Source organism: Nonomuraea sp. NPDC004186 (genome assembly GCF_053603495.1).
The window spans coordinates 53,904-109,067 of record NZ_JBSGFQ010000029.1 but is presented as its reverse complement, the minus strand read 5'-3'; the positions used below and the strand labels follow the sequence as shown (position 1 = coordinate 109,067).

Here is a 55,164-nt window from a genome sequence, read left to right as displayed (position 1 = left end):
AACTCCTGCAGGATCTCCGTCTCCACGATCTGCACCGGGTACGGCACGGGAACCCCGAGCTCCCACAACCGGCACAACGCCCCGAACTCGGCGACCGCCCACTGGGCGGCGATCACCTGCTTGCCGAACGCGGTGCGGTTGGCCATGGCGCGGTTCATGCGGCTCTCGCGGGTCCTGCGGCCCTCCATGTAGCCGGAGTCGCGGTGGAACAGCCGATGTTCGGAGGAGCGGTAGCGCTTGGCGGCCAGCAGGCAGACCCGGTCCGTGCCGGGCACCCCCCGCGAGATCAGATGGACGTCGGCTTCCTTGCCGGTCTTGAGCACGCCGTGCTCGGTGTCGACGGCGGCCAGCTCGGTGACGAGCCAGCCGGGGTACGGCTTGGGCCCCTTCTCCGTGGGAGTGCTCTGGTCCCAGGTGGACCAGCGGTCGCCCTCGGGCGGTCCGTCGTCGGTCTCGGGAGTGCTCTCCAGCCATTCGAGGTCGTCGGCGTCGAGGGCGTACTTGCCACGGGTGCGGTGCTGCGAGTGCTTGGGCACGGTGGGATTGCTCCAGGTGTGAGGCCCACCGGCTCGTCGATCAGGTCAGCGAGTGCGCGGTGGGAAGGTCTGAGGACGCGGAAAACGGCACGCGAACAGTCGTCATCACGGTCTCACCCTCCCTTCGCGGCACGGCGCGGCGATCATCGTCAAGCCGCTGCCAAGCGATCAACTCGGTCCCGAGTATCCCGCTCCACGTACCGCCCTCGCAACCGATTAAATGACGACCCGCCGCCACCCTTGTCACCCCGGAGATGGGGCAGGGCCATGCGACGGCCGGCGCGGCGTGGAGTGACCCCGGTGGCGGTCTCGAGCCACGCCCGTGACCGCCCTGGCCATCGCCCCGACGGCGGGCAACCAGATCGTCGACGGGACGGCGCGCGGGCCGTCGTGGACGGCCGACAAGTCCCGCCACCCGGGTCGGCGGCACCATCGGACGCATCCAGATGCGAACCGCCACCCGCACCCAGATGTGGACTGTCACCCGCACCCCGATGCGGACCGCCACCTGGAGCTGGGAGCCGCTCCCATCGATCAGCCGGAGTGACAGCGACCTCGGCGTGCATGCCTGTGGGTGGGCCTCAACGGTTGTAGAGCCTGCGTGCCCACAGATATCCGGCCAGGGCGATGACCGCGCTCCAGGCAGCAGCCTCCGCGAAGCTTGAGGCGGCCGGGCGACCGGCCAGCAGCGCCCGCAGCGTCTCGATGACGGGGGTGAACGGCTGGTGCTCCGCGAACCAGCGCAACCCGGCCGGCATCGACTCGGTCGGTACGAAACCGCTGCCGAGGAACGGCAGCAGCATCAGCGGCATCGGCAGGTTGCTGGCCGTGGTGACGCTCTTGGAGACCAGCGCGAGCGCGACCGACAGCCAGGTGATGGCGAAGGTGAACATGGCCAGCACGCCGACCACGCCGAGCCAGTCCAGCGCGGAGGCCGACGGGCGGAAGCCGATCAGCACGGCCACCAGGGTCACCGCCGCGATCGCGATGAACGTCTGCACCATCGCTCCGAGCACGTGCCCGGTGAGCACCGAGACGCGGGCGATGGCCATGGTCTTGAACCTGGCGATGATGCCCTCGGTCATGTCGGTGGCCACCGAGATCGCGGTCCCCTGCGCAGCACCGGCGATCGTCGTGATCATGATGCCGGGGGCGAGGTAGCCGACATAGGCGGCGCGGCCCCCGCCGATGCCCGCGCCCATGGTGCCGCCCAAGACGAACACGAACAGCAGCAGGAACACCACGGGGACGGCGGCGAACGTGAAGATCAGCGAGGGATAGCGCCAGATGTGCGTGACCTGGCGGCGCAGCATCGTCGCCGAGTCGGTGATCGCTCTCATCGGGAGGGCTCCTTGGTCAGGGAGAGGAAGACGTCGTCCAGGTCGGGCGTGCGCACCGACAGCTCGGCGACGTCGATGGCCTGGGTGTCCAGCCACTCCAGGAGCTTCTTCAGCGTCCTGACACCGCCGGAGTCGGGGATCTGGACGGTGAGCGCCGCGTCGTTGCGCGAGGTGGCGCCGACGTGCGGGGCGGCCCTGCGGTAGCCGTCGGCGTCGGCGAAGCGCACGACGATGTGGCCGCCGGGGACCAGCCGCTTGAGCTCCTCCGGGGTGCCCTCGGCCACCAGCTCGCCCTGGCTCAGCAGCGCGATGCGGTCGGCGAGCTCGTCGGCCTCCTCCAGGTACTGCGTGGTCAGGAAGACGGTCACGCCGTCCTGCTCGACCAGGTCCCTGACGATCTGCCACATGGTGCGGCGGCTGCGCGGGTCCAGGCCGGTGGTCGGCTCGTCGAGGAAGATCAGCCTGGGTGTGCCGACCATGGTCATGGCGAGGTCGAGCCGGCGCCGCATGCCGCCCGAGTAGGAGACCGCCAGCTTGCGCGCGGCGTCGGTGAGGTCGAAGCGCTCCAGCAGCTCGCGGGCTCGCTCGCGGCCCCTGGAGCGGCCGAGGTGGAGCAGGTCGGCCATGAGCCGCAGGTTCTCCTCGCCGGTGAGGAAGCTGTCGACGGCGGAGAACTGGCCGGTGACGCCGATCGCGGCGCGTACCTTGTCGGGTTCTCGGGCCAGGTCGTGCCCGGACACCCGGATCTCGCCGGCGTCGGCCCTGATCAGGGTGGACAGGATCTGCACCATGGTGGTCTTGCCCGCGCCGTTGGGGCCGAGCAGGGAGAAGATCGTGCCCTGCGGGATGGTGAGGTCGATGCCGTCCAGTACGCGGTGCGAGCCGTACGACTTGCGCAGTCCCGTCACCGAGATGGCAGGTTCGATGGTCCGCACGGTCGTCACCCTCGGTCCCAGGTGACGGGCAGGCTGCGCACGCCGTAGATCTGCGCGGGGTCGGTGCGCAGCGGCACCTCTTCCGCCGGTACGGCCAGCCGCAGCGTCGGGAACCGGGTGAGCAGCGCGGGGAAGGCGACGCGCATCTCGACGCGGGCGAGCTGCTGGCCGAGGCACTGGTGGACGCCGTGGCCGAAGGCCAGGTGCCCGGTGGCCGAACGGCGCAGGTCGAGCACGTCGGGGTCGGAGAACTTGGCCGGGTCCCTGTTGGCGGCGTTGAGCGCGATGATGACCGTGTCGCCGGCCTTGAGCTGCCTGTCGCCGAGCTCGACGTCCTCCAGCACGCCGCGCATGCCCATGGCGGCGATGGACAGGTGGCGCAGCAGCTCCTCCACGGCGCCGGCGGCCAGGCCGGGATCGCTGCGCAGGGCGGCGAGCTGGGCCGGGTCGCGCAGCAGGGCGAAGGTGCCGAGCGCGAGCATGTTGGCGGTGGTGTCGAGGCCGGCGCCGAGCAGGAAGGCGGCCACGCCGCCGAGCTCCTCGTCGGTCAGCTCGCCTGCCGTGGCCAGGTCGCTGAGCAGGTCGTCGGTCGGGTTCGCGCGCTTGGCGAGCGCGAGCGTCCGCAGGTAGTCGCCGAGCTCGATGAAGGCGTTGTACTGCGCCTCGGGCTCTACGGCGTCCGAGAGGGTCCGCGTGGCGGTCTGGAACTGCTCGCGGTCGTCGTACGGCACGCCGAGCAGCTCGCAGATCATCAGCGCGGGGACGGGCTGGGCGAAGACCTCGACGAGGTCGGCGGGCGGCCCCTGCCGCTCCATCGCGTCGAGCCGCTCACGGGTGATCTCGGTGACCCGCTCGGTGAGCAGGTTCATCCTGCGGACGGTGAACTTGCCCGCCAGCAGCTTGCGGAAGCGGGTGTGCTGGGGCGCGTCCATGCCGGTCAGGTCGCCGGCGGGGGCGGGCGGCAGGTAGCCGCCCATCTGCGGGTAGTAGTGGGTCTCGTAGCGGGAGCTGAAACGCGGGTCGGCGAGGATCTGGCGGACCAGCCCGTAGCCGGTGACCAGCCAGACGCCGGGGGCGCCCTCGGGCGCGGCCAGCCGGGCGATCGGCTGCTCGGCACGCAGCGCGGTGACCTCGGGGGCGGGATCGAAGGGGCAGGCGGGTGCGCGGTCGAGGGAAGGGCTGACCGTCTCATCGCGATAGTACGTGTTCGACATGCTTTGAAAGCTACGTTGCATTCAAAAAGGCTGCAATCGATGGAATCCGTATTTGCAGGTGAGAGCGGGCAAATTGATGCAATGACGCTGGACTCGAACGCAATGATTCGTTGCACTGAGTGGCGGCGAACGCAACAATGGCGTCATGTCACAAGGAAGGTTGACCCAGCGGGACCGCCAGCGCATCGCGGCCGGCCTCGCCGAAGGACGTTCCTACGCCGAGATCGCCAGGCGGCTGGACCGGCCGACCTCGACGATCAGCCGGGAGGTCGGCCGCAACGGCGGCCCCGGCGGTTACCGGCCCGAGCAGGCGCACCGGGCGACGGAGCGGCGGGCGCGGCGCGGCACGCCGGCTCTCCGGTTCGCGGCCGGGCCGCAGGAGGGCGAGCCGGGGGACGAGGTCATCGAGATGGCGGTCCGGATGGGGCTGCCGAAGATGATGGCGCGCGTGCTCGTCTGTTTGTGGCTGAGCGAGGACGGCCGGCTCACCGCGGCCGAGCTGACGCGCAGGCTGAAGGTCAGCCCCGCCTCGGTCTCCATGGCGGTGGGCTACCTGATCCAGCAGGGGCTGATCGGGCGCGAGCGCGATCCGCGGCGGCGTCGCGACATCTACACGGTCGACGACAATTCCTGGTACCAGTCGATCGTGACCAGCTCGCGGCAGACGCTGGAGGCGGCGGAGCTGGCGAAGGCGGCGGGGGAGACGTTCGGCCTCGACACGCCCGTGGGACGCCGGCTGGCCAAGGGCGGTGCATACCTGGAGCGGATCGGCCTGGACACGCTGGAGTCGGGCCGGCGCTGGCGCGACCTCCTGTCGTGATCGTCCCAGCGGACGATCCACCGGGTGGGCTCACCCGGTGGGCGCTGTTGCGTCCGGGCCGGACGCGGCCAAGCCGTCACCGCCGTCCACCCGCGGACATCAGTGCCTTCGGGACGGCTCCAGTGCGAGCCGGAAGCGGCTGCGTGCGCCGTGCCGGTCCATGAGAGCGCGTACGGTCGCCGTGACGGTCCGCTCGCTGATCCCGAGGTGCCCGTCCAGCCCTCCGCCAGCAGAATCACCCCTCCCGCTCATGGCAGGACAACGCGGGCGGTGGGGCGGCGGACCAGTGCCGGTCGAACAGCGCGATCAGGCCGGCCACCAGGGGACGGGACCAGATCTCCAGGTGACCGCCCTCCGGGTCGTCCCGTTCGGCGGGCAGGAGGGCCATCCGGCGGTCGAGGACGGTGAACGACGTGGGCAGCCCGGCCGCCCTTCGGTGATCGCCGTCGAGCACCACGAGGTCGTCGGCGGTCACCGCCGGCCACCGGTGCCGTGCGTGGACCAGTCGACCCTCCACATCGACGCGTACCCGGTGGGTGTGGCGCCGTCGTACAGGGTGACGTACGGGTTGGCTCCGGCGAGCAGCGGCTCACGGGTCACGTAGGCGGTGGCGGCCTGCACGGTCGTGTCCATGGTCACGGTGGCGCCCGTCCGCAGGGCGCCTCTTCTGCTGATCGCAGCACTGCGCATGGGGCGATCCTGGGCACTCCGCCCGCAGGAGGAACAGGGGTGTTGCGGATTCCCGCAATGCGCTTGACCTGGGTTGATGTAGCGAAAGTCATTGTGGGTCCGGTGACATTTGCCTCTGTCCGCCGCCGCGCCCTCCGGGCATGGTGGGCGACGGAAGCTGAGCGACGGAAGAAGCGGAGTGCCTGACATGGCGAAACTGGTCGTCTGCAACATCATGTCCCTTGACGGCTTTTACGCGGCGGCGGACGGCAACCCGCTCGTGCTGCCGATGGACGCCGCCTTCGACGCCTACAACCTGGAGCGGATCCAGGCGGCCGGCTCGCTGCTGCTCGGCGCCGACTCGTACCGGATGTTCATGGGGTTCTGGCCCGCCCAGGCGGACAACCCCGAGGCGTCCACGGTGAATCAGCAGTTCGGCGGGGTCTACGGGCGGATCGAGGTCAGCGTCATCTCGGACTCGCTCACGGACGAGGACATCGCGCCGTGGGCGGACCGGACGACCGTGGTCAGGCGCGCCGACGCCGAGGGATGGGTCAAGGAGCTCAAGCAACGCACCAGCGGTGACATCGTCACCTTCGGCAGCCGGATCACGTGGAACGCCCTGCTCCGCGCCGGGCTCGTCGACGAGCTGCACCTGGTCGTCGGAGCGAAGGCGCTCGGCGAGGGGACGCCGATCTTCACCCAGCCGGTCGACGGGTTCACCGTCGCGGAGGTCCGCCGCCTCGACGGCTCCGGCAACGTCCTGCTGCGCTACGCCACGATCGGCTGAGCTGCCGGGCCGCGGTGAGCTGCCGGAGGCGCTGCCGGATCGCGGTGAGCTGCCGGAGGCGGGCCGCGGTGAGCTGCCGGAGGCCTGGCGCGGCGCCGGGCCCGTCCGGCCGTGCGCGGATCCGACGCGCTGCGCACGGTTCGGTGCAGGAGGAAAGCCGAGGTCCTGCGGTGCCGAGCTCGTGGATCATCCGCAAAAATGCGGTGCGATGGATCCGGCCGGGCTTGTACGGTGCGGGCATGCGACGCTGCCCGGAATGCGACCATTGGGAGCCCGCCGGAGCCCCCGGCTGCGCCCGGTGTGCCGGGCTGGTCGACGAGATCGTGGAAGAGGGCTGGCGCGCGTTCCTGGAACAGGAGTTCGGCACGACCCGGCCACCGGACGAGCGACTCATCGCCGAGATGGTCACCGACGAGCCCGACAAGCACCCGTGGCGCGTGGTGGACGCCGCCTACGACCGCCTGACCTGCCCCGAGTGCGGCGATCGGCTCAGCAGGGGCCCGGCCGGATGCGCCGCCTGCGACCTGGCCAACGGCTTCCGCTACTCCGCCATCGAGATCGACCGCCCCGCCGTCCCGCCCGGTAACGAGCACGGGCTGCGGGTGAACGTGGCCGTCACCCGCCGGACGTCCGGGGTCTCGGAGTCCGAGGTGCTGCTGCGGCGGCTGTCGCTGCCCATCCTCATCGAGGGCCGGCTCCCCACCCGAGCCCAGGCCCAGGCCACCAAGGCCCTGGCCAACGGCGGCGCCACGGAGGCGGAGCTCGCGGCGTTCATATACCGGGAGTGGGGCGACGCCTGAGCCGCCGCCCCTGATGATCTGCGGCGGACGCCGTGGTGCCGGGGGTTCGACGCCGGTGCAGCCCACGCAGGACGGATCAGCAGGTCGCGGGTTGTTCGCCGCCTTCGGTCGCCGTGAGCGGACTGACCGCTAAACCGGTGGCGATTCCAAAGTGAGATCGATGTCGACGTCGAATCCGATGTGGGTCTGCAGTCGTTTGCGGTGAATGCCGGTGGGGACGTAGGCCTTGATCGCCGGTTCAAGCTCGAAGGTGTAAACAACGGGCAGCCTGTCTTCCTCCTCGATCCGCCAGAAATGCCGGATGCCCGCGCCTGAATATTTGATCGGCTTGGTGGTCCGATCCCTTTCCATGGATTCGTCAGAGGCCACTTCTGCCACGAGATGTACATCTCCCGGCTGGAAGGTGGTGGTTTTCGTGGAGATCACTGACTTGTTGACCAGGAGGAGGTCCGGCTCGGGCCGCTGACGCGGACCCAAGGTCACCGTCATCCCGCGAATCGCTGCAAGATGTCCGGGCGGATCGAGGTAACCCTCGAACTGTCGGAGTGCCAGCATGTGAAAGGCGGTCTGCGGCGGCCTGAAGATGAGCGACCCATCGATCAATTCGACGTGCCGGGGCGCATCAGGGGGAAGGTGATCGAGCATGTCGGCGGTCCAGCCGCCGGGAGGGCCGGGATAGAACCATTCCGGAAGATCCGCAGTCACCAGTCGCCCTCCTCGACACTTCACGCGGCGCGCTCATTTTGCCACGTGGAGTAGTCGTCAGGGGCGGTCTTTGCGTTCCTCCATCGAGCGGCGGTAGAGATCGTCGATCTGGTCCAGCGGGTCGGGGGCGTGGCGGCGGGCCTCGATCTCGAGGTCGGTGCGGGAGCCGAGGTCGGCGATGCCGGCGGCCGTGTGGTGCACCTGGTCGCCCAGGAGGTCGGCGCGGATGCGGGCGCACATCGCCGTCAGCTTGGCCTGGTGCTCCCTGAGCCGGTCGAGGGTGGCGTGGTCGACGTACGGGGACATGCGGCGCTGCTGGGCGTACATGCCGAGCTGGCCGTCGTGGACGTCCGCCTGCGCGGTGAGGTCGGCCATGAGCCGGGGGAGGTCGCCGAGGCCCCAGCCCAGGCGCTGGGCGTGGTCGACGGCCTGGCGGGTGAGGGAGACCTCGCGGCGCAGGTCGAGGCGGAGGCGTTCGACCTCGGCGGCGTCGCCCGTGCCCATGGCGTTGACGTGGGTGCTGAGCCGGGTCGTGGCCTGCTTGGCCTTGACCGCCGCCTTCTTGCCCAGCTTGACCAGGAGGAAGACGCCTACACCGCCCAGCAGCAGGAAGAACGCCAGGATCACCAGTAGGACGACAAGCAGCTCGCTGATCTCCGCCACCTCCTGTGGGTCTCTGCATTGAAGGATAGTCGGCCGGGGCGGGATCGGCGCGGCCGAGAAACCAAGCAAGCACTTGATCAGAACAGTGAGGCTGTGCTTCAGTTCTCGGAGAGCGGCTGGAAGGGCGGGGTGACGTGCTCGACGGCAAGGTTGTGATCATCACCGGTGGCGCCCGGGGGATGGGGGCGGCCACCGCGCGGCGCTGCGTCGCGGCCGGGGCCCAGGTCGTGATCACCGATGTGCTGGTGGAGGAGGGTACGGCCACCGCCAAGGAGCTGGGTGCCCGATTTCTCCCCCACGATGTGACAAGTCAGGACCAGTGGACCGACGTGGTCGCCGCCGCCCTGGAGGCGTACGGCAGGCTCGACGGGCTGGTGAACAACGCGGGCATCGCCCTCACGCAGTCGATCGAGCAGCAACCGCTGGAGGCCTTCGAACGCGTGCTCCAGGTGAACCTGGTCGGCGTCTTCCTGGGCCTCAAATCGGTGGTCAAGGCCATGCGCGAGTCCGGCGGCGGCGCCGTCGTGAACCTCTCGTCCGTCGCGGGCCTCACCGCCCTGCCCGGCACGGGCGGCTACGGCGCGTCCAAGTGGGGCGTGCGCGGGCTGACCAAGATCGCCGCCTTGGAGTTCGGCAAGGACCGCATCCGGGTCAACTCCGTACACCCCGGAATGATCGTCACCCCGATGACGCAGCCGCTCGGGGCCGTGTCGGGGGACGGGACCTTCCCGCTGGCCGCCGCCGGGCGCTGGGGCGAGCCGGAGGAGGTGGCGGAGGCCATCGCGTTCCTGCTGTCCGACGCCGCCTCGTACGTGACGGGCGCTGAGCTGGCCGTGGACGGCGGGTGGACGGCAGGGGAGAGCGCGCTGCTGTCCCGACTGGAGGGTGGGGGTCAATAGATGCCGTACGCGGATGTCGGCGGAAATATCAGGCTCTTCTACACGGAGGACGGCGACGGGCCCCCGCTGCTGCTCGTCCACGGGTGGGGCACCGACTCCCACCAGTGGTCCTGGCACATCGACGCGCTGGCGGCCAACCACCGGGTGATCGCCGTGGACCTGCGCGGCCACGGCTACTCGTCCGTCCCCGAGAGCGGCAACACGCCGCGCGAGATGGCCGGCGACCTGCGCGCCCTCCTCGAAAGCCGGGGCATCCCGCAGGTGGTCGCCGTCGGGCACTCGATGGGCGGCCAGGTGGTCTCCATCCTCGCCGTCGAACACCCCGAGCTGGTACGCGGGCTCGTCGCCGTCGACCCCGGCTACGGCATGACCGACCGGGTCGCCAGGCGCTTCCCCAAGATGATCGACGGCCTGCGCGGCGAGCACCCGCACGCCGCCGCCGAGAAGATCGACGAGTGGTGCACGAACGCCGGCACGCCCGCCGTCATCAGGCGCTGGCACAAGCGCAGGCTGTACGGCATGCCGCCGCACGTGCTGGTCCAGGCGTTCGAGGCCATGTTCACGGCCCCGGACGCCATCGGGGTGCGCCCGGCCGGCGACGACTACCTGGCCCGCCGGCGCTGCCCGGTGCTGTCGATCTGGGCGGATCCGGAACGGGCGAGCTGGGAGTCGGGGCTGCTCAAGGACCCCGCGTCCAGGGTCGTGTGCTGGGAGGGCGCCAGTCACCGGCTGCACGAGGAGCGCCCGGCCGAATTCGTGGACCTCGTGGAGGAGTGGCTGCGAGCCCAGGAATAACCTCGGGTCAGGGCAGGCCGCGGGCCGCTCTCCTGCGCGCGCGCATACGCCGTACCTTCCTGATCAGCCACCACGCCAGCACGGCCATCACCAGCAGCGCGACGATCACCAGCACGGGGGCGAAGACGGCGACCAGGCTCATGCCGAGCGAGCCCGCGTCCTCCGCCGTGCTCACCACCGGGGCGCCCACCCCGGCCGTCCCGGCGTTGATCACGGGCCGGGCGGTGGCCTTGACCGCGTGCACGGCCAGCGCCATCACGATGCCCAGCAGCCAGCCGGCCCACGGGTGCTCGGCCATCCAGGTGGAGTGGTCCACCTCGGCCGCCGCCTGCGTGGCCGAGAAGACCACGCCGCCCGACGCCGGGCGCACCACGGTCTGGATGGTGTCGTTGACGCTGTCGACGGCGGGCACCTTGTCCAGGACGAACTCGGCCACCAGCAGGACGGCGATCACCGCGAGCACGCCCCAGTTGGACAGCCAGGAGTAGCCGTCGGGGAGCTTCACGGCGTCCGTGAAGTTGGCCAGGACGCCCACGACGAGGAGCGGGATGTAGGCGTTCAGCCCGGCGGCCGTGGACAGGCCGAGACCGGTCAGTGCGGCGAACATGCCCCTAGTCTGCCCGCGCGGCCTCGTCCATGAGGTGCGCAAGGTCAGATCCGGTGAATTCGGCCACCGCCCGCTCGTACTTCTCCATGCCCCACGACCAGAAGTCGAAGTCGATGCTCTCGTTCGCGCCGTCCTGGATGGAGGCCCAGAGCGTCCAGCCGTACTTGGACATGAGGCCGAGCAGCCGGGCGCGGGCGATCTTGTGGCGCAGGCGGCGGCCGTAGTACGCGGTGACGAGCTCCTCCAGGTGGCCGAGCGGCAGGTCGGACTCGCTCCAGATGTTGCCGAGCTCGAAGCAGGGGTCGTTGTTGCCGGCGTACTCGTAGTCGATCAGCCAGAGGCGTTGCCCGTCGTCGAGGATGTTGCCGGGCAGGAGGTCGTTGTTGCAGGGGACGGTGCCTTCCGCCCTTATTTGCAGACATTTCCGGATGTCTTCGACGGCGGGCATGAAGCCGAGATAGTCCGCGGGAAGCCGGTAGCCCCGCTCCCGCACGATCCCCAGATAGTGCCGCTGGATCTCGAACATGTCGAAGTCCCGTACGAACCGCGGCCCCGCGTGCAGGCGGCGGCACGCCTGCGCCACCCGGGGGAGGTTCGCCGGGTCGCGGAGGTCGGCCTCGGTGAACGTCCGCCCCGGCAGGAACCCCACCACCAGCACCCCCAGCTCGGGCAGGTACGCGTGCACCGGCGCCCCCACCCCGGCCGCGGCGGCGGCCAGCGAGCACGCGTGCTCGGCGTCCCTGTCGATCCCCAGCAGCGAGGAGTCGCTGGCCCACACGCGCGCCACGTACGACCCGCCCGGGGTCGTGACCTTGTAGTTGTGGTTGGTCAGCCCTCCGGGCAGCTCCTCGACGGAGCGCGGCACGCCGGACAGCAGAGGAATGCGATCGAGCACCTCGGGCACGGCCATGCTCGATGCTAGGACGGACGGCGCTAAACGGTCTAGACCTTTTACCGGTCCGAAGGTTAGCCTCGCCAGCATGAGCGACTCGGCCCGCATCGTGATCATCGGTGGCGGGGTGGGCGGCGCGTCCGTCGCCTACCACCTCACCCAACTCGGCGAACGCGACGTCGTCCTGCTGGAGCGGGACGAGCTCACCAGCGGCTCCACCTTCCACTCGGCGGGACTGGTGGGCCAGCTGCGCGCCGATCCCACCCTGACGCGCATGAACCAGTACTCCGTCGAGCTCTACCGCACCCTCGACGCCGGATGGACGGAGTGCGGCGGCATCAAGCTGGCCTCCACGCCCGAGCGCATGGCGGAGATCCGCCGGCAGATCGGCTGGGCGCGGACGTTCGGGCTGCCGCTGGAGGAGATCTCGGTGGCCGAGGCCGTCGAGCTGTTCCCCCTCATGGACCCCGAGGGCGTCGTGGGCGCCGCGTACCTGCCCACGGACGGGCAGATCGACCCCTCGCAGCTCTGTTACGCCCTGGCCCAGCGGGCCCGCGAGGGCGGGGCGGTCATCCGTACCCACACCAGGGTGCTCGGCATCACGACGGCGAACGGCCGCGTCACCGGCGTGCGCACCGACCAGGGGGACATCGACTGCGAGATCGTGGTCAACTGCGGCGGCATGTTCGCGGCCGAGATCGGCCGCATGGCCGGGGCGCGGATCCCGATCGTGCCGATGTCGCACCAGTACGTGGTGACCGACGCCTGCCACGACCACACGGGGCTGCCCACGCTGCGCGACCCCGACCTGCTCGTCTACTACCGGCAGGAGGTGCAGGGGCTGGTCATGGGCGGGTACGAGCGCACCTGCGCGCCCTGGACGGCTGGCCCGAACTCCTTCGACGCCGTCCCCGCGGACTTCAACGGCCGCCTCTTGTCCGAAGATTGGCCGAGATTTGAGGAAATTTCGGATAATTCTCAGATTCGGGTGCCTGCGATGGCCGACGTCGGCATCCGCAAGCTGATCAACGGCCCCGAGGCGTTCACCCCCGACAACGAGTTCTGCCTGGGGGAGACGGAGGTCGGCGGGTTCTTCGTGGCGGCCGGGTTCTGTGCGCACGGCATCGCGGGCGCGGGCGGCATCGGCAAGGTGATGGCCGAGTGGATCGTCGAGGGCGAGCCCAGCATGGACCTCTGGCACATGGACATCCGCCGCTTCGGCCGCCAGTACCGCTCGCCGTCGTACACGGTCAAGCGGGCCGTCGAGAACTACGAGACGTATTACGACATCCGCTACCCGGGCCACGAGCGCTCGGCGGGGCGGCCCCTGCGGCTCTCGCCCGCGTACGGCTGGCACGCCGCCCACGGCGCCGCCTTCGGCGAGAAGTCCGGCTGGGAACGGGTCAACTACTACGACGCGAACGCGACGGACGAGGGGGAGCGGCCCGGCGGGTGGGCCGGGCGGCTCTGGTCGCCCGCGATCGGCGTCGAGCACCGGGCCACGCGCACCACGGCGGGCCTGTTCGACGAGAGCTCGTTCGCGAAGATCGAGGTCTCCGGCCCGGACGCGGCGGACCTGCTGGAATGGGTGTGCGACAACCGGGTCGCCCGCGAGGTCGGCGCCGTCACCTACACCCAGGCGCTCAACCGGCGCGGCGGCATCGAGTGCGACTTCACCGTGACCAGGCGGGGCGAGCAGGAGTTCCTGATCGTCACCGGCACCGCGTTCGGCTCGCACGACCTGGGCTGGCTGCGCAAGCAGGCCGCGCGCACCGGCGCGACGGCCAGGATCGCCGACGTCACCGGCCAGTACGCGTGCTTCGCCCTGTGGGGCCCGCGCGCCCCCGAGATCATCGCGGGGCTCACGCCGGACCCGATGGACTTCCCGTTCATGTCGTCGCGGGAGATCACCGTGGGGGACGTGCCGGTGCTGGCGCTGCGGGTCACGTTCGTGGGGGAGATGGGCTGGGAGCTGTACTGCTCCACCGAGTACGGGCTGGGGCTGTGGCAGGAGCTGTGGCGGGCGGGGGGGCCGTACGGGCTGGTGGCCGGCGGCTACCGGGCCATCGACAGCCTGCGGCTGGAGAAGGGGTACCGGGTGTGGGGCGCGGACATCGGGCCCGAGACGACGCCGTACGAGGCGGGGCTGGGGTTCTGCGTCAAGACGGACAAGGACTTCCTCGGCAAGGACGCCCTGGACCCGGCGCCCGAGCGGCGGCTGCGGTGCGTGACGCTGCGCGACCCGAGAGCCGTCGCGCTCGGCAACGAGCCCGTACGGCTGGACGGGCAGGTCGTGGCCCGGGTCACCTCGGGCGGGTACGGCTACACCGCGAAGGAGTCGATCGCCTACGCCTACCTGCCGGTCGGCCCGGGGGCCCAGGTCGAGATCGAGGTCGAGGGTGCCTGGGTGCCGGGCGTCGTGGTCAGGACCCCCCTGGTTCCGTGACGCCGCTGCGTACCGAGATCCGGACCCGGTCGGGGCGGAACAGGTCCCGGGCGAACTCCACCGGCGTGCCGTCGACCGCGTAGGCGGTGCGCTCGATGAGCATGAGCGGCGCGCCGGGGGCGATGCCCAGCTCGGCGGCCTCCGCCGGGCGGGCGATCACCGGGGCCAGGTGCTCGACCGCCGTACGCGGCTCCAGGTCGTAGCGGGCGGCCAGCAGGGCGTAGAGGGAGCCGGTGAGGTCCTGGTCGAGGAAGCCGGGCAGGGGCGGGAACCAGGAGCGCTCCAGCGCCACCGGCGACAGCCCGGCCGAGCGCACCCTGGCCACCTCGTGCACCGGCGAGCCCTCCTCCACCTCCAGCGCCGCGGCCACCGACCGTGGGGCGGGCACGGTCACCGCCGCCAGGACCCGCGCCTCGGCCCGCAGGTGGGCCCGCCGCATCTGCTCGGTGAACCCGGCCAGCCCGGTCAGGTCGCACTCGATGCGCGGCTCGGCCACGAACGCGCCGCCCGACCTGCCGGGCACCCTGATCAGCACGCCGTCGCGCTCCAGGGTGGCCAGCGCCTGCCTGAGCGTCATCCTGCTCACGCCCAGCCGCCCGGCCAGCTCCCGCTCGCCGGGCAGCCGGTCGCCCGGCTCCATCTCGCCGCTGGAGATCGACTCGAGCAGCCACCGCTCGATCTGCACGTGCGCGGGGACTCCCGTGCCACGCTCCAGCTCCGGCGGTGTCCCGACCACACGCGCATCTTGACATGGGTTTCGGCGTGAATGCCAAATGTGGGCCACTTGCCCACCATCGGGGCCGGGGTCCTTTCGGGGATGGCGTACGGTCCTCGCACATGTCCTTCGCCTCGCGCTTCGCCAAGGGACCCCAGCCGGCCGGCGGCCGAAGGGGGTCAGCCCTTGATGGCACCCTGGGTGATGCCGTTGACGAAGCTGCGCTGGAAGACGAGGTACACGACGACGATCGGGGCGATGACGATCAGGCAGGCCGCCGCCAGCAACGGGATGTCCGTCGTGTACTGGCCGACGAAGAGCCCCAGCCCGCTCGGCGCGGTGCGCCGGTCCGGGTCCTGCATCATGACCAGCACCAGCATGAACTGGTTCCACGACCACATGAAGTAGAGAACCGACAGCGTGGTGACCGCGGGCCACGAGATGGGCAGCAGCACGCGCGCCAGCACCACGAGGTCGCGGGCGCCGTCGATGCGCGCCGCCTCGACGAGCTCCTCGGGCACGTTCGAGAAGTGCGTCTGCATCCAGTACACCCCGAAGGGCATGAACAGCGCCGCCTCGGCCAGGATGACGCCGACGTAGGAGTTGGTGAGGCCGACCTCGCGCAGGTTGAAGTAGAGCGCCACCACGATGACCTCGATCGGCAGCGTGAGCCCCATCACGAACCCGAACGACAACGTCCGGTGCCCCCACACCTTGAGGACCGCCAGCCCGTACCCGGCGAGCGTGGCCATCGCCACCGCGAGCGGCACCACGACGACCGCGATCAGCACGCTCGAACGCATGAGGTTGGTGAAGTTGCCCCGCTCCCAGGCGAGCGCGAAGGTCTCCCACGACCACCTGTCCGGGATGCTCAGCCCGTCGAGCTGCGCGCCCGAGGGGTGCAGGGCGGCCAGGACGATGCCGGCGAAGGGCACCAGCACCATCACCGCCAGCAGGACGAGCACTCCGTACCGGACACTGACTCCGCCGAGCGTTCTCAACTCTGATCATCCCTGGTGAAGTATCGGACGGCGCTGACGACGGCGACCACGATCACGGTCAGCACGACCGCGAGCGCGCTGGCGCCGCCGATGTCGCCCTCGTTGAAGGCCAGCCGGTAGACGAGCAGGCCGGGCACGTTGGTCTGCCCCGCCGGGCCGCCGTTCGTGGTGACGAAGACGAGGTCGAAGCTGGCCAGCGCGGCGATCGTGGTGATGACGCCGGCGACCGTGATCTCCCTGCGCACCCCGGGCACGGTGACGTGCCGGAACTGCCGCAGCGCCCCAGCGCCGTCGAGCTTGGCCGCCTCGTACAGGGACGGGTCGATCTTCTGCGCGCCGGCCAGGAAGAGCATCATGCACAATCCGCTCATCACCCACGTGCCGATGAGGCCGAGCGCGATCAGCGCCAGGCCGTAGTCGCCCAGCCAGGCGCGGGTGATCGACCCCAGCCCCACCAGGTCGAGGAACTGGTTGACCACGCCGGACTCGCCGTAGAGCCAGCGCCAGGTGATGCCGACGGCGACGAGCGGCAGCACCTGGGGGAGGAAGAAGACGATCCGGAAGAACGTCATGCCCCGGCGCACCTTGCCCATCAGGAGCGCCGTCATGAGCAGCCCGACGCCGATGGGGATGACCGAGAAGAAGACGATCAGCGCGAGGCTGTGCAGGATGGCCTCGTACAGCGCTGAATCACGAAAAATCTTGACGTAGTTGGAGAAGCCCGCCCAGACCGGCGGCAGGATGCCGTCCCAGGTCAGGAGCGACAGGCGGAGCGTGTTCAGCGCGGGCCAGATGGCGAAGCCCAGGTACACCGCGAGCGCGGGCAGCACGTACAGCCAGCCGCGCGCCCGTCGCCCCAGCCGTCGCGGGGGCCGGGTGTCCCCGGCGGCCGCCCGACCCCCGCGGCGGGCCGGAGCGGCCCGCGGCGGGGAGACGGCCGGGCTCAGCTCACGAGCCATGATGGGCGTCCCACGACTCCTGCAGGGACTTCAGGAAGGCGTCGGGGGCCATCTTGTCGCTGATCAGGCCCTGGATGCCGGGAGTCAGCTTGTCGATCATGCCGGGGGAGGCGAAGTCCGGGAACGGGACGATCCCGTTGCCCTGCGCCACCGGCGCGAAGACGCCTGCGATGTCGCCGCGCAGCCCCGTCGCGCCCAGCTCGGCCTTGGTGTCGACCGGCATGAACCCGCCGTCGAACTCGATCTTCGCCGCCTCCGGCGAGCTGAGGTAGTCGAGGAACGCCGCGGCGACGTTCGGGTTCTTCGACTTCGACGAGATGGCGTACGCGACGCTGGCGCCCGAGGCGACCTTAGCGGGCTCGCCCGAGGCCGTGGGCATGAGGAAGAAGCCCACGTCGTCCTTCATCTCGGTCTCCAGGGTGGAGGCCGCCCAGTTGCCGGTGATCAGGAACGCGCTGCCGCCCTTGGCGAAGCTCGCCAGCGCGTCGGCGTCGCCCGTGGCGCTGGCCCCGGCGGAGATGTATCCCTTCTTCGCCCAGTCGGTCAGCGTCTGGGTGGCCTTCGTCGCGGCCGGGCTCTCGATCGTCGCGCCCGGCTTGCCGTACACCCACGACCGGTAGTCGTTGACGTCGCCGGTCACGTTGAGCAGCGCGTTCCACAGGTGGAACCCGCCGACCTGGAGCGCGCCGTTGCTCAGCGGGGTCTGGCCGGCGTCCTTGGCCTTCTGCATCGCGGCCTCGAAGTCGGCCAGCGTCTTCGGCGCCTCCTTCACGATCTTCTTGTTGTAGAAGACGCCGAGCACCGACAGCCCGCCGGGCACGGCGTACAGGTTGCCCGTCCCGAACTGCTTGGCCGACTTGTCGGAGCTGAGGACCTCGAGGCTGGCCGGCGGGAACTTGGTGGTCCAGCCGTACGCCTTGGACCACGGGCTCAGGTCGAGGATGAGACCGGCCGGGACCAGGGAGTTCATCGCGCCCGGGTTGTACTGGGCGATGTCCGGCGCCGAGTCGGACGACATCGCCAGTTTGATGGACTTGATGTAGTCGTTGAACGGCGTCATCTGGGGCTTGACGGTGACGTTGGGGTGCTTCTTGGTGAAGCCGTCGATGAGCGCCTTGGTGGGCGGGTCGTTGGTGTAGGCCAGGGTCAGGGTCACCGGGTCGTTCGGAACGGTGGTCGATACGTTGACCTTCGTCGCCGTATTACCCCCCGAACTGCTGGTGCCCGCACAGGCCGTCAGCGCGAACGCCGTCGTGACGCTGAGCGCCGCGACCGCCGCGCGCCGGGCTGGTCTCGTCATGCGTGTGACCTCTCTCCTCAATCGGGTGGGTGGCGTCGTGTCCTCAACGGCCCTCATGGCGGCCGGTTCTCATCCGGCTCTCATCCGGCGGAGCCTGGTCTCACCAGGCCGAATCTGGTCCGTTCGATCTCGTCCAGCGAGTGCAGCAGCGCCCCGTGGACGACGGCGTCCTCCTGGAGCGCCGAGACCTCCAGCGCCGGCTGGTCCAGCGGCTCGCCGGAAAGGTGCCGCCGGAGCGCCGCGAGCAGCGGCTCGCCGCATCTGGCCAGCGGCCCGCCGATGACGACGAGCCGCGGGTTGAGGATCGCCCGGATCACGGTGATCCCCTTGGCGAAGCGGCGGGCCACCACGTCGATCGCCTCCAGCGCCGCCGGCTCGCCGTCGGCGACGGCGTCCAGCACGGCCTCGAGCGCGTGCTCTCCCGCGGCCTCGATCCGGGCCAGGAGAGCGCCGTCGGCGGCGCGTCCGGCCGCGGCCGTGGCCTGGCGCACGATCTCCGCGCCGCCGACCCGGTCCTCGAACGGGCCCAGCCCCTGCGGATGGCCCTGCGGATGGCGGGGTGTCGAGGGGCCCTCGGTGAACAGGTCGAGGAAGCCGACGTCGCCGGCGTCATTGGAGGCGCCGCGGTAGAGCTCGCCGTTCAGCACGATACCGGCGCCGACCCGCTCGCCCCAGTGGATCATCACCAGGGAGTCCTCGCGCCGCTCCGCGTCCCGCCACCGCTCGCCCTGCGTGGCCAGCTTGACGTCGTTGTCCAGGTAGACGGGGCAGCCGAGCGCCTCCGTCAGGCGGCGTACGAGGAGGTCGCCGGCCAGGCCGGGCATGCTCGGGATGAGCTTGATGACCCCGGCCGCCGGGTCGACGATGCCGGGGGTGCCCACCGAGGCGAACCAGAGGTCGCCGGTCGTGACGCCCGTCGCGCGCAGCGTCCGCTCCACCGTGGCCAGGAGCGTCTCCACCACCTGCTCGCCGCCGGATCCGGCGCCGAGCTGCTGCGCGTCGGAGGCCGTGACCGTGCCGGCCAGGTCCGCCAGCGCCACGCGCACGTCCTGCGGGCTGATCGACAGGCCCAGCACGTGGCCGGCCTCCGCCCGGAACCGTACGAGCTGCGCCGGCCGCCCCGCCCGGGTGGAGTCGCGGTCAAGGGGACCGAACTCGACGAGCCCTTCGGCGACCAGCGCGTTGAGCGAGCGGGTGACCGCCTGGCGGGAGAGCCCCACCGACTTGGCCAGCACGGACACGCTCATGCTGGCCTCCTTCGGCGGCGCGGCCCGCAGCTTGCGCAGGACGGCGGCGGCGTTGACCTCGCGCATGAACTGCGTGCCGGCGGCGACGACCTGCTCCATGCTCTCTCTCCCTGCGATCGGTTGCCGGTACGCTAGCATATTAATTATGGACCGTACGGAACTAATTCGTCGAGGGGTGTGACCTGCAGTGTTGTCCGGTGAGGGCCCGCCCTGGGCGGAAACCGTCCGCGGTCTGGCCCGCCGCGTGCTGGGGCCCGTGGCCGAGTCGGTACGGTTCGCCGCCCGCGACGGCGACGGGCGCGAATACGCCTACGAGGCGGCGGGCGGCGTGCTCGCCATCGCCGCGACGGACGGGGTGAGCGCCTCGGTCGCGCTCCACCACTATCTCCGGGAACGCTGCGGCACGTCCGTGGGCTGGGACACGGTGCTGCCCCTGGGGCTGACGTCGCTGCCCGACGCCCCGCCGCGACAGGGCGCGGCGCGGGTGCGGGAGGGCTACTACTTCAACTTCTGCACCTTCAGCTACACGATGCCCTACTGGGACTGGGCCGACTGGGAACGCGAGATCGACTGGATGGCCCTGCACGGCATCACCATGCCGCTGGCCGTCACCGGTCACGAGGCCGCGCTGCACGCCGCCTACTCCGCGCTCGGTCTCGACGACCGGCGGATCCGCGGCTTCCTGGGCGGGCCGGGCTACCTGCCGTTCCAGTTCATGGGCTGCCTGGACAGCTTCGCGGGCCCGCTCTCGTCGTCCTGGATCGAGAGCCATCGCGAGCTCGGCGCGCGCATCCTCGACCGCGAGCGCGCCTTCGGCATGACCCCCGTGCTGCCGGCCTTCACGGGACACGTCCCGCCCGAGCTCGCGTCGACGGCCCGGGCCGGTCGCCGCCTCTGGCAGGGGTTCGAGACCTGGGTCCTCGACCCGGCCGACCCGCTGTACGAGCGGATCGGCGCCGAGATCGCCCGCGCGCAGATCAAGCTCTTCGGGACCGATCACCTGTACGCCGCCGACCCGTTCATCGAGATGGTCCCCATCGACGCCGACCCGGCCTTCCCCGGGGCCGTGGCGGCGGCGACGCTGGCCGGCCTCCAGGCCGCCGACCCGGACGCGGTCTGGCTCATGCAGGCCTGGCCGTTCTCCTACCAGCGGGAGTTCTGGGCCGAGGACCGCGTCAACGCCTTCCTCGACGCGATCCCGGACGGCCGGATGCTCGTCGCGGACCTGTGGGCGGAGCACGACCCGCTGTGGGGCCGCTTCCAGGGGTTCTCCGGGAAGCCCTGGCTCTGGTGCGCGCTGCTGAACTTCGGCGGCCGCACCGACCCGGGCGCCGGCCTGCGCGGCGTGCCCGCCGGGATCGACGCGGCCCTGGCGGCGCCGAGCCCGCCCGCCGGCCTCGGCCTGTCCATGGAGGCCACCCGCAACAACCCGGTCTTCTTCGAGCTCGTCGCCGACCAGATCTGGAACGAGGTCCCCGACCTCGACGCCTGGCTCGACGCCTTCGTGACCGGGCGCTACGGCACCCGGTGGAAGGCAGAGCTGCGGGCGGCCTGGCACGGGCTCCTGGAGACCGTCTACGACACCCGGGGCCTGCCGATCCTCCCCCAGGCGTTCGAAGGCGTCATCACCGCGGCGCCCTCGTACGAGCGCGACCCGGCCGAGCTCCGCGCCGACGTCGCCGCTTTCCTGTGGTACCGGCCGGAGGTCCTAGCCGCGGCCTGGGAGCGGATGATCGAGGTGGCCGAGCGTGACCCCGGCCTGGCCGCGGGACCGCTCGGGCACGACCTCGTGGAGACCGGCATCGCGTACATGGCCAGGGTCGCCGACCGCCTCTGCCTCGACGTCCTGGACTCGGCGGGCGGCCCGGCGCAGGTCGACCGGTTCCTCCGGGTCTTCGAGGACCTCGACCGGATGCTGGCCTGCCGCCCCGAGTACACCTTCCGGCACTGGGAGGCCAAGGCGGTGTCGTGGGCCGCCGATCCGGACGACCGCGCGGTCCTGCGGGACAACGCCCGCCGCATCCTCACGGTGTGGGGCACCTCGGACAGCCCGCTGCTGGACGACTACGCGGCCCGGCACTGGGCGGGACTGGTCGGCGGCTACTACCGCGACCGCTGGGAGCTGTGGGCGCGGGGTCTCGGACGCGCGCTCGCCGGCGACCCCGGCGCCGAGACGGAGCTGCGGGAACGGCTCCGCGAACGCGCCGAGCTCTTCCTGCGGGAGGGCCCGGGGCCGGTGCCGCCGGACCAGGGCGACCTCGCCACGGAGTCACGCCGGCTGTTCACCGCCTACGCGGGCCAGACCGGCCCGTTCGAACACGATCGATGAGGAGCACGATGCCCCCGGTGGCACCACCGACCGAAAGCCGCAACCCGCGCACCGCCGACATCGACACGCTGGAGTCAGCAGACGTCCTGCGGTTGCTGCTGGACGAGGACGCCACGGCGGTCGCGGCCGCCCGCGCCGCCGCCACGGCGCTCTCCCGGGCGGTGGACGAGGCGTATCTCCGGCTGGGCCGGGGTGGACGCGTGCACTACTTCGGCGCCGGCGCGTCGGGGCGGCTGGCGGTGCTGGACGCCACCGAGATCACGCCGACGTTCGGGGTGGCGCGTGGCCTGTTCACGGCGCACTTCGCCGGCGGTCCTGGCGCGCTCACCGACTCGTCCGTGGACCGGGAGGACGCCGAGGAGCTCGGAGCCGCCGACGCCGGGGCGCTCGCCGAGAACGACCTGGCGATCGGGATCACGGCGTCCGGGGCCACCCCGTACGTGGCCGGGGCGCTGCGCGCGGCCCGGGCGGCGGGCGCGCTCACCGTGCTGATCACCTGCAACCCGGCCGCGCCGCTGCGCGACCTGGCCGAGATCCTCGTCGTCGCGGACACCGGGCCCGAGGCGCTCACCGGGTCCACCCGGCTCAAGGCGGGCACGGCGACCAAGGTGCTGCTCAACGCGTTCTCGACGGCGCTCATGATCAAGTCGGGGCGTACGTACTCGAACCTCATGGTCGGCCTGGTCGCCACCAACGCCAAGCTGGAGCAGCGGGCGGTGAACCTGCTCGTGGAGGCGACCGGGGAGGACGCCGCGGCCTGCGCCGCCGCGCTGGCGGAGGCGGACGGGCGGATCCCGGAGGCGCTCGTACGGCTGCTCACGGGCTGCACACCCGGCCAGGCGCGGGAATCGCTCGCCGCGCATCCGGGCGTCCGCGCGGCCGTGGCCGCACTGGGCGGGCACGCCGGATGAGCGGCTTCGCGGGCGTGGACGTCGGCGGCGGAGGCATCAGGACACGGATCGAGAGCGGCGGGGAGATCGCGTACGGCGAGGACTCGGCGCCCGTGCCCCGTACCGAGGGCCGGGTGGACCTCGACCGGCTCGCCCTCCGGATCGCGTCGGTCATCGGGGACGCGGCGCGCGTCCCCGGGCGGCTGGACGGGATGGCCGTCGGCGTGACCGGGCTGCCGGGGCTGGTCAGGGAGCCGGAGGCGTTGTGGCGGGCGCTGGGGGAGCGGTTCGGGCTCGGCACGCTCGTGGTCGCGGGGGACATGGTGACCACGCACGTGGGCGCGCTCGGGTTCCGGCCCGGAGTGGTGGTCGCCGCCGGGACCGGCGTCATCACGCTCGGCACCGACCTCGACCGCGTCTGGAACCAGTCCGACGGATGGGGCCACCTGCTCGGCGACCACGGCGGGGGCGCCTGGATCGGCGCGCAGGGCCTCCAGGCCGCCCTGCGCGCCCACGACGGCCGGGCCGGCGGCTCGCCCGCCCTGCTCGAACACCTGACGGCCCGCTTCGGCCACCCCCTGGACCTGGTGGCGCTCGTCTACGAGTCGGGCTCGCCGGCGCACCACCTGGCGTCGTTCGCGCCGTCCGTGGCCGACGCGGCCCGCGCGGGAGACCCTGTGGCGCGCGGGATCTGGACCGAGGCGGGGCGGCAGCTCGGCCAGACCGCCGTCGCCGCCGCGTCGGGGCTCGACCCGGTCTTCTCCTGGGGCGGCCGGATCTTCGACGCCGCGGACCTGCTGATGGAGCCGTTCCAGGCCACCGTGCGCGACCTGCTGCCGCAAGCCCGGTTCACGCCGCCCGTCGGCACCTCCGCCGACGGCGCGCTCGCGCTGGCCAGGGCCGCGGCGGGCGGCGAGGTCCGGCCGCGGCACCCGTACCTGTACGTCTACGCGGCTAGTCGGAGCCGGTCAGGAGCCGCAGCCGCTCCACCGCCTCCCCGAACTCGCTGATCATGTCGTAGACCACCTCGCGGGCCGGTCTCACCTGGTCGAGCTGGCCCACGACCTGGCCGACGAAGTAGTTGACCAGCTCCACCGCCCCCGGCTCGCCCTTCTCCGCCGCCGCCCCGATGCGGGCCATCGCGCCCTCGGCCACCAGCAGCTGCAGCGGCATGCCGAGCGGCCCGGGGCTCTCCTGGCCGGAGTCCCACTCCTCCGTCCAGGCGGACTTGAGCTGGCGGGCCGGCTTGCCCGTACGGGACCTGGACCTGACCGTGTCCAGCGACGAGGCGGCCAGGAACTTGCGCTTGACCGCGGGCGACGTCTCCGCCTCCTCCGTGGTCAGCCAGACCGAGCCGCACCAGACCCCCTCGGCCCCGAGCGCCATGGCCGCCGCCATCTGCCGCCCGGACGCGATCCCGCCCGCGGCCAGCACGGGGACCGGGGCGACCGCGTCCACGACCTGCGGGACCAGCACCATCGTGGAGATGTCGCCGGTGTGCCCGCCCGCCTCGGTGCCCTGGGCCACGATGAGGTCCGCGCCCGCCGCCACCTGCCTGCGGGCGTGCTCGACCGTGCCGACCAGCGCGGCCACCGGCACCCCCGCCTCCCTGGCCCTGGCGACCATCTCGGGCGGAGGCGGCCCCAGGGCGCTGGCGATGAGCCCGATCGGGTGCTTGAGCGCCACGTCGATCAGCCCCGTCGCCCCGGCCGCCGTGACCCGCCTGCCGAACTCGTCCGCCGCCGCCGTCAGCGGCTGCATGGGGGCGCTCACGCCGTACTTGGACAGCAGGTGGGTGACGAAGTCGCGGTGCCGGTCGGGGACGAAGTCCATGAGGTGCGCCTGCCGGTCGAGCGCGGAGGCGTCGACCTTGCCGGGCACGAGCACGTCCACGCCGTACGGCCGGCCGCCCACCTGCCCGTCGATCCAGGTCAGCTCGGTGTCGAGCTGCTCCGGCGAGTACGCGATCGCACCCAGGACCCCGAAACCGCCCGCGTTCGTGACGGCGGCCACGACGTCGCGGCAGTGGCTGAAGGCGAACAACGGGAACTCGATGCCCAGGCGCTCACAGATGGGGGTCCGCATGATTCGACGCTAACCGGCAGAAGCTTGTTCGGTCCATCCCCCGGGGCGGGCCGGGTGCTTCAGGAGGCCGCCGGGAGCGTGCCAGCCGAGCTCCGAGGTGTAGCCGCGGACCACCTTGGCCGGCACGCCGGCGACCACGCTGTGGTCAGGGAACTCGCCGCGGACCACCGCCCCGCCCGCCACCACGCACTGGCGGCCCAGCCTCGTGCCCGGGAGGATGATCGCGCCCGCCCCGATCCACGAGCCGGAGCCGATCGATACCGGGCTGTTACGTGGCCACTGCCGGCCGATCGGCACGTCGGGGTCGTCGTAGACGTGGTTCTGGTCGGTGATGTACACGTACGGGCCGGTGAAGACGTCGTCGCCGATGTCGATCGACTGGTGGGCCACGATGTGCGAGCCGCGGCCGATCGAGCAGCCGCCGCCGATGCGCAGGATGGACTCCGGCCCCAGGTCCAGCCCGGGGCCCATGCCGCAGGACAGGGACACGCGCTCGCCGACCAGCGTGTGGTCGCCGATCTCGATCCACCGCTCGCCGAAGATCGCGCCCGGGGGGAAGGCGATGCTGACCCCGTCGCCGATCCGGCCGAATCGGTAGCCGGCCGGAACGGCAGGAGTGATCGCGCCCGCGCGCCGGATCGCCCCGTAGGCTCGGTGAATCAGCGCGCCGACTGCCCGCCGTACCAATGACATAGGGACCAAAGTTACCGCTAGGTCAAGCCGTTCGGGCATGTCGGGGGCGTTGTTTGATATCCTGAGAGCCCGTGGACACTTCGACCACACCTCGAGCCACGGGAGCCCCTTTGCGCAGCGCATCGCAAACCAAGCATCTGTTCGTCACCGGCGGTGTCGCCTCCAGTCTCGGCAAGGGGCTCACGGCATCCAGCCTCGGTCGCCTGCTCAAGGCGCGCGGTCTCCGGGTCACCATGCAGAAGCTCGACCCGTACCTGAATGTCGACCCCGGGACCATGAACCCGTTCCAGCACGGCGAGGTGTTCGTCACCGACGACGGCGCCGAGACCGACCTCGACGTCGGCCACTACGAGCGTTTCCTCGACACCGACCTGCACGGCTCGGCCAACGTGACGACCGGCCAGGTCTACTCCAACGTCATCGCCAAGGAGCGGCGAGGCGAATACCTTGGCGACACCGTCCAGGTGATCCCGCACATCACCAACGAGATCAAGGACCGGATCAGGGGCATGGCCGCTCCTGAGGTGGACGTGGTCATCACCGAGGTGGGGGGCACGGTCGGCGACATCGAGTCGCTGCCGTTCCTGGAGGCCGTCCGCCAGATCAGGCACGAGGTCGGGCGCGACAACGTGTTCTTCCTGCACGTGTCGCTGCTGCCGTACATCGGCCCCTCCGGCGAGCTCAAGACCAAGCCGACCCAGCACAGCGTGGCGGCGCTGCGCAGCATCGGCATCCAGCCGGACGCGATCGTGCTGCGCTCCGACCGGCCCGTGCAGACGGCGATCAAGCGCAAGATCAGCCTGATGTGCGACGTGGACGAGGACGCCGTCGTCTCCGCCGTGGACGCGGCCTCGATCTACGACATCCCCAAGGTGCTCCACTCCGAAGGGCTCGACGCGTACGTGGTGCGCCGGCTCGGCCTGCCGTTCCGCGACGTCGACTGGAAGGAGTGGGAGGAGCTCCTGCGCCGGGTGCACCGGCCGGCCAAGGAGGTCACGATCGCCCTGGTCGGCAAGTACATCGACCTGCCGGACGCGTACCTGTCGGTCACCGAGGCGCTGCGGGCCGGCGGGTTCGCCAACGACGCCCGCGTCAACATCCGGTGGGTCAAGAGCGACGACTGCGAGACCCCCGAGGGCGCCGAGCGCGAGCTCGACGGCGTCGACGGCGTGCTGATCCCCGGCGGGTTCGGCGTGCGCGGCATCGAGGGCAAGATCGGCGCGATCCGCCACGCCCGCGAGGGCAAGATCCCGCTGCTCGGCATCTGCCTCGGCATGCAGGGCATGGTCATCGAGGCCGCCCGCAACATGGCCGGCATCGAGGACGCCAACTCCGCCGAGTTCGACCCCGACACCAAGCACCCGGTCATCTCCACCATGGCCGACCAGGAGGACGTCGTCGCCGGCGAGCGCGACATGGGCGGCACCATGCGGCTCGGCAGCTACACCGCCAAGCTCGGCGAGGGCACCCTGGCCAGGCAGCTCTACAGCGGCAAGGCCAAGGCCGACGAGCGCCACCGCCACCGCTACGAGGTCAACAACGCCTACCGCGAGCAGCTCGAGAAGGTCGGCCTGGTCTTCTCCGGCCTGTCCCCCGACGGCCGCCTGGTCGAGTACACCGAGCTGCCCACCGACGTCCACCCGTTCTTCGTCGGCACCCAGGCCCACCCCGAGTTCCGCTCGCGCCCCACGCGGGCCAACCCCATGTTCAAGGGCCTCATCTCCGCGGCCCTGACGTACGCCGACGCGCGAGTCAGCACGAAGGTGACCCAGTGAGACCTGTGAGAGTGGAAGACACGCCCGAGGCGTGGGACGTCGTCGATTCCAAGGAACGCTTCCGCGGCCACGTCATCACGGTGGTCACGGACTCGGTGAAGATGCCCCGCGACGAGGTCGCCGAGCGCGACGTCGTGGTGCATCCGGGCTCGGTCGCCGTGCTCGCGCTCGACGACCGGGAGCGGGTCCTGATGATCAGGCAGTACCGCCACCCCACGCGCATGCTGATGTGGGAGCTGCCCGCCGGGATCCGCGACGTCGAAGGCGAATCGCTCGTCGAAGGGGCGGCCCGCGAGCTCGCCGAGGAGGCCGGCTACCGGGCCGACACCTGGCACACCCTCGTCGACCTGCGCTCCTCCCCGGGCATGACCGACGAGCGGATCCGGGTCTTCCTCGCCCGCGACCTGACCAAGATCGAGACTGACTTCGTCCACCGGCACGAGGAGATCGACATGCCGGTCGAGTGGGTGCCCCTGCCCGACGCGGTCGAGAAGACGCTCATGGGAATGATCCACAATTCCCCGGCCGTGGCCGGTATCCTCGCCGCGTACGCGGCTTCGGTTGAGGGATTCGCCCTGTTGCGCCCCGCCGACGCCCCAGAGGCGTGACCGGAAGGACCTTTCGTGGAGGCGGTGCTCTCCAGCTACCTCGCCCATCTGGCGGTGGAGCGGAGCCTGGCTGCCAACACGCTCGCGTCCTACCGTCGTGACCTGCGGCGATACGTCGAACACCTGCACGCACGCGGCCGGGCGGAGCTCGACGAGGTGGGGGAGGCCGACGTGCTGGCCTTCCTCGCCGCGTTGCGCGAGGGCGACGGCGAGCACCCCGCGCTCGTCGCCAGCTCGGCCGCCCGCGCCGTCTCCGCCGTGCGCGGGCTGCACCGTTTTGCTCTGCGCGAAGGCGTCACGGCCCACGACCCCGCCCACGAGGTACGCCCGCCGCGCCAGCCGCGCAGGCTCCCCAAGGCCATCAGCGTGGACGAGGTCGAGCGGCTCATCGCCGCCTCCGGCCCTGACGGCGCGCCCCTGACCTTGCGCAACAGGGCCCTGCTCGAGGTCCTGTACGGCACCGGCGCCCGCATCTCCGAGGCCGTCGGGCTGGCCGTGGACGACCTCGAGGACGACCAGGTGCGCCTGCGCGGCAAGGGCGAGCGCATGCGCGTCGTGCCCCTGGGCCGCTACGCCCGCTCCGCGCTCGACGCCTACCTCGTACGGGCCCGCCCCGGCCTGCTCGCCCACGGGCGCGGCACCCCGGCCGTCTTCCTGAACGCCCGGGGAGGCCGGCTGACCAGGCAGGGAGCGTGGGAAGTGCTCCAGGCCGCCGCCGAACGCGCCGAGCTCGACGGGATAAGTCCCCACGTTCTTCGCCATTCCTTCGCAACCCATCTGATAGACGGCGGCGCTGACGTTAGGGTGGTCCAGGAGTTGCTCGGCCACGCCTCCGTGACGACCACACAGGTCTACACATTGGTGACGGTCGACAAACTTCGCGAGGTCTACGCCGCCGCGCATCCACGTGCCCGGCAGTGATCTATAGTCTTTTGCGACGTGCGGCAGCCCTCGGCGTGCCGCCTTGCCGCCTAAAGTGGCGAGCCCATAGTGTCCGTCCGGACGGTCCGGTTCGGGATCGTCAGGGAGGTTCGAGCTGGTGACTGTGGAGACCAAGGGTTCGACCCCGGGGACCCCCGACAACCCCTGGGGCGACACGAAGACCAACACGCCTTCCAACGGCGTCAATCTCGGGCCCACGCAGCGGCCCAGACCCGTGTTCCCCGAACCGGTGCCCCCCGCGGTGCACGGCCCGGCGCGCGTGGTCGCGATGGTCAACCAGAAGGGTGGCGTCGGCAAGACGACGACCACCATCAACCTGGGTGCCGCGCTCGTCGAATACGGGCTCAAGGTGCTGCTGGTCGACTTCGACCCGCAGGGCGCGCTCTCCGTCGGCCTGGGCATCAACCCGCTCCAGCTCGACCTGACGGTCTACAACCTGCTCATGGAGCGGGGCGTCACCGCCGAGGACGTGCTCCTGGAGACCGGCGTCGAGGGCCTCGACCTGCTGCCCAGCAACATCGACCTGTCGGCCGCCGAAGTGCAGCTCGTCACCGAGGTCGCCCGCGAGCAGGTGCTCGGCCGGGTGATCAAGCCGCTGCTGCCGCACTACGACGTCTGCCTCATCGACTGCCAGCCGTCGCTGGGCCTGCTCACGATCAACGCACTCACCTGCGCCCACGGCGTCATGGTGCCGCTGGAGTGCGAGTTCTTCGCGCTGCGCGGCGTGGCACTGCTCATGGACACGATCTCCAAGGTCCAGGAGCGGCTCAACGAGGACCTCGAGATCGAGGGCCTGCTGGCCACCATGTACGACGCCCGCACGCTGCACGGCCGCGAGGTGCTGGCGCGGACGGTGGAGGCGTTCGGCGACAAGGTGTTCCACACGGTGATCAACCGTACGGTCCGCTTCCCCGACGCGACGGTCGCCGGTGAGCCCATCACCACCTTCGACCCGTCCTCGCTCGGTGCGAACGCTTACCGTGAGCTGGCCCGCGAGGTGCTCTCGCGCTGGTCGGCGCCTGCCACAATGGCCAGGTGACCGACGCCGAGCAGCCCCAAGGGTTCCAGGTCCACCTGGACGTCTTCGAGGGACCCTTCGACTTGCTCCTCGGCCTCATCGCCAAGCACAAGCTGGACATCACCGAGGTCTCGCTCTCCAAGGTCACCGACGAGTTCATCGCGTACATCCGCTCCCGGGGGCCCGAGTGGGACCTCGACCAGACCAGCCACTTCCTGCTGGTCGCGGCGACCCTGCTCGACCTGAAGGCGGCCCGGCTGCTGCCCTCGGGCGAGGTCGAGGACGAGGAGGACCTGGCGCTGCTGGAGGCCAGGGACCTGCTGTTCGCGCGGTTGCTGCAGTACAAGGCGTACAAGGAGGTGGCGAAGCTCTTCGCGGGGCGGATGGCGGAGGAGGCGCTGCGCTTTCCCCGTACGGTGCCGCTGGAGCCGCAGTTCGCCAACCTCCTGCCCGAGCTCATCCTGGGCATCGGGCCCGAGCAGCTCGCCAGGATCGCCGCCAAGGCCTTCACCCCCAAGCTGCCCCCCACCGTCAGCGTCGGGCACATCTACCAGCCCCTGGCGAGCGTCAAGGAGCAGGCGGCCATCCTCGTCATGCACCTGCGCCGCCTCCGGCGCGCCACCTTCCGCACGCTGGTGGCCGACTGCTCGGGCACTTTCGAGGTCATCGCCCGGTTCCTGGCGGTGCTGGAGCTCTTCCGGGAGTCGGCGGTTACCTTCGAACAGGTCGAAGCGCTGGGGGACTTGCACGTAACCTGGACGGGCGCTGACGACGGGGACGTCGCGGTGGGGGATGATTACGAGGAATCCGCGGAGAAGCCACGCAATGACTGACAACCCACTGCCCACCCCTCGCCGATCCCCGGACTCCGAGCCCCCGCTCCCCGCCTGGATGAGCCTCCCCGGCTCCCTCGCCCAACCCTCACCCCCTGAGGCGGAGGACACAGCCGAACCCCCATCCCCGCCACCACCACCGCCTCCGGCCGATGCTCCGCAACCGGACGACGCCGCGTTTACGGACGATGCCGCGCAACGGGACGACGCCGCGTTTACGGACGACGCCCCGCCAATGGACGACGTCCGACCGGCTGACGGGACGCCGCCGATGGACGAGGTGGGATCGGCGGATGAGGCGGGATCGACCGACGGGACGCTGCTGACGGATGCGGCGGGATCGACGGACGGGGCGGCGCTCGCGGATGAGGCGTTTTCGGCTGACGGACCGCCTTCGCGGGAGGCGCCATCGGACAGCGCGCCGGCGCCGGATGCTCCCTCCGCCGCCCCGGCCGCGGCTCCTCCGGGCGCCGGGTCGGCGGGTAGCGGTGCGGTGGAGTTCGGCGCAACGCGTGCGGCCGAGAAGCCGGGCGCTGCGGAGGCCGGTGAGGCGCTGGCGATTGACGGTCGCGAGGCGAGCGGCACGGCCACCGCCCCGGCCGCGGGTCCTCCGGGCGCGGGTCCGGGGCGGGGTGCGGAAGGCCTCGAGGAGGAGCCCGGGGACGCGGAGGAGAGGCAGGAGCGCGCGGCGGAAGGGCCGACGTTGGCGGCGGCGTTGGAGGCCATCCTGCTCGTCGTCGATGAGCCCGTGGCCGAGATCACCCTGGCCCAGGTGCTGGAGCGGCCCACCCACGAGGTCGCCGCCGCATTGCGGGGCCTGGCGGCGGAATATACCGCCGCCGGCCGAGGTTTTGACTTGAGAGATGTCGCGGGCGGCTGGCGTTTTTACACGCGTGCCGACTGCGCGCCCCTGGTCGAGCGGTTCGTACGCGACGGCCAGCAGACGCGGCTCACCCAGGCCGCGCTGGAAACACTTGCGGTCGTGGCTTACCGGCAACCGGTGAGCCGGGCCCGCGTCGCCGCGGTACGCGGCGTGAACAGTGACGGCGTCATGCGGACGCTCGTCGCGAGAGGGCTGGTCGAAGAGGCCGGCACCGACCCGGAGAGCCAGGCAGTGCTCTACCGGACAAGCTCATACTTCCTTGAACGTCTGGGACTGCGGGACCTCAGCGAGCTCCCCGAGCTCGCGCCCCTCCTCCCCGACGACGTGGAAAACCTCGAGGAGACAACAAAGTGATCAACAGGCGTAGCACCCCGTCCGGTGATGGACGCGGTCGTGGACGTACCGGCGGCTCGGGTCAGGGCCGAGCGGGACGTCCCGCCTTCCGCTCCGATTCCAGTTCAGGGTCCCGTTCCGGCGGCGGTTTCCGCGGCGGGTCCGGGGACTCCCTCCGCGCCGACCGGAGCGGCTCGCGTGCCGGGTCCGGCGGCCGCGAGCAGTGGCAACCCCGCGGCGAGCGCTACCCGGCGCGTGACGACCGCGGCAGCCGTTACGAAGACCGCGGCAACCGGACCGAAGACCGCACCGGCCGGAACGACGACCGTGGGAGCCGGTACGAAGACCGGGGAAACCGGTACGACGACCGCAACGGGCGCGGTGAGCGCCAGGAGCGGCCCTACGGCGACCGGGGCGGATACCGCTCCGAGCGCCGCGACGACGAGCGCGGCGGCCAGCGCGGCGGCGGGTTCCGCGACGACCGCCGTGGTTACGGCGCCGGGCGTCGTGACGACTCCGGCGGCGAGCGCGCCCGCGGTTCCCGCGACGAGCGCGGCGGCGAGCGCGCCCGCGGTTCCCGCGACGAGCGCGGCGGCTCCGGCCCCGACCGACGCGACGAGCGCGGCGGGTACGGCCCCGGCCGGCGTGACGACCGTGGCGGCTACACGGCCAACCGGCGTGACGACCGCGGCGGCTACGGTGCCGGCCGACGCGATGAGCGTGGCGGTTACAGCGCTGGACGGCGCGATGAGCGAGGCAGCTTCGGTGCCGGCCGGCGTGATGAGCGCAGTGGTTCCGGTACCGGGCAGCGTGACGAGCGTGGCGGTTACGGTGCCGGGCGGCGTGACGAGCGCGGCGGGTACTCGGCCGGCCGACGCGATGACCGTGGCGGTTACAGCGCTGGCCGGCGCGATGAGCGCGGCGGCTTCGGTGCCGGGCGGCGCGATGAGCGAGAGGGCTACGGTGCCGGCCGGCGCGACGACCGCGGCGGTTACGGTGCCGGGCGGCGTGATGAGCGCAGTGGCGGTGGCGGGTTCCGGGCCGATCGGAGTGGGCGCAGGGACGGGGGAGCTCCGGCTTCCTCGCGTGCCCGGTTCGGCAGGCGGGACGGCGACGCCCCCCGCACCGCCGACCGTGCCCCCCGTACCCCCCGCCGCGACGACGTGCAGACGATCGGCAGCGGCAGCCCCCAGCGCGACCGCGTGAAGGCCGCTCGCCAGCCCCTCCGCGACCGCGACTTCTACCCCGACGACTACACCGACGAGCGCGACACCACCGAGGTCCCCAACGGGGTGCGGCTGCAGAAGGTGCTCGCCCAGGCGGGCGTGGCCAGCCGCCGGGCCTGCGAGGAGATGATCGGCGACGGCAGGGTCACCGTGAACGGCCAGGTCGTGCGGCGGTTCGGCGCCAAGGTGGACCCGGCGACGCAGGTCATCCACGTGGACGGCAAGCGCGTCCCCACCGCCCCCGACCTCGTCTACTACGCCATGAACAAGCCCATCGGCGTCGTCTCCACCATGAGCGACCCGCAGGGCCGCCCGTGCCTGGCCGACTACGTGGAGGAGCTGGCCCCGAGGCTGTTCCACGTGGGCAGGCTGGACACCGAGACCGAGGGCCTGCTGCTGCTCACCAACGACGGCGAGCTGGCCAACCGGCTGACGCACCCCAGCTACGGCGTGCAGAAGAAGTACTGGGCCAAGGTGCCGGGCCCGATCCCGCGCGACCTGGGCCGCAGGCTCAAGCAGGGCATCGAGCTGGAGGACGGCATCGTCAAGGCCGACAGCTTCGCGATCGTGCAGGAGCACGGCCAGCAGGCGCTGGTCGAGGTCGTCCTGCACGAGGGCCGCAAGCACGTCGTCCGGCGCATGCTGGAAGTGGCGGGCCACCGGGTGATCGACCTGGCCAGGATCGAGTTCGGCCCGGTGAAGCTGGGCCGTACCAAAGCCGGGACGGTCAGGGCGCTGACCTTGAAAGAGGTCGGTGAGCTTTACGCGGCCGTGAAGCTGTAATCTGGCCGGACGCAGGAGCCCGTGCGAATCTCCGCACGGGCTCTCCCGCTATGGAAGGGGACAAACCACATGGTGCGGGCGATCCGCGGGGCGATCCAGGTGGAAGCCAACGACCGCGACTCGATCATCGCAGGCACGACCGAGCTGGTCACCGCGATCATGGAGCGTAACGAGCTGACCACCGACGACGTGATCAGCGTGCTGTTCACGGCCACGCCCGACCTGACGGCCGAGTTCCCGGCGCTCGCGGCGCGCAAGCTGGGCTTCCACGAGGTGCCGCTGATCTGCTGCACCGAGATCGACGTGCCGGGCGCGCTGCCCCGGGTGGTACGCCTCATGGCCCACGTCGACCTCGACCGCCCGCGCTCCGCGATCCAGCATGTCTACCTGCGTGGCGCGGTGAAGTTGCGGCAGGATATCGCCCAGTAACGCCCGGCGATTACGTCAGGGCATACTCACGCCCACTATGGCCCGATAAATCAGGACACCGAGATGGAACTTCGCACCGCGCTCGTCGTCGGCACCGGCCTCATCGGCACTTCCGCTGCCCTGGCGCTGCGCAAGCGCGGCGTACGCGTGCTGCTCGCCGACCGCGATCAAGCCGCCGTACGGCTGGCACGGGAGCTGGGCGCGGGCGAAGACTGGGACCCGGACGAGCAGCACACCGGCGAGGTGGACCTGGCGATCATCGCGGTCCCCCCGGCCCACGTGGCGACCGAGCTGCTGGAGCTGCAGCGGATCAACGCCGCCAGGTTCTACACCGACGTCGCCAGCGTGAAGGCCGAGCCCCTGCACCGGGCCACGCAGCTCGGCTGCGACCTGACCTCCTACGTCGCCTCCCACCCGCTCGCGGGCCGCGAGAAGTCCGGCCCGGGGGCGGCCAGGGCCGATCTGTTCCTGGGCCGGCCGTGGGCGCTGTGCCCCACCGACGAGGCCGACCCCGAGGCCAAGGCGACCGTGCTGCGGCTGATCGAGCTGTGCGGGGCCAACGCGGTCGAGGTGAGCGCGTCCGAGCACGACCGCGCGGTCGCCGTCGTCTCCCACGCGCCCCACGTCGCCGCCTCCGCCGTGGCGGCCCGCCTGGCCGACGCCACCGACGTCGCGCTCGGCCTGGCCGGCCAGGGCGTGCGTGACGTCACCAGGATCGCGGGCAGCGACCCGAGCCTCTGGCTCGGCATCCTGTCCGGCAACGCCTCCCCGGTCGCCGAGGTGCTCGAAGCCGTCGCCGCCGACCTGGCCGACGCCGCCAGCGCCCTGCGCGCCCTGGCCGAGGGCGACGGCACCGCCACCAACGACATCACCCAGCTGCTCAAGCGCGGCGTCGTCGGCCACGACCGCATCCCCGGCAAGCACGGCGGCCCGGCCTCCTCCTACGCCGTCGTCCAGGTCGTCATCGGCGACCGCCTCGGCCAGCTCGCCCGCCTATTCCAGGTGTGCGACGAGGTCGGGGTCAACGTCGAGGACGTGCGCCTGGAGCACGCCCCTGGGCTGCCCCTGGGCATCGCCGAGCTGTCGGTCGAGCCCGACGCCGTGTCCATGCTGGTCGAGGCGCTGCGCGAGCGCGGCTGGGAAGTTCCCTGAGCCCTGGGTCCTCCCGTGTGAAAGCAGAACGCCCTATCGGTTGAGTAAAGGGTGTGACTGCCAAAGTGACGGCTCGCGCCGGGCCATCGGACCCGGCGGAGGCGCTGAGCGACGCGGCCCTGCTGGAGCTGTCGCGCCGAAAACCCGAGCGGTTCGGTGAGATCTACGACCGGTACGTGGCGGAGATCCATGCCTACCTCGGCAGGCGCCTGGACCGGCAGGCCGCCGACGATCTGACCGCCGAGGTGTTCCTCGCGGCCTTCAGGAAGCGCGAGACGTTCGATTCCGGGCGCGGCGAGGTCCGCGCCTGGCTCTACGGGTTCGCCACCAACCTGATCAGCCTGCACCGCCGTACCGAGACCCGGCGGCTGGCGGCGCTGCAGCGCAGCGCCGGCGTGCACCGCTCCCCGGAGGACGGCCACGAGGAGCGCGTGGTGACCCGCGTGGACGCCGTGAGCACGCAGGGACGGCTCGCGGCGGAGCTGCGGGCCCTGTCCGACGGCGACAGGGACGTGCTGCTCCTGAGCGCGCTGGGCGAGCTGAGCCATGAAGAGGTGGCCCAGGCCCTCGACATCCCGTACGGCACCGTCGGATCCCGCCTGTCCCGTGTGCGCAAGAAGCTCCGTGCCGCCCTGGGCAGCGTCAACCCCCTGAACGGAGGCACCGATGGATGACTACCGGGCGGTGCGGGAGCTGCTGCCCGCGCCGCCGCTGACGCCCGACGTGGAACGGGCAGGACGCGACAGACTGGCCGCCGCGATCGCGGGGGAGCGGGTACGGAAAGGCCGCAGGGCCGCCAGGTGGACCGGGCTGGGGCTCGGCCTGGCGGGCGCGGCGGCCGCGGCGGCCCTGGTCGTCGTCCCCGCCACGGCCCCCAGTGTGACGCCCACGGTGACGCCCACCGGGCCCCCGGCAAGGCACGGCGTGCTCGCCGCGCCGGGCGGCAAACAGTTCCTGCTGGCCGCCGCGGCTTCGGTGACCTCCGTGCCGGACGCCGGCACCTGGTGGGGGAGCACGCTGGTCAACGGCAGGGAGTTCCGCGAGCCCGGCCAGGGCTACGTGCTGCGGCAGAGCGAGTCGCAGAAGACGTGGATCCCCGCGGACCCGGAGGGCCGCACCTGGTACCGCTGGAAGTACCTGGGCGCCGAGCCCGCCACGCCGCAGGACGAGGCGGCCTGGCGCGCCGGCGGATCGCCGAAGTCGTGGACCTACGGGGAGAGGACGCCCGGACTGCCCACCGAGGACGCCCCGAACGGCATCGTACGGGCGGCCCCGGGCAAGCCGAAGACCTTCTCCACCGAGGACTGGGACTTCCGCATCGTGCTCGCGGACAAGCCGCTGACCAAGATGAACGAGGTCCCCGACACCCCCGAGGGCCTGCGCGCGCTCCTCGGCGCCCCCGACGACCAGGCGACCGTCGACAACACCGCCCGCCTGCTCCTCTTCGCGCCGGTGACCAGCCGGACCAGGGCCGCCGCCTACCGGCTGCTGGCCTCGCTGCCCGGGGTCGGCGCCGTCGGCCCGGTGACCGACGTGCTGGGCCGCGCGGGGCAGGCGGTCGAATACCGCTCCGCCGAATACCCCACGACGCCGTACGCGGGAGAGACCCGCACCCGGCTGGTGATCGACCCGGTCAGCGGGATGCCGCTGTCCACCGAGACCCGGTCGGTGAAGGACGGGCTGCTCCTGGAGTACACCGCGATCCAGGACAGCCGCTGGACGAATGACAACCCGTTGGAGGAGACGAAGTGAGATATCCGGTAGCCGCAGCGGCCGTCCTCATCACCGCCGGCGTCGTCGCCGTGCCCGCGCAGGCGGCCCCGGCCGAGGGCGCCTACTGGCGGGTCGAGGTGGTGCGGACCGCGGACCATCCGCGCCCCGTGGGCAGCGGATACACGCTGACCGAGCGGTCGGCCAGCGTCGATTGGCAAACACCTGAGGGCAAGGCGTGGTCCGCCTACCGCGAGCTGGGTGCCCGGCCCAAGACCGCGAAGGACGAGGCGGCCTGGAAGGCAGACGGGTCGCCGACCTCGTGGACGTACCGGACGGAAGGCATGAAGATCTCGCTGTCCACCGAGCCCGGCAAGGGCTGGGTGGTCCCGGTGAAGGGGCGGCCGGCCGAGAAGTTCCGGCTGGGGGAGAAGTGGGTGACCTACGCCCAGCTCCAGGCCCTGCCGGCGGAGCCCGAAGCCCTCAGGGCGCGCGTCGTGGCGGACCTGCGCGCCTGGATCGACGAGGCCGCGGAGGAGGCCAAGCTGACCGATCCGAAGGCCAAGAAGGAGGACTGGCTGGTCAACCTGGACCGGTACGTGGCCGAGTCCATGACGCGGCTGCTGTACGAGAACCCGGTGCCCTTCAAGGTCAGGTCCGCCGCCTACCGGGCGTTGCAGACCACCAAGGGCGTCAGTGACCTCGGCCAGGTGAAGGATCCGCTGAACCGGCCCGGTCAGAAGGTCGCCCTGCCGGTCTACGAGCGGAAGAGCTCGGTGCTCAAGGAGCAGTTCATCGTGGACACCAAGACGATGACGCTGCTGGCCCACTACACCGACCTCCAGGACGGCGGCAAGCAGCTGGCCGGCAAGAGCGGGGTCGAGACGTACAAGGTCGGCTGGACCGACGACAAGCCCGCCGTGCCCGCCGCCGGCTAGCCCCGGCCCCGATGTCACATCCGAGCCTCCTCGATCCGTCTTCAGGCCGGATCGAGGAGGTAAGGACAATGACCGACATTCTGGTACTCGGAGCCGGCTACACCGGAGTCGTCGCGGCCATCAGGACCGCCGTCAGGACCCGCCGCACGGGCGGCCGGGTGCGGCTGGTGAACGCCTCGCCGAGGTTCACCGAGCGGCTCAGGCTGCACCAGACGGCGGCCGGGCAGCGGCTGACGGACTTCCCGCTGGAGGACGTGGTCGCGGGCACCGGCATCGAGTTCGTCCAGGGCCGGGTGGCCGGGCTGGACGTCGAGCGGCGGCAGGCCCGGCTGGCGGACGGGCGTGTGCTCGGCTACGACAAGCTGATCTACGCGCTCGGCACCGTCACCGACGCCTCGGTGCCCGGCGTCGCCGAGCACGCCTTCGTCTACGACGACTACGCGGGCACCGTACGGCTCGCCGAACGCCTCACCGCCCTCACCTCGGGCACGGTCGTCGTGGCCGGCGGCGGGCTGACCGGCGTCGAGTCGGCCGCGGAGATCGCCGAGGCGCACCCGCGCCTGCACGTGGTCCTGCTGACCAGGGGGCGGCCCGGCTCCATGATGGGCGAGCGGGCCCGCGCCCACCTGGACGCCGTGCTGGAGCGGCTGGGCGTCGAGGTGCGCACCGGCACGGACATCACCAAGGTGCTGCCGGAGGGCGTCGAGCTGGCCGGGGGCGAGCTCGTCCACTCCGACGCGACACTGTGGACCACCGGCACCAGGGGGCTGCCACTGGCCGCCGAGTCCGGGCTGACCGTCGACGCCCGCGGCCGGATCGTGGTGGACTCCGCGCTGCGCTCGGTGTCCCACCCCGACGTGTACGCCGTCGGCGACGCCGCCGCGGTCAGCCAGCCGTACGGCGTGCTGCACGGCACCTGCCAGGGCGGCATCCCCACGGGCCTGCACGCCGCCGACTCGCTCGCCGCGACCCTGCGCGGCAGGACCCCGAAGGCGTTCCGGTTCGGGTACGTGCATCAGCCCCTCTCCCTGGGGCGGAAGGACGCGGTCATCCAGTTCACCCGGCGGGACGACAGCCCGCGCAGGTGGTACCTGAGGGGCCGGGCGGCGATCACGTACAAGGAGACCGTCAGCAGCAGCCCGATCCCCACCTTCAAGCTGCTGAAGCGGGGTCTGGTGCCCGTGTGGGCGTTCGCGCTGACCGGAGGGCTCGGGTGAACAGCACGACGGGCGGGGCCCTGGGCCCCGCCCGTCGCGTTCTTCCGTGATCAGCGCCTGGTCGTCAGGGCCTCGGTCACGTCACTCGGGTCGTCGAACATCTCGTGGTCGGGCAGGGTCTCCAGGGCCTTGATGATCTCCTTGCTCGCCTTGCGCTCGCGAGCGGCCCTGATCAGGTCCTGCTTGTTGGCCGGAAATTCCACGCCGCTCAGGTTCTTGAGCAGGTCGATCGGGTTCGGTATCGTTGTCATAACTCTGTGCTGCCCGACTGTCACGATATGTAACATTCGGTCAGCAATCGTGCCGTTCCAGTCGCTGCCGTGCCTGTTCCACCTCGGCCGGCAGTTCCCGCCGCTCGGCCAGTGCCCGCGACAGCCTCGGCGCGGCCGCACGCAGCCCCTCCCAGCCCGCCGGGCCGGCGCGGAGCGCGTCGAGCGACCGCCGCGCCACCACCCGCCACGGGCGGCGCAGCACCGCGGTCAGCACGGCGTCGCACGTGGCCAGCACCTGCCTGTCGCGCGGGCCCCCGGGCCGGGGCGGGTGGTGGTGGGCCACGACCTCGTCCACGTACGCCAGCCCCCACCCCTTCGCGGCCAGGTCCACGGCCAGCCGCTCCTCCTCGCCGAAGGAGAAGGTCACGTCGTCGAACCCGCCCGCCTCCAGGAACGCCTCCTTGCGCACCACCGCCCCGAACGCCAGGAACCCCAGCACGCTCGGCCCCGGCAGGTCCGGCTCCACGCCGAGCGGAGAGTCGCGCATCGCCTCCGACACCGCGTCCGGGCGCTCCTCCGGCCCCACCAGTACGCGTGCCCCCAGGACGGCCAGCCTCGGATATGTGTCCAGCATGTCCGCGGCCCGCTCCAGCGCCCCCGGCGCCCACCAGGAGTCGTCGTCGGCGAAGGCCACGTACGGGGTCTCGGCCAGGCGGACGCCGAGGTTGCGGGCCGTCGCCCCCAGGTCCCTGCCCGCCTCCACCACGTGAACGTCCGGGAAGTGGCGCCGCACGAACCCCGCCGTCCCGTCGGTCGAGCCGTTGTCGACGAGGATCACCGGGGGCGGGTGCAGGGGAAGCGTGCGGGCCAGCGCCCGCAGCCTGTCCTTGCAGGCCACGACCACGGTGACGCGCGGATCGTTCACAGAGGGCCACTTACCGTGCGGCGCTCTCTTACTCCTCTCGTTTGACGCGCTCCCCGGAAAGGGGTATCAAGGTCGGTAACAGCGTTACCGAGAGGAAACGGCGTTACCGTGAGCACTGCGTACCAGCAGGCCCAGCAGGAGGGGCAGAGCGTCGTCCGGGCCGCGATCCTCGACGTCGCCACGCACCTGCTCGCCACCGAGGGGCCGGCGGCGCTGACCGTGCGGCGGATCTCCGGCGAGGTCGGCTGCTCGACCAAGGTGATCTACACGCTGTTCGGCGGCAAGGACGGGCTCAGCCAGGCGGTGTGGCTGGAGGGGTTCGCGCGGTTCGAGCGGTGGCTGCTCGAAGGGATGGGCCCGGACGATCCCCTGAGCGGGCTGCGCAAGGGCATGGTGGCCTACCGCGCCTACGCGCTGGCCGAGCCCGACTACTACCGGGTCATGTTCCAGGGGGCGATGCCGGGGTTCAAGCCGGACCAGGAGTCGGTGCAGGCCGCCAGACGGACGTTCGACCTGCTGCTGCGGCGCGTGGAGGAGTGCCTGGAGGCGGGGGTGCTGCGCGGGGGAGCGGCCCGGGAGATCGCCGATGTCCTGTGGATGGCCATGCACGGCGCCGTAAGTCTGGAAATTTCTGGCTATTTCGAGCCCGACGAGGTGGCACAGCGCTACCAGCTGCTCTGCGCCTCGATCCTCGCGCCTTTCCTGGCCCAAGGCGCCCGACCCACGAGAGGAACGTGACATGACGCCCTTCACCGGCGGGTTCGCGCCCGTGACCGATGAGATCACGGCCTTCGACCTGGAGGTCACCGGCCGGATCCCGGCCGAGCTGAACGGCCGCTACCTGCGCAACGGCCCCAACCCGCTCAGCCTCGACGACCCCACGGCCAGCCACCTGTTCCTCGGCGAGGGCATGGTGCACGGCGTGCGGCTGCGCGACGGCCGCGCCGAGTGGTACCGCAACCGCTGGGTACGCAGCGCCCGCGTCGCCGAACGGCTCGGCGAGCCGCCCCGGCCGGGCCCGCTGCACAAGAACTGGGACTTCGCCGCCAACACGCACGTCATCGGGCTGGCCGGGCGCACGTTCGCGACCGTCGAGGCCGGGCCCCTGCCGTACGAGCTGGACTACGAGCTCGGCACCGTCGGCACGTGCGACTTCGACGGCGGCCTGCCCGGCGGGTTCGCCGCGCACACCCACCTCGACCCGGTCAGCGGCGAGCTGCACGCGCTGGCCTACTTCTTCGGCTGGGACCACCACCAGCACATCGTGATCGACCCCAAGGGGTCGGTGACGCGGATCAGGGACATCCCGATCGCCGACGCGCCGATGCTGCACGACTTCGCGCTCACCGAGCGGTACGTGGTGATCTACGACCTGCCGGTCACGTTCAGCCAGGCCCATGCGGAGAAGGGCGTTCCGCTGCCGTACGCGTGGAACGACGCCCACGGCGCCCGGATCGGGCTCATGTCGCGCGAGAGCGGCGACGTGCGGTGGGTGGAGGTGGACCCGTGCTGGGTGTTCCACACGCTCAACGCCTACGACGACGGCGACGAGGTGGTCGTGGACGTGGTCCGCTACCCCAAGCGGTTCGTGGACGCCCGGCTCGACCTGGGCGGACTGCCGACGCTCGACCGGTGGACGATCGACCCGGCCGCCGGCAAGGTCCGGCGGACGCGGCTGGACGACCGGCCGCAGGAGTTCCCGCGGATGGACGAGCGCCGCACCGGCCGGCCGTACCGCTACGGCTACACCTCGGCCGCCCGCGACCTTCACGACGTGCTCTACCGGGCCGACAGCGAGCTGGAGGACCTGCCCGACCAGGCCTTCGACAACACGCTCATCAAGCACGACCTGGTGCGCGGGACCCAGGAGTGGCGGCAGTTCGGGCGGGGCGCGTACGTCGGCGAGCCCGCGTTCGTGGCCTCCGGCGCGGCCGAGGACGACGGGTACGTGCTCGCCCTCGTCAACAACGAGACCAGGGGAGCGGCCGACCTGATGATCCTGTCCGCGCAGGACTTCACCGGCGAGCCCGTCGCCACCGTCCACCTGCCGGCCCGCGTCCCGCTCGGCTTCCACGGAAGCTGGATCGCCGACTGAGCCGGACACGGTAGCCTCTTCAGGTTGGGGTTCTTGAGAAGCTCGTGAAGAGGGAGAGGCCGTGACCGGTCTGGTCGTCGCCATGGACGGTCCTTCGGGGTCGGGTAAGTCGAGCGCGTCGCGCGGGGTCGCCCGGGCGCTGGGCCTGCGCTACCTCGACACCGGGGCGATGTACCGGGCGATGACCTGGTGGATGCTCCGGCAGTCCGTCGACCTGACCGACCCCGCCGCCGTGGCCGCCCGCTGCGGCGAGCCGCGCATCGAGTCCGGCACCGACCCCGACGGTCCCACGATCCACGTCGACGGCGTCGACGTGGCGGGTCCGATCAGGGAGTCCGAGGTCACCGGCGCGGTCTCCGCCGTGGCAGCCGTCCCCGAGGTCCGGGCCCGCCTGGTCGCGCTCCAGCGCGAGCTCATCGGGGCCGGTGACGTCGTGGTCGAGGGCCGCGACATCGGCACGGCCGTCTGGCCCGAGGCTGCCGTCAAGGTCTACCTGACGGCCAGCCCGGAGGCCCGTGCCCGGCGGCGCAACGCCGAGCTGGCCGGCTCGACGGTGGCGGCGCAGCAGGAGGCCATGGCCAAGCGTGACACCCTCGACTCGACCCGAAAGACGGACCCACTCTCGATGGCGGATGGCGCCGTCGAGCTCGACACCACGCCGTTGACCTTGGAAGAGGTCATCGCTGAGGTGTTGAGACTGGTCAAAGAGCGCACCTGAGGGTGCGGTACTCACAAAGGATGAAATTTCGTGCCAACGGGGGATTGGGTCGAGGCCGGCCTCGACGACCTTGAGATCACCGAGCACGGCGACACTACGCCGTTGCCGGTCGTCGCCATCGTGGGGCGGCCTAATGTAGGCAAGTCCACGCTGGTCAACCGCATCATCGGCCGCCGCGAGGCGGTCGTGGAGGACGTGCCGGGCGTCACGCGCGACCGGGTCACGTACGACGCCAACTGGCGTGGCCGCCGCTTCACGGTGGTCGACACCGGCGGCTGGGACCCCGACGCCACCGGGATGAACCTGCGCATCGCCGAGCAGGCCCAGGTCGCCGTCGAGCTGGCCGACGTGATCGTGTTCGTCGTCGACGCCACCGTGGGCGCGACCGACGCCGACGAGATCGTGGGCTCGGTCCTGCGGCAGTCCGGCAAGCCGGTCGTCCTGGCCGCCAACAAGGTCGACAACCAGCAGCTCGAGCTGGAGGCCGCCGCGCTGTGGTCGCTGGGCCTCGGCGAGCCGTACCCCGTCTCGGCCCTGCACGGGCGCTCCAGCGGCGACCTGCTCGACGTGGTGCTCGACGCGCTGCCCGAGACGCCCGCGCTCGGCTTCGAGACCGAGCGCGGCCCCGCCCGCGTCGCGCTGCTCGGCAAGCCCAACGTCGGCAAGTCCTCGCTGCTCAACAAGCTCGCGGGCGAGGAGCGCGTGCTGGTCGACCCCATGGCCGGCACCACCCGCGACCCGGTCGACGAGCTGATCGAGCTGGGCGGGCGCACCTGGCGGTTCGTCGACACGGCCGGCATCCGGCGGCGCGACCGCGAGCTGCAGGGGGCCGACTTCTACGCGGCCATGCGCACCCGCGCCGCGCTGGAGCGCACCGAGGTGGCCGTCGTGCTCATCGACGCCAGCCAGATCCTCACCGAGCAGGACCTGCGCATCATCGGCCTGGTCATCGAGTCGGGCCGGGCGATGGTCGTCGCCTTCAACAAGTGGGACCTGGTCGACGAGGACCGCCGCTACTACCTGGAGAAGGAGATCGACCGGCAGCTCGTCCGCACCCCGTGGGCGCTGCGGGTCAACATCTCCGCCCTGACGGGCCGGCACATCGACCGGCTGGTGCCCGCCCTGGAGAAGGCGCTCGACTCCTGGTCCACCCGGGTGCCCACCGCCCGCCTCAACGCGTTCCTGACGGAGCTGGTGCAGCAGACGCCGCCGCCGGTGCGGGGCGGCAAGCAGCCCAAGATCCTCTTCGCCACGCAGGCCTCCGTGGAGCCGCCGAAGTTCGTGCTGTTCACGTCGGGATGGCTGGAGGACACCTACCGGCGCTTCATCGAGCGGCGCATCCGGGAGGAGTTCGGGTTCGCCGGCTCGCCGATCGAGGTCACGATGAAGATCCGGGAGAAGCGCGCCAAGAAGGACAAGTAACGCACGCGGCGCCCGGGGAGAATGGCTTTGCCGTTCCCCCGGGCGCGGCCGTAAGATCTACGGCAACGCGTCGACGGAGACGAGTAGCCAGAGGTCCGCAGGGGTCGAGAGAGCCGCCGGTAGCTGCGAAGGCGGTCCCGTGCTCCGCTGGTGAAGACACTCCCGAGTGCGGGGAGGAAATGCCCCGCCGGCCTGACCCCCGTCATCGGGTCGTCGAGGCCGCCTTCAATGAGGCGGCGAAAGTGCGGTGGCACCGGGAGCTCCCTTCTCCCCCGCACTCCCAAGGGGTCATGCAATTCCTCGTGAGGAGCTGTAATGATCTCTCGTGTCATGTCGGCGGAGCTCGCTGAGCACGCCGGCCAACGAGTGACGATCGCCGGCTGGGTCCATCGCCGCCGGCAGCTGAAATCCGTGTCCTTCCTCGTCGTCAGGGACCGTACCGGCCTGGCCCAGGTGGTCGCCGCGAGCGACCTGCCCGGAGAGGAGAGCGTCGTCGAGGTCACCGGCACCGTGACGGCCAGCCCGCAGGCGCCGGGAGGCGTCGAGCTGGTCGAGCCGGAGATCGAGGTGGTGACGGAGCCGTGCGCGGCGCCGCCGTTCGACCTCTACCGGCCCGTCGTGTCGGCCGGGCTGCCGACGATCCTCGACCACGCGCCGGTCGCGCTGCGGCATCCGCTGCTCAGCGCGCCGCTGGAGATCTCGGCCGCGAGCGTGGCGGGCTTCCGCGAGACGCTCGACGGGCTCGGGTTCACCGAGATCCACACGCCGAAGATCGTCGCCTCGGCCACCGAGTCGGGCGCGAACGTCTTCGGCATCGACTACTTCGGCAGCCGCGCCTACCTGGCCCAGTCGCCGCAGTTCTACAAGCAGGCGATGGTGGGGGTGTTCGAGCGGGTCTTCGAGGTCGGTCCCGTCTTCCGCGCCGAGCCGCACGACACCGTACGCCATCTGGCCCAGTACACCAGCCTCGACGCCGAGCTGGGCTTCGTCCGGGACCACCGCGACGTGATGGCGGTGCTGCGGGAGGTGGTGGCGGGCATGCTGGAGTCGGTACGGCGCCGCGCCCCGTCCGCCGTCGAACGCGCCGGGGCGGTCCTGCCCGAGGTGCCCGCCGAGATCCCGGCCATCCACTTCACCGAGGCACAGGAGCTGACCGGCTCGGCCGAGCCGGACCTGTCGCCCGCGCAGGAGCGGTGGCTGTGCGAGTGGGCGGCGAAGGAACACGGGTCGGAGTTCCTGTTCGTCACCGGCTACCCGATGTCCAAGCGGCCCTTCTACACCCACCCGGACCCCGCGCGGCCCGGCTACTCCAACGGGTTCGACCTGCTGTTCAGGGGTCTGGAGCTGGTCACCGGCGGGCAGCGGCTGCACCGGTACCCGGACTACGTGGCCGCGCTGGCCGCCCGGGGCGAGGGCCTGGAGGCGTACGAGGGGTACTTGCAGGCGTTCCGGTACGGGATGCCGCCGCACGGCGGGTTCGCGCTCGGGCTGGAACGGTGGACGGCGCGGCTGACCGGGGCCGCCAACATCCGCCAGACCACCGCCTTCCCCCGCGACCTGCACCGCCTGTCCCCGTGACCGACGGCTCTCCGCGTCCGCCTCTCAGGCGGGCGCGGAGGGCGCGTCCCGCCGGGTACGGGGCATCAGCAGCGCGACGGCCGCGCCCAGCAGGCAGATGAACGCCGTGACCAGGAACATCTCCGTGTACTCCGTGTGCAGCGCCGCCTGCACCTTCGCGGTGTACTCGGCCAGCTGCCGCTGGTACGTCACCGTGTCCACGCCGAACGGCAGCGGCGTGTCCAGATGCGCGGTCAGCGACTGGAACCGGTAGAAGCCCCACGCCGACACCGCCGCGATGCCGATCAGCATGCCCATCATCCTGGCCACCACGACCGCCGCCGACGCCACGCCGTGCTGGGTCGCCGAGGTCACGCGCAGCACCGCCGACGAGACCGGGGCGATGACCAGGCCCAGGCCCAGACCGGCGACCACCAGGTCGACGTCCACGAGGAACCCGGCGCTCTCCAGCTCGAGCGGCCACCGGCTCATCAGCCAGTAGCCGGCCGCCGCCAGCACCATGCCCGCCACCGCGACGACGCCGTCGCCCAGCCTGCGGGCCAGGAGGCCGCCCAGCACGGCGCCCACGGTGAGCGCGGCCAGGAACCTGGCCAGGACCAGCGACGCTCCCAGCGCGTCCTCGCCGAGCAGGGTCTGGGCGGTGAACTGGACGAACACCATGGTCACCAGGAGCGCCGCCCCGGCCAGGAAGCTCACGGCCAGGGTGGCGAGCAGGGGGCCCTTGCGGGTGGCGGAGAGGTCGAGCAGGCGTACGGGGGAGCGGATCTCCCACCACACGAAGATCCCGGCCGCCAGCGCTCCGGCGGCGATCACGGGCAGGCCCCACGGGGGGAGCACGGTCTTGGCCGGGTCGGGGTTGTACAGGCCCACGACCAGCAGCGCGAGCGCCAGCGCCAGCAACGCCCCGCCGACGACGTCCACGCGCCGTCTGCCCTCGGCGACCTTCACCCGCCCGGCAGCGGCGGCCGTCCCCGTGACCGCGCCGGAGCCGCCCACGCTATGCGCCGCCGTGTCGGCACCGGCGACCTGCACCCGCCCGGCGCCGGAGTCGCCCGCACGATGCGCCGCCGCGTCGGCGCCGGTGGCCGTCTCGCCTGCGGCTCCGCCGGGCTCGACCTGGTCGGCCGTGCCGCCGGTGGAGGTCGTGGAGGGTGCGGCGTCAGGGGTGCCGGAGGGGACGGTGAAGTGGACCGCGACGGCGGCCAGGGCAGCGAGCGGGAGGTTGATCCAGAAGATGGCGTGCCAGCCGCCCAGCTCCACCCCCGCCACCACGGTGCTCGGGATCAGCGCCAGCACCCCGCCGTACAGGGGCCCGAGGGCGCTCCCGAGCTCCTGCGCCGCCCCCACGGCCCCCAGCGCCACCGGCCGCTCGCGCTCGTCCCACAGGTCGCCGATGAGCGCCATCGTGATCGGCAGCAGCGCCCCGCCCGCCACCCCCTGCACGGTGCGCCCGGCCACCACCATCACCTCGCCGGCGGCCAGCGCCGTCAGCACCGAGCCGAGCGCGAACGCCGCCAGGCAGGCGTGGATCAGCGGCCGCCGCCCGTAGCGGTCGGAGAGCTGGCCGAGCAGCGGCATCGCGGCGACGTACCCGAGCAGGAACCCCGTCACGATGGGGGTGGCCCGCTCCAGGTGGTTCAGCGGGATGCCCACGTCCTCGGCGATGTCGATGAGGACCGTGACCACCACGTACGCGTCGAGCGCGGCCAGCAGCACCACCGCGCCCCCGGCGCCGAGGACGACCCGGCGGGCGCGTCTCATCCGGCGGCGGGCGGCGTGATCGTGACCGGCGCGTCGTAGTCGCTGAACGACACCGTCACCGTGCCGCCCTGCAGCGGCAGGCTGGCCTTGGTCAGGCGGCTGGTGGCCTTGTCGAGCCAGACCTTGCCGTTCACACCCTGCGTGACGCCGGGGATGATCTGGCCGATGGCCTGCCCGGGGAACGCGGTGGCCACCCGGTACGCGTCGCCCTCCAGCGCCTCCACCTGGGGCTCGGTCGCGGAGGCGAGCAGCTGCGCGATGCCCTTGGTCGGCTCGAGGATCACCGAGGGGTCGTAGAACTGCGCGAGCTGCTGCCGCGTCATCTTCTGGAAGCCGCCCGTCGGCCCCTTGAAGTGCACGGTGTCCCCGACCAGGGCGAAGCTGACCTCCTGCAGGCTGCCCAGGATGTCGATCGTGATCGTGCCGTCGGCGTCACCGGCGGCGGTGAGCCTGCCGTCCGCCTTCTTGACCGGCACCTTGGGCTTGCCCTCGGTCGCGATCGAGAAGCTGGCCGACTTGACGCCCTTCATGGCCTCGGAGGCCTTCTTCATCAGGTCGGGACCGGCGGGCAGCTCGCCGCCGCCGCCCGACGAGCACGCCGACACCAGCGCGAGAACGGCGACGATCAGAAGCTTTCTGAGCATGTGCGGATCGTATCCACCGCCTGGGAACGCCGTGCGGCGTCGCGGATATCGGTTGGGTGTCAGCGCAACTTCGTCAGCGCAGTTTTTTCAGCGCAGTTTTTCAGCGCAATTTCTTCAGGCGCTCGACGATCGGCCCGTAGGCCGCGTCGATCGCTTCGAGCTGCTCGTCGGTGAGCCGGTCGACGAAGTGCTCGCGCACGCTCGCCACGTGGTCCGGCGCCACCCGCTGGATCGTCTCCCAGCCCTCATCGGTCAGCACCGCGAACGTGCCCCGCCGGTCGTCGCGGCAGTCTTCCCTGGTCACCAGGCCCTTGGCCTCCATGCGGGAGATCTGGTGCGACAGCCGGCTGCGTGACTGGATCGTCGCGTCGGCCAGGTCGCTCATCCGCATGCGCCGCCCCTCGTTCTCCGAGAGGTTGACCAGGATCTCGTAGTCGTTCAACGAGAGCTGGTGCTCCTGCAGTTCCCGGTCGAGCCGGTGCATGAGGAGCTTGTGCAGCGCCAGATGCGTGCGCCAGGCACGCTGTTCGGCGGGTGAAAGCCAACGAGGCGCGCTCATGATCTCCAATCTAGCGCACGTAGAGTGAAGCGCTATGGAGCAGCGGGATTCGGGAGAGAGCCTGAGCACCGTCCTGGTGGCGGGAGCGGCCAATCTGACGATCGCCGTGGCCAAACTCTTCGCGGGTCTCCTCAGCGGCTCGGCGGCGATGTTGTCGGAGGCGGCCCACTCGGCCGCCGACACCGTGACCGAGCTGTTGTTGCTGGTGGCGGTGCGCCGCGCGGGCCGGCCGCCGGACCGGCGGCATCCGTTCGGCCACGGCAAGAGCGGGTTCTTCTGGGCCATGATGGCGGCGGTCGCGACGCTGGTGGGCGGGGCCGGGTTCTCGATCACGCACGGACTGCACGTGATCGAGAAGGGCGAGGAGCTGACGAACCTCACCCCGTCGTACATCGTGCTGGCCGTCGCGTTCGCCGTCGAGGCCGTCTCGCTCACCAAGGCCCTCACCCAGCTGCGCAGGCAGGCCGCCAGGCACGAGCTCGACCCGGTCCGGCTGGTGCGGATCACCTCCGACACCCCGTTGAAGGCCGTGCTGTTCGAGGACGCGGCCGCCCTCGTGGGCCTGGTCATCGCGGCCGCCGGGCTGGCCGGGTCGCAGCTGACGGGCTCGGCGCTGTGGGACGGCCTGGCGTCGGTCGGGATCGGCCTGCTCCTGCTGGTGGTGGCGCTCATCCTGATCCGGTCGAACATCTCGCTGCTCATCGGCCAGGCCGCGCCCGCGCACGTGGAGGAGGGCATCCGGGCCGAGTTGACGGCCCAGCCGGAGGTGGAGGAGGTGGTCGAGCTGCTCACCATGATGATCGGGCCCGGCTCCATCCTGGTGGCCGCCAAGATCGACTTTGTGGACGTGGCGAGCGCGGCGGGTGTGGAGATCGCCTGCGACGAGGTGGAACGGCGGCTGCGGGAGCGCTTCTCGGGGATCAGCCAGGTCTTTCTCGACCCCACTCCGACCCGCCGCCGCTGACGGGGGCAGGGGTCGGGTCAGCTGAAGTAGTGCATGGCGATCGCGACGCCGATCACGTGCATCAGCACGACGATGACGATGAAGGAGATGAACACGAACTTGGCCGGCCCGTGCTCGAACGTCTTCCCCTCTTCGAGGGGCCGCCGCTGGGCCATGCGGTCGGCGATCCGCTCCTCCAGGGATTTCCGGTAGAACATGTGTACAAGTCTATCCGGGGAGGGGCACCCTCCTCGCGGGGGTGTCCGTGACAATGGCCACTCTGATGTCCGGCCCCACGCTCCACTCGAGCAGGTGGCGGCCCTCGAGGTCGTCGCCGCCCGCGCGGAGCCTGTCGAGCGTCAGCTCGCCGCGCTTGATCAGCGCCTCCTTGCGCGTCCAGTGCCGGATCAGCTCGTCGTTGCCGGTGACCATCGCCCGCTCGCGCGGGGTGAGCACCCGGTCGGCGAGCAGCGGGTCCAGCGGCCCCGGCGGCACGTGCTCCGCGTCCACGCCGACCTTGCCGGGACCGGCCGCCGCGCACACGTAGCCGCGCGTGTGGCTGAAGCTGACGCCCAGCTCGGGCGCCTCCTCGATGTACGGCTTCCCGTGCCCGAGGCCGTGCAGGTCGCAGCGCTGCAGCAGGGTCAGCCCCTGCGGCTCGACGTCGAGCACGGCGGCGGCGCACAGCCGTACGAGCAGGTGGGCAGCGACGAAGCTGGCCCGGTCCGCCTCGAACCTGAACCGCCCGGCCCGCTCGGTCTCCACCTCGGTGAGCCAGTCTTCCGGGGCGCGCACCTCGTCGGGGCGGCCACCCATCGCTAAGGAACCGATGGTCAGTCCTTCTTCTTGTCGCCGGTGAGGTTGTACTGGTCCTCCGAGGCCGCGCCGAGAACGGTCACGTCATGGATCTTCCAGGTCCCCTTCTCCTTCACAAGGCTGATCTTAAGGTGCGAGTCCTTGACGGAGCGGATCGCTTCGGAGGTGTTCACCTGCTGGTCCACCACGACGATGGCGTGCGCGGTGGCCTCGTCCACGTCGGCCAGGTAGACCTCGCGCACCGTGGCCTGCGAGGTGGCCTTGAGCTTGACGATGACCTGCGCCATCGCCCCGCCGAACGCCGCGTCGTAGGTGGCCAGGAAGTCGCCCGTGGCCTGCGCGGCGAGGGTGGAGCGGGTGTTCTGGAGGTTCTGGTAGTCGTAGCTGAGCAGCGCCTTGCTGAACGCGCTCGCCGCCCCCGACACCTCCAGGCGCAGCGCGCGCTCGGACTCGAGCCTGGCCCGCGCGTCCTCGGCCTGCGAGGCGGAGATCCACTGCAGCACGGCGGTGGCGGCCAGCGCGGCCACCAGCATCGCCGCCAGCGTCCCGAGCACCCGGGCCCGCGTGACGCGCCCGCCGCCCTTGCCGCCCGCCGTCTCTTCGTCCGGAGCCTCTTCGGTTTCGGTGGACGTCGCCTCCGCCACCGTAGGCTGCTCTTCCTCGGAGGGGGCCTCATCGGTGCGGGCGTCCTCGGAGAGGTCCTGCTTGGTGGTCATTTCGACTCCTCACGGCGGCGGGCGGCCCGGCCCGTCGCGATCCAGCCCACGATGCCACCGCCGGCCACCACGGCGAGGAATATCCCGGCAATCAGCGGGGTGGCGTTCGGCGGGGTGCGGGACGCGGGCCCGGCGGCCGCCGCGCCGCTGGGCGACGGGGTGGCCTCGGGGCGCTGTTTCGGTTTCTCGGTGTTCCTCGCCACCGGACGCGCGGACTCGGCGGGCGAGGCGGGTGAGGCGGTGTCCGCCGGTCCGGCGGCGTCCTGATGGGGATCTGTACGGCGATCTGCGCGGGAGTCGTCGGAGTCCGGGGCAGCGGCGGGGGAGGGGCAGGAGCGCAGGGTGGGCACCGTCGGTGGCCCGACCGCGCCGGCGTACTCCTCGGCCGGGGCCGGCCCGCCCGGCACGCTGAAGATGAACGCCGCCCTCCCGTAGACGGTGTCGCCGTGCCGGTCGCTGATGTCGTCCGCCAGGCTGAGCGCGGTCGGGACGATGCTGAGCAGGTGGTGCACGTTCCGCTCGGTCTCCGCCGAGAACGCCGGTCGATGCGGCTGCCCCAGCGCCGTCAGCAGGCATGAGAACCCCGGCCTGGACTTCTTGACGGCCGCGTCCAGCCGGGCGAACACCCCCGGGCCCCGGTCGAGGAAGGCGTTCAGGTCGGCGCGGGAGGCGCGCAGCGTGCTCGTCACCGTGCTCAGGTCGGTGATCCCGGAGGCCAGCTCGCCCCGCTTGCCGGCCAGCGTGTGGGTGAGCCGGGTGAGCTGCACCGACAGGTCGTCGAGGACGGCGGCGTTGTCGGCCAGCGTGCCGGTCAGGGAGTGGGCGTCGTCGATGATGTTCCTGATCGCCGGGGCCCGCCCGTCCAGCGCGACGGCCAGCTCATGCGTGATCGTCTTCGCGTCCCGGGGCGGCACCGCGTTCAGCAGCTTGCCGACGCCCTCGAACAGCTTCTTGTAGTCGAGCGGCACCGACGTCTTGGCCAGCGGGATCGTGTCCCCGGCCGCGAGCGTGGGGCCCTTCACGCCGGTGGCGGGCGGCGAGAGCTCCACGTACGGCTCCCCGATGGCCGACTTGCGCCGCACCTCGGCCGTGGCGCCCTGCGGCAGCCGGATCCCCCTGTCGATGTCGAGACCGACCACGATCTTGCCCGGCGCCAGCCGCACGTCGCCGATCTTGCCGACCCGCACCCCCAGGTACGCCACGTCGAACCCCCGGATGAGCCCCGGCGACGACACGAACTCGGCCGAGATCCGGTAGGGCCGCTCGATGGCGTCGAGCCGGATGATCGTGCTGAACGCCCAGACGGTCATGACCACGCCCAGGACGGCGAAGAAGCCCAGGTTCAGATAGATCCGGTTTTTCATCGCGGCGGCTCCAGGAGCAGGCGGAAGTCCTCGATCCGGTTCGGCAGCAGCCCCTGCGACGACTTCTTGGGCAGCAGGACGCCCTTCAGCCACAGGTAGATCAGCACCTGCCCGTTGGCCGTGATCGGCGGCGCGTCGATGAACTTCTGCAGCCGCGCCACCAGCGTCTTCAGGTCCTCCTTGCCCCGCTGCATCGCCGACGAGATGGCCTCCAGCTCCAGCAGCAGCGTCCGCAGCCGGGCGGCGTGGCGCGGGTAGACGGTGAGGTTGGCCTCCTTGGCCAGCCGGGTGAGTGCGATGATCGTCTTCTTGACGTGCTTGCGCCCGTGCGCGATCCGCGCGGTGGCCGCGGCCAGCGTGCCCGGCAGCCGGTCCAGCTCGCCGCTGCCCTTGGCGAGGTCGTCGCCCAGTTTGGCCAGGGCGTCGATGCTGGTGCCCAGGTCCTGGCGGGCCGCGGCGTAGGCGTCGGTGACCTCGGCCGTCTGCTTGATCAGCTTGTTGACGTCGTCGCCCTTCCCGGCGAAGGCGGTGGAGGCCGCGTCGAGGATGGCGTTCACGTCCTGCGCGCCGAGCGCCTCGATGAGCGGCCCGGCCTTCGCGGTGACCTGCTCGATGTCCGGCTCGACCGACGTGTCGGCGATGGTGGCGCCGTTGCTCAGGTACGGCCCCGTGGCCAGGTCCTTGCCCGCGGGCGGCGTGAGCAGGACGTAGTTCTCGCCCAGCACCGACGTCTTGGCCACGGTGGCCGTGCTGCCCTCGGGCACCCGGTACCTGGACACGATCGACATCGTCACCTTGGCCCGGTACCCCTCCAGCCGGATGTCGGTGACCGTGCCCACCCGTACGTCGGAGATCTGCACGCTGTGCCCGGCCACCAGGCTCTGCACGTCGTCGAAGACCGCGTGCAGGGTCAGGTCGCCGGTGGTCGCGCCGAGCGTCTGGAGCGAGCACGACGCCGTCACGGCGAGCGCGAGGATCGCGGCGAGCAGGCGGGCCCTCATCGCCGCCTCCCCTGCTGCTCGTAGGGGCAGTTGCTCAGCCCGGCGGGCAGGCACGGCACCCGCCCCAGGTTCAGCGATTGGAACAGCGGTGTCAGCCACGCCTTGGTCATCGCGTTGAGCACGACGCGGATCTTCAGCACGTGCTGCTTCCTGTCCCACGAGTCGATCACCACGTCGGCGAAGTCGGCCGCGCCCTTGATCGCCTGTGCCACGGACGCGCTGTTGGCCCGCATGGTCAGCACCAGCTCGGCCAGCGTCCCGGCGGCCTGGGGGAGCCGCTCGGAGTACTGCTCGATGAGCACGTCGCCGCGCCGCACGAAGTCCGAGATGCCGGTGATGAAGTCGCGCAGCCGCCGCCGCTCCTCCGCCAGGATCGAACTGGCCTCGGCGAACGCGTCGATCGCGCCCGTCACCTGGCTCTCGCGCCGGTTGAGGCCGGTGGCCAGCCGGTTCAGCCCCTTGGCGAGATCGACGAGCTGCTGGTCCTGCTTGGCCAGGGTGCCGGTGAGCCGGGAGGTGTCGTCGATGGCGTTGTTGATGGTCTTGCCGCGCCCCCTGACCCCGTCGGCCAGGTCGCTCGCCACGGAGCCCAGCTTCTTGTCGTCGAGCGCGTCGGTGAGCTTGGTGAACGCGTCGAGCGCGTCGTCGATCTCCACCGGAAGGTCGGTGCGCTCCAGGGGGATGACCGTCCCCGGCGCGACCTTCTGGTCGCCGGGCTTCCACGGGGGGTAGAGGACGACGTTCCGCTCGCCGAGCGTGTTCTGCGGCGCGACCACGGCCTTCACCTTGGCCGGGAGCGGCACCTGCCGGTCCACCAGCAGGTCGACTCTCACCTTGTCCCCATCGATCCGGATCTTCTCGACATATCCGGCGTCCAGCCCCATCACCTTGACCCGCGCCTGCTCGTACAGGGAGGGCGCCTTGCGGAAGATCGCCACCAGCCGGTACGGCTCCGGCCCCAGCACGGTGCACCCCGACGTCAGGAACACCCCGGCCACGGCCAGCAGGACCGCCACGAGTCGTCTCATCTGGCGCTCTTCCTGTCCTTGGAGATGGCGGCGAGCACCTCCGGGTTGATGGGGCCGAGGCCCGTGGCTATGGCCTCGAGCCACGGGCCTTGACCGCCCATCGTGGACAGGCCGGAGAACGTCGGGCCCGCCCATGCCAGGAGCGAATTGAACTGCTTGTTGCTGCCGCTGAGCCGCGTCGTGATGGCCGCGTTGTCGTCCAGCA

Annotated in this window: 58 protein-coding genes (2 of these 58 running past the window's edge); 29 read left to right on the top strand and 29 right to left on the bottom strand. The window is 71.4% G+C overall.

What is annotated here, in order from left to right:
- Positions 1-536, bottom strand: the 5' portion of a protein-coding gene (locus ACWEPL_RS24075) for a serine protein kinase RIO (protein WP_355191888.1). Its footprint begins 340 nt before the window's first position; only the first 536 of its 876 coding nucleotides appear in the window; it begins with the start codon at positions 534-536; its stop codon lies off the left edge, out of view.
- A 322-nt stretch (positions 537-858) separates the two neighbouring features.
- Between ACWEPL_RS24075 and ACWEPL_RS24070 the strand changes: the two genes are divergently transcribed.
- A complete protein-coding gene (locus ACWEPL_RS24070) occupies positions 859-1,083 on the top strand; it encodes a hypothetical protein (protein WP_452437505.1) in 225 nt (74 codons plus the stop codon).
- Positions 1,084-1,117: 34 nt separating this feature from the next.
- Here ACWEPL_RS24070 and ACWEPL_RS24065 read toward each other — a convergent pair whose 3' ends face one another.
- Genes ACWEPL_RS24065 through ACWEPL_RS24055 form a run of 3 tightly spaced genes read right to left on the bottom strand, consistent with a single transcriptional unit; the run spans position 1,118 to position 4,025 of the window.
- Positions 1,118-1,876, bottom strand: a complete 759-nt coding sequence (locus ACWEPL_RS24065) for an ABC transporter permease (RefSeq protein ID WP_350726367.1) — start codon at positions 1,874-1,876, stop codon at positions 1,118-1,120.
- A complete protein-coding gene (locus ACWEPL_RS24060; RefSeq protein ID WP_452437504.1) occupies positions 1,873-2,811 on the bottom strand; it encodes an ATP-binding cassette domain-containing protein in 939 nt (312 codons plus the stop codon). Before ACWEPL_RS24060 ends, ACWEPL_RS24065 begins: the two co-directional genes overlap by 4 nt.
- A 5-nt stretch (positions 2,812-2,816) precedes the next feature.
- Positions 2,817-4,025 carry a cytochrome P450 gene (locus ACWEPL_RS24055; RefSeq protein ID WP_452437503.1) on the bottom strand — a complete coding sequence of 403 codons (1,209 nt, stop codon included), beginning with the start codon at positions 4,023-4,025 and terminating at the stop codon, positions 2,817-2,819.
- Positions 4,026-4,170: 145 nt separating this feature from the next.
- On the opposite strand from ACWEPL_RS24055, the gene ACWEPL_RS24050 reads away from it, so the two are divergent.
- Positions 4,171-4,845 (top strand): helix-turn-helix domain-containing protein, encoded by a 675-nt coding sequence (locus tag ACWEPL_RS24050; protein WP_452437502.1) that lies wholly within the window; start codon positions 4,171-4,173, stop codon positions 4,843-4,845.
- Between the two features lie 235 nt (positions 4,846-5,080).
- Here the strand turns inward: ACWEPL_RS24050 and ACWEPL_RS24045 are convergent, their stop codons facing one another.
- Both ACWEPL_RS24045 and ACWEPL_RS24040 read right to left on the bottom strand, forming a co-directional pair.
- On the bottom strand, positions 5,081-5,320 hold the full coding sequence (locus ACWEPL_RS24045) for a hypothetical protein (protein WP_452437501.1): 240 nt from the start codon (positions 5,318-5,320) through the stop codon (positions 5,081-5,083).
- A complete protein-coding gene (locus ACWEPL_RS24040; protein ID WP_363963861.1) occupies positions 5,317-5,535 on the bottom strand; it encodes a hypothetical protein in 219 nt (72 codons plus the stop codon). The genes ACWEPL_RS24045 and ACWEPL_RS24040 overlap by 4 nt, the downstream gene beginning before the upstream one ends.
- Before the next feature lie 187 nt (positions 5,536-5,722).
- Between ACWEPL_RS24040 and ACWEPL_RS24035 the strand changes: the two genes are divergently transcribed.
- Together ACWEPL_RS24035 and ACWEPL_RS24030 are read left to right on the top strand one after the other, a co-directional pair.
- Entirely contained in the window at positions 5,723-6,304 is a 582-nt protein-coding gene (locus ACWEPL_RS24035; protein WP_363963863.1) for a dihydrofolate reductase family protein, read from the top strand.
- A gap of 239 nt (positions 6,305-6,543) precedes the next feature.
- Positions 6,544-7,104, top strand: a complete 561-nt coding sequence (locus tag ACWEPL_RS24030; protein ID WP_350726375.1) for a hypothetical protein — start codon at positions 6,544-6,546, stop codon at positions 7,102-7,104.
- Positions 7,105-7,233: 129 nt separating this feature from the next.
- Here ACWEPL_RS24030 and ACWEPL_RS24025 read toward each other — a convergent pair whose 3' ends face one another.
- Together ACWEPL_RS24025 and ACWEPL_RS24020 are read right to left on the bottom strand one after the other, a co-directional pair.
- Positions 7,234-7,809 (bottom strand): Uma2 family endonuclease, encoded by a 576-nt coding sequence (locus tag ACWEPL_RS24025; RefSeq protein ID WP_452437500.1) that lies wholly within the window; start codon positions 7,807-7,809, stop codon positions 7,234-7,236.
- A gap of 57 nt (positions 7,810-7,866) precedes the next feature.
- Entirely contained in the window at positions 7,867-8,472 is a 606-nt protein-coding gene (locus ACWEPL_RS24020; protein WP_452437499.1) for a hypothetical protein, read from the bottom strand.
- A 134-nt stretch (positions 8,473-8,606) separates the two neighbouring features.
- Between ACWEPL_RS24020 and ACWEPL_RS24015 the strand changes: the two genes are divergently transcribed.
- Positions 8,607-9,371, top strand: coding sequence for a glucose 1-dehydrogenase (locus ACWEPL_RS24015; protein ID WP_452437498.1), 765 nt, complete (start codon positions 8,607-8,609; stop codon positions 9,369-9,371).
- Complete coding sequence (locus tag ACWEPL_RS24010; RefSeq protein ID WP_363963872.1) at positions 9,372-10,166, top strand: alpha/beta fold hydrolase; 795 nt, start codon at positions 9,372-9,374, stop codon at positions 10,164-10,166.
- Between the two features lie 7 nt (positions 10,167-10,173).
- On the opposite strand, the gene ACWEPL_RS24005 is transcribed toward ACWEPL_RS24010, so the two are convergent.
- Together ACWEPL_RS24005 and ACWEPL_RS24000 are read right to left on the bottom strand one after the other, a co-directional pair.
- A complete protein-coding gene (locus ACWEPL_RS24005; protein WP_350726383.1) occupies positions 10,174-10,773 on the bottom strand; it encodes a DUF4126 domain-containing protein in 600 nt (199 codons plus the stop codon).
- A gap of 4 nt (positions 10,774-10,777) precedes the next feature.
- Positions 10,778-11,683: a phosphotransferase gene (locus ACWEPL_RS24000; protein ID WP_350726384.1), complete on the bottom strand. Its 906-nt coding sequence runs from the start codon at positions 11,681-11,683 to the stop codon at positions 10,778-10,780.
- 70 nt (positions 11,684-11,753) lie between these two features.
- Here ACWEPL_RS24000 and ACWEPL_RS23995 point away from each other — a divergent pair, with 70 nt between their 5' ends.
- On the top strand, positions 11,754-14,111 hold the full coding sequence (locus tag ACWEPL_RS23995; protein WP_452437497.1) for a GcvT family protein: 2,358 nt from the start codon (positions 11,754-11,756) through the stop codon (positions 14,109-14,111).
- Here the strand turns inward: ACWEPL_RS23995 and ACWEPL_RS23990 are convergent.
- The 5 genes from ACWEPL_RS23990 to ACWEPL_RS23970 all read right to left on the bottom strand — a co-directional run bounded on the left by ACWEPL_RS23990 (position 14,089) and on the right by ACWEPL_RS23970 (position 19,432).
- Entirely contained in the window at positions 14,089-14,847 is a 759-nt protein-coding gene (locus ACWEPL_RS23990) for a GntR family transcriptional regulator (RefSeq protein ID WP_452437496.1), read from the bottom strand. The genes ACWEPL_RS23995 and ACWEPL_RS23990 overlap by 23 nt on opposite strands.
- 158 nt (positions 14,848-15,005) lie before the next feature.
- A complete protein-coding gene (locus tag ACWEPL_RS23985) occupies positions 15,006-15,770 on the bottom strand; it encodes a carbohydrate ABC transporter permease (protein ID WP_452437508.1) in 765 nt (254 codons plus the stop codon).
- 53 nt (positions 15,771-15,823) lie between these two features.
- On the bottom strand, positions 15,824-16,786 hold the full coding sequence (locus ACWEPL_RS23980; RefSeq protein ID WP_452437495.1) for a carbohydrate ABC transporter permease: 963 nt from the start codon (positions 16,784-16,786) through the stop codon (positions 15,824-15,826).
- Positions 16,776-18,086 carry an ABC transporter substrate-binding protein gene (locus tag ACWEPL_RS23975; protein WP_452437494.1) on the bottom strand — a complete coding sequence of 437 codons (1,311 nt, stop codon included), beginning with the start codon at positions 18,084-18,086 and terminating at the stop codon, positions 16,776-16,778. Before ACWEPL_RS23975 ends, ACWEPL_RS23980 begins: the two co-directional genes overlap by 11 nt.
- Positions 18,087-18,166: 80 nt before the next feature.
- The gene (locus ACWEPL_RS23970; protein WP_452437493.1) at positions 18,167-19,432 is read right to left on the bottom strand and encodes an ROK family protein; all 1,266 of its coding nucleotides are present in this window, start codon (positions 19,430-19,432) and stop codon (positions 18,167-18,169) included.
- 88 nt (positions 19,433-19,520) lie between these two features.
- On the opposite strand from ACWEPL_RS23970, the gene ACWEPL_RS23965 reads away from it, so the two are divergent.
- The 3 genes from ACWEPL_RS23965 to ACWEPL_RS23955 are packed head-to-tail and all read left to right on the top strand — an operon-like array spanning position 19,521 to position 23,562.
- Complete coding sequence (locus ACWEPL_RS23965) at positions 19,521-21,662, top strand: alpha-N-acetylglucosaminidase TIM-barrel domain-containing protein (RefSeq protein WP_452437492.1); 2,142 nt, start codon at positions 19,521-19,523, stop codon at positions 21,660-21,662.
- Between the two features lie 8 nt (positions 21,663-21,670).
- The gene (locus ACWEPL_RS23960; protein WP_452437491.1) at positions 21,671-22,573 is read left to right on the top strand and encodes an N-acetylmuramic acid 6-phosphate etherase; all 903 of its coding nucleotides are present in this window, start codon (positions 21,671-21,673) and stop codon (positions 22,571-22,573) included.
- Positions 22,570-23,562 carry an N-acetylglucosamine kinase gene (locus tag ACWEPL_RS23955; protein ID WP_355191929.1) on the top strand — a complete coding sequence of 331 codons (993 nt, stop codon included), beginning with the start codon at positions 22,570-22,572 and terminating at the stop codon, positions 23,560-23,562. The genes ACWEPL_RS23960 and ACWEPL_RS23955 overlap by 4 nt, the downstream gene beginning before the upstream one ends.
- On the opposite strand, the gene ACWEPL_RS23950 is transcribed toward ACWEPL_RS23955, so the two are convergent.
- Together ACWEPL_RS23950 and ACWEPL_RS23945 are read right to left on the bottom strand one after the other, a co-directional pair.
- On the bottom strand, positions 23,507-24,637 hold the full coding sequence (locus ACWEPL_RS23950) for an NAD(P)H-dependent flavin oxidoreductase (protein ID WP_350726402.1): 1,131 nt from the start codon (positions 24,635-24,637) through the stop codon (positions 23,507-23,509). The genes ACWEPL_RS23955 and ACWEPL_RS23950 overlap by 56 nt on opposite strands.
- Positions 24,638-24,646: 9 nt before the next feature.
- Positions 24,647-25,330: an acyltransferase gene (locus ACWEPL_RS23945; RefSeq protein WP_350726404.1), complete on the bottom strand. Its 684-nt coding sequence runs from the start codon at positions 25,328-25,330 to the stop codon at positions 24,647-24,649.
- A 110-nt stretch (positions 25,331-25,440) separates the two neighbouring features.
- Between ACWEPL_RS23945 and ACWEPL_RS23940 the strand changes: the two genes are divergently transcribed.
- From ACWEPL_RS23940 to ACWEPL_RS23880, 13 genes are all read left to right on the top strand, one after another.
- Positions 25,441-27,105, top strand: coding sequence for a CTP synthase (locus ACWEPL_RS23940; protein WP_350726406.1), 1,665 nt, complete (start codon positions 25,441-25,443; stop codon positions 27,103-27,105).
- 5 nt (positions 27,106-27,110) lie between these two features.
- On the top strand, positions 27,111-27,713 hold the full coding sequence (locus tag ACWEPL_RS23935) for an NUDIX domain-containing protein (protein WP_452437489.1): 603 nt from the start codon (positions 27,111-27,113) through the stop codon (positions 27,711-27,713).
- A 15-nt stretch (positions 27,714-27,728) separates the two neighbouring features.
- Positions 27,729-28,634 (top strand): site-specific tyrosine recombinase XerD, encoded by a 906-nt coding sequence (locus tag ACWEPL_RS23930; protein WP_355191936.1) that lies wholly within the window; start codon positions 27,729-27,731, stop codon positions 28,632-28,634.
- 118 nt (positions 28,635-28,752) lie between these two features.
- Positions 28,753-29,694, top strand: coding sequence for a ParA family protein (locus ACWEPL_RS23925; protein WP_363963893.1), 942 nt, complete (start codon positions 28,753-28,755; stop codon positions 29,692-29,694).
- Positions 29,691-30,506, top strand: a complete 816-nt coding sequence (locus ACWEPL_RS23920) for a segregation and condensation protein A (protein ID WP_350726414.1) — start codon at positions 29,691-29,693, stop codon at positions 30,504-30,506. The genes ACWEPL_RS23925 and ACWEPL_RS23920 overlap by 4 nt, the downstream gene beginning before the upstream one ends.
- 703 nt (positions 30,507-31,209) lie before the next feature.
- Positions 31,210-31,743, top strand: a complete 534-nt coding sequence (gene scpB, locus ACWEPL_RS23915; RefSeq protein WP_350726906.1) for an SMC-Scp complex subunit ScpB — start codon at positions 31,210-31,212, stop codon at positions 31,741-31,743.
- Entirely contained in the window at positions 31,740-33,731 is a 1,992-nt protein-coding gene (locus ACWEPL_RS23910; RefSeq protein WP_452437488.1) for a pseudouridine synthase, read from the top strand. The genes scpB and ACWEPL_RS23910 overlap by 4 nt, the downstream gene beginning before the upstream one ends.
- A 69-nt stretch (positions 33,732-33,800) precedes the next feature.
- Positions 33,801-34,160 (top strand): chorismate mutase, encoded by a 360-nt coding sequence (aroH, locus tag ACWEPL_RS23905; protein WP_185073133.1) that lies wholly within the window; start codon positions 33,801-33,803, stop codon positions 34,158-34,160.
- A 63-nt stretch (positions 34,161-34,223) separates the two neighbouring features.
- Entirely contained in the window at positions 34,224-35,312 is a 1,089-nt protein-coding gene (locus tag ACWEPL_RS23900; RefSeq protein ID WP_363963897.1) for a prephenate dehydrogenase, read from the top strand.
- Positions 35,313-35,365: 53 nt separating this feature from the next.
- Positions 35,366-35,986: an RNA polymerase sigma factor gene (locus ACWEPL_RS23895; protein WP_363963899.1), complete on the top strand. Its 621-nt coding sequence runs from the start codon at positions 35,366-35,368 to the stop codon at positions 35,984-35,986.
- Positions 35,979-37,064 (top strand): CU044_5270 family protein, encoded by a 1,086-nt coding sequence (locus ACWEPL_RS23890; protein ID WP_452437487.1) that lies wholly within the window; start codon positions 35,979-35,981, stop codon positions 37,062-37,064. The genes ACWEPL_RS23895 and ACWEPL_RS23890 overlap by 8 nt, the downstream gene beginning before the upstream one ends.
- On the top strand, positions 37,061-37,960 hold the full coding sequence (locus tag ACWEPL_RS23885; protein WP_452437486.1) for a hypothetical protein: 900 nt from the start codon (positions 37,061-37,063) through the stop codon (positions 37,958-37,960). Before ACWEPL_RS23890 ends, ACWEPL_RS23885 begins: the two co-directional genes overlap by 4 nt.
- Before the next feature lie 68 nt (positions 37,961-38,028).
- Positions 38,029-39,177: an NAD(P)/FAD-dependent oxidoreductase gene (locus ACWEPL_RS23880; protein ID WP_452437485.1), complete on the top strand. Its 1,149-nt coding sequence runs from the start codon at positions 38,029-38,031 to the stop codon at positions 39,175-39,177.
- Positions 39,178-39,227: 50 nt separating this feature from the next.
- On the opposite strand, the gene ACWEPL_RS23875 is transcribed toward ACWEPL_RS23880, so the two are convergent.
- Both ACWEPL_RS23875 and ACWEPL_RS23870 read right to left on the bottom strand, forming a co-directional pair.
- Entirely contained in the window at positions 39,228-39,428 is a 201-nt protein-coding gene (locus ACWEPL_RS23875) for a DUF2795 domain-containing protein (RefSeq protein ID WP_350726430.1), read from the bottom strand.
- A 40-nt stretch (positions 39,429-39,468) separates the two neighbouring features.
- Positions 39,469-40,314: a glycosyltransferase family 2 protein gene (locus tag ACWEPL_RS23870; RefSeq protein ID WP_452437484.1), complete on the bottom strand. Its 846-nt coding sequence runs from the start codon at positions 40,312-40,314 to the stop codon at positions 39,469-39,471.
- A 108-nt stretch (positions 40,315-40,422) separates the two neighbouring features.
- On the opposite strand from ACWEPL_RS23870, the gene ACWEPL_RS23865 reads away from it, so the two are divergent.
- The 5 genes from ACWEPL_RS23865 (at position 40,423) to aspS (ending at position 46,127) form a co-directional block, all read left to right on the top strand.
- Positions 40,423-41,052 (top strand): TetR/AcrR family transcriptional regulator, encoded by a 630-nt coding sequence (locus ACWEPL_RS23865; RefSeq protein ID WP_452437483.1) that lies wholly within the window; start codon positions 40,423-40,425, stop codon positions 41,050-41,052.
- A 1-nt stretch (position 41,053) separates the two neighbouring features.
- Positions 41,054-42,409: a carotenoid oxygenase family protein gene (locus tag ACWEPL_RS23860; RefSeq protein ID WP_363963911.1), complete on the top strand. Its 1,356-nt coding sequence runs from the start codon at positions 41,054-41,056 to the stop codon at positions 42,407-42,409.
- A gap of 61 nt (positions 42,410-42,470) precedes the next feature.
- On the top strand, positions 42,471-43,127 hold the full coding sequence (gene cmk / locus ACWEPL_RS23855) for a (d)CMP kinase (RefSeq protein ID WP_452437482.1): 657 nt from the start codon (positions 42,471-42,473) through the stop codon (positions 43,125-43,127).
- A 30-nt stretch (positions 43,128-43,157) separates the two neighbouring features.
- Entirely contained in the window at positions 43,158-44,549 is a 1,392-nt protein-coding gene (gene der, locus ACWEPL_RS23850) for a ribosome biogenesis GTPase Der (protein WP_394500028.1), read from the top strand.
- Positions 44,550-44,864: 315 nt separating this feature from the next.
- A complete protein-coding gene (gene aspS / locus ACWEPL_RS23845; RefSeq protein WP_350726440.1) occupies positions 44,865-46,127 on the top strand; it encodes an aspartate--tRNA(Asn) ligase in 1,263 nt (420 codons plus the stop codon).
- A 24-nt stretch (positions 46,128-46,151) separates the two neighbouring features.
- Here the strand turns inward: aspS and ACWEPL_RS23840 are convergent, their stop codons facing one another.
- The 3 genes from ACWEPL_RS23840 to ACWEPL_RS23830 all read right to left on the bottom strand — a co-directional run bounded on the left by ACWEPL_RS23840 (position 46,152) and on the right by ACWEPL_RS23830 (position 49,091).
- Positions 46,152-47,888: an MFS transporter gene (locus ACWEPL_RS23840; RefSeq protein ID WP_452437481.1), complete on the bottom strand. Its 1,737-nt coding sequence runs from the start codon at positions 47,886-47,888 to the stop codon at positions 46,152-46,154.
- A complete protein-coding gene (locus tag ACWEPL_RS23835; RefSeq protein ID WP_363963918.1) occupies positions 47,885-48,532 on the bottom strand; it encodes an LppX_LprAFG lipoprotein in 648 nt (215 codons plus the stop codon). Before ACWEPL_RS23835 ends, ACWEPL_RS23840 begins: the two co-directional genes overlap by 4 nt.
- 100 nt (positions 48,533-48,632) lie before the next feature.
- Positions 48,633-49,091 carry a MarR family winged helix-turn-helix transcriptional regulator gene (locus ACWEPL_RS23830; RefSeq protein ID WP_363963920.1) on the bottom strand — a complete coding sequence of 153 codons (459 nt, stop codon included), beginning with the start codon at positions 49,089-49,091 and terminating at the stop codon, positions 48,633-48,635.
- Positions 49,092-49,125: 34 nt separating this feature from the next.
- Between ACWEPL_RS23830 and ACWEPL_RS23825 the strand changes: the two genes are divergently transcribed.
- Entirely contained in the window at positions 49,126-50,055 is a 930-nt protein-coding gene (locus ACWEPL_RS23825; RefSeq protein WP_363963922.1) for a cation diffusion facilitator family transporter, read from the top strand.
- 17 nt (positions 50,056-50,072) lie between these two features.
- Here the strand turns inward: ACWEPL_RS23825 and ACWEPL_RS23820 are convergent, their stop codons facing one another.
- The 7 genes in view from ACWEPL_RS23820 to ACWEPL_RS23790 are tightly spaced (at most 17 nt apart) and all read right to left on the bottom strand, a layout consistent with a single transcriptional unit that may run on beyond the window.
- Positions 50,073-50,252, bottom strand: a complete 180-nt coding sequence (locus ACWEPL_RS23820; RefSeq protein ID WP_350726448.1) for a hypothetical protein — start codon at positions 50,250-50,252, stop codon at positions 50,073-50,075.
- Positions 50,253-50,262: 10 nt separating this feature from the next.
- Positions 50,263-50,850, bottom strand: a complete 588-nt coding sequence (locus ACWEPL_RS23815; RefSeq protein WP_363963924.1) for a 4'-phosphopantetheinyl transferase family protein — start codon at positions 50,848-50,850, stop codon at positions 50,263-50,265.
- A gap of 17 nt (positions 50,851-50,867) precedes the next feature.
- Positions 50,868-51,566, bottom strand: a complete 699-nt coding sequence (locus ACWEPL_RS23810) for a hypothetical protein (RefSeq protein WP_452437480.1) — start codon at positions 51,564-51,566, stop codon at positions 50,868-50,870.
- Positions 51,563-52,930 (bottom strand): MCE family protein, encoded by a 1,368-nt coding sequence (locus ACWEPL_RS23805; RefSeq protein ID WP_452437479.1) that lies wholly within the window; start codon positions 52,928-52,930, stop codon positions 51,563-51,565. The genes ACWEPL_RS23810 and ACWEPL_RS23805 overlap by 4 nt, the downstream gene beginning before the upstream one ends.
- Entirely contained in the window at positions 52,927-53,931 is a 1,005-nt protein-coding gene (locus ACWEPL_RS23800) for an MCE family protein (RefSeq protein ID WP_363963930.1), read from the bottom strand. The genes ACWEPL_RS23805 and ACWEPL_RS23800 overlap by 4 nt, the downstream gene beginning before the upstream one ends.
- A complete protein-coding gene (locus ACWEPL_RS23795) occupies positions 53,928-54,959 on the bottom strand; it encodes an MCE family protein (protein WP_452437478.1) in 1,032 nt (343 codons plus the stop codon). The genes ACWEPL_RS23800 and ACWEPL_RS23795 overlap by 4 nt, the downstream gene beginning before the upstream one ends.
- Positions 54,956-55,164 carry the 3' portion of an MlaD family protein gene (locus ACWEPL_RS23790; protein ID WP_363963934.1) on the bottom strand. It continues 817 nt past the right edge of the window, so only the last 209 of its 1,026 coding nucleotides appear in the window; the start codon falls outside the window, past its right edge — the gene reads right to left on this strand; its stop codon occupies positions 54,956-54,958. The genes ACWEPL_RS23795 and ACWEPL_RS23790 overlap by 4 nt, the downstream gene beginning before the upstream one ends.

Coding starts and splice junctions, on each gene's coding strand:
- ACWEPL_RS24065 (WP_350726367.1), bottom strand. CDS start 1,876: ATGAGAGCGATCACCGACTCGGCGACGATGCTGCGCCGCCAGGTCACG.
- ACWEPL_RS24055 (WP_452437503.1), bottom strand. CDS start 4,025: ATGTCGAACACGTACTATCGCGATGAGACGGTCAGCCCTTCCCTCGAC.
- ACWEPL_RS24050 (WP_452437502.1), top strand. CDS start 4,171: ATGTCACAAGGAAGGTTGACCCAGCGGGACCGCCAGCGCATCGCGGCC.
- ACWEPL_RS24040 (WP_363963861.1), bottom strand. CDS start 5,535: ATGCGCAGTGCTGCGATCAGCAGAAGAGGCGCCCTGCGGACGGGCGCC.
- ACWEPL_RS24035 (WP_363963863.1), top strand. CDS start 5,723: ATGGCGAAACTGGTCGTCTGCAACATCATGTCCCTTGACGGCTTTTAC.
- ACWEPL_RS24030 (WP_350726375.1), top strand. CDS start 6,544: ATGCGACGCTGCCCGGAATGCGACCATTGGGAGCCCGCCGGAGCCCCC.
- ACWEPL_RS24010 (WP_363963872.1), top strand. CDS start 9,372: ATGCCGTACGCGGATGTCGGCGGAAATATCAGGCTCTTCTACACGGAG.
- ACWEPL_RS24005 (WP_350726383.1), bottom strand. CDS start 10,773: ATGTTCGCCGCACTGACCGGTCTCGGCCTGTCCACGGCCGCCGGGCTG.
- ACWEPL_RS24000 (WP_350726384.1), bottom strand. CDS start 11,683: ATGGCCGTGCCCGAGGTGCTCGATCGCATTCCTCTGCTGTCCGGCGTG.
- ACWEPL_RS23995 (WP_452437497.1), top strand. CDS start 11,754: ATGAGCGACTCGGCCCGCATCGTGATCATCGGTGGCGGGGTGGGCGGC.
- ACWEPL_RS23985 (WP_452437508.1), bottom strand. CDS start 15,770: ATGGTGCTGGTGCCCTTCGCCGGCATCGTCCTGGCCGCCCTGCACCCC.
- ACWEPL_RS23980 (WP_452437495.1), bottom strand. CDS start 16,786: ATGGCTCGTGAGCTGAGCCCGGCCGTCTCCCCGCCGCGGGCCGCTCCG.
- ACWEPL_RS23975 (WP_452437494.1), bottom strand. CDS start 18,086: ATGACGAGACCAGCCCGGCGCGCGGCGGTCGCGGCGCTCAGCGTCACG.
- ACWEPL_RS23970 (WP_452437493.1), bottom strand. CDS start 19,432: ATGGAGCAGGTCGTCGCCGCCGGCACGCAGTTCATGCGCGAGGTCAAC.
- ACWEPL_RS23960 (WP_452437491.1), top strand. CDS start 21,671: ATGCCCCCGGTGGCACCACCGACCGAAAGCCGCAACCCGCGCACCGCC.
- ACWEPL_RS23955 (WP_355191929.1), top strand. CDS start 22,570: ATGAGCGGCTTCGCGGGCGTGGACGTCGGCGGCGGAGGCATCAGGACA.
- ACWEPL_RS23950 (WP_350726402.1), bottom strand. CDS start 24,637: ATGCGGACCCCCATCTGTGAGCGCCTGGGCATCGAGTTCCCGTTGTTC.
- ACWEPL_RS23945 (WP_350726404.1), bottom strand. CDS start 25,330: ATGTCATTGGTACGGCGGGCAGTCGGCGCGCTGATTCACCGAGCCTAC.
- aroH (WP_185073133.1), top strand. CDS start 33,801: ATGGTGCGGGCGATCCGCGGGGCGATCCAGGTGGAAGCCAACGACCGC.
- ACWEPL_RS23900 (WP_363963897.1), top strand. CDS start 34,224: ATGGAACTTCGCACCGCGCTCGTCGTCGGCACCGGCCTCATCGGCACT.
- ACWEPL_RS23890 (WP_452437487.1), top strand. CDS start 35,979: ATGGATGACTACCGGGCGGTGCGGGAGCTGCTGCCCGCGCCGCCGCTG.
- ACWEPL_RS23880 (WP_452437485.1), top strand. CDS start 38,029: ATGACCGACATTCTGGTACTCGGAGCCGGCTACACCGGAGTCGTCGCG.
- ACWEPL_RS23875 (WP_350726430.1), bottom strand. CDS start 39,428: ATGACAACGATACCGAACCCGATCGACCTGCTCAAGAACCTGAGCGGC.
- ACWEPL_RS23860 (WP_363963911.1), top strand. CDS start 41,054: ATGACGCCCTTCACCGGCGGGTTCGCGCCCGTGACCGATGAGATCACG.
- aspS (WP_350726440.1), top strand. CDS start 44,865: ATGATCTCTCGTGTCATGTCGGCGGAGCTCGCTGAGCACGCCGGCCAA.
- ACWEPL_RS23840 (WP_452437481.1), bottom strand. CDS start 47,888: ATGAGACGCGCCCGCCGGGTCGTCCTCGGCGCCGGGGGCGCGGTGGTG.
- ACWEPL_RS23835 (WP_363963918.1), bottom strand. CDS start 48,532: ATGCTCAGAAAGCTTCTGATCGTCGCCGTTCTCGCGCTGGTGTCGGCG.
- ACWEPL_RS23830 (WP_363963920.1), bottom strand. CDS start 49,091: ATGAGCGCGCCTCGTTGGCTTTCACCCGCCGAACAGCGTGCCTGGCGC.
- ACWEPL_RS23825 (WP_363963922.1), top strand. CDS start 49,126: ATGGAGCAGCGGGATTCGGGAGAGAGCCTGAGCACCGTCCTGGTGGCG.
- ACWEPL_RS23820 (WP_350726448.1), bottom strand. CDS start 50,252: ATGTTCTACCGGAAATCCCTGGAGGAGCGGATCGCCGACCGCATGGCC.
- ACWEPL_RS23815 (WP_363963924.1), bottom strand. CDS start 50,850: ATGGGTGGCCGCCCCGACGAGGTGCGCGCCCCGGAAGACTGGCTCACC.
- ACWEPL_RS23810 (WP_452437480.1), bottom strand. CDS start 51,566: ATGACCACCAAGCAGGACCTCTCCGAGGACGCCCGCACCGATGAGGCC.
- ACWEPL_RS23805 (WP_452437479.1), bottom strand. CDS start 52,930: ATGAAAAACCGGATCTATCTGAACCTGGGCTTCTTCGCCGTCCTGGGC.
- ACWEPL_RS23800 (WP_363963930.1), bottom strand. CDS start 53,931: ATGAGGGCCCGCCTGCTCGCCGCGATCCTCGCGCTCGCCGTGACGGCG.
- ACWEPL_RS23795 (WP_452437478.1), bottom strand. CDS start 54,959: ATGAGACGACTCGTGGCGGTCCTGCTGGCCGTGGCCGGGGTGTTCCTG.